54 protein-coding genes (1 of these 54 running past the window's edge) are annotated in these 56,975 nt (G+C 75.3%); 24 read left to right on the forward strand and 30 right to left on the reverse strand.

Annotation, left to right across the window (positions count from 1 at the left end; all coding sequences use genetic code 11):
- Window positions 1-1,279, reverse strand: the 5' portion of a protein-coding gene (locus EDC03_RS03795; RefSeq protein WP_199719921.1) for a YhgE/Pip domain-containing protein. Its footprint begins 944 nt before the window's first position; only the first 1,279 of its 2,223 coding nucleotides appear in the window; it begins with the start codon at window positions 1,277-1,279; its stop codon lies off the left edge, out of view.
- A complete protein-coding gene (locus tag EDC03_RS17785; RefSeq protein ID WP_199719922.1) occupies window positions 1,276-2,010 on the reverse strand; it encodes a hypothetical protein in 735 nt (244 codons plus the stop codon). Before EDC03_RS17785 ends, EDC03_RS03795 begins: the two co-directional genes overlap by 4 nt.
- 230 nt (window positions 2,011-2,240) lie before the next feature.
- Between EDC03_RS17785 and EDC03_RS03800 the strand changes: the two genes are divergently transcribed.
- Complete coding sequence (locus tag EDC03_RS03800; RefSeq protein WP_123378895.1) at window positions 2,241-2,930, forward strand: DUF2231 domain-containing protein; 690 nt, start codon at window positions 2,241-2,243, stop codon at window positions 2,928-2,930.
- Window positions 2,931-3,181: 251 nt separating this feature from the next.
- Here EDC03_RS03800 and EDC03_RS03805 read toward each other — a convergent pair whose 3' ends face one another.
- The gene (locus EDC03_RS03805; protein WP_199719990.1) at window positions 3,182-4,867 is read right to left on the reverse strand and encodes a hypothetical protein; all 1,686 of its coding nucleotides are present in this window, start codon (window positions 4,865-4,867) and stop codon (window positions 3,182-3,184) included.
- 63 nt (window positions 4,868-4,930) lie between these two features.
- Here EDC03_RS03805 and EDC03_RS03810 point away from each other — a divergent pair, with 63 nt between their 5' ends.
- Window positions 4,931-6,142, forward strand: a complete 1,212-nt coding sequence (locus tag EDC03_RS03810) for an isochorismate synthase (protein WP_123378896.1) — start codon at window positions 4,931-4,933, stop codon at window positions 6,140-6,142.
- Between the two features lie 70 nt (window positions 6,143-6,212).
- Here EDC03_RS03810 and EDC03_RS03815 read toward each other — a convergent pair whose 3' ends face one another.
- A complete protein-coding gene (locus EDC03_RS03815; RefSeq protein ID WP_123378897.1) occupies window positions 6,213-7,880 on the reverse strand; it encodes an alpha/beta hydrolase domain-containing protein in 1,668 nt (555 codons plus the stop codon).
- Window positions 7,881-8,140: 260 nt separating this feature from the next.
- Here EDC03_RS03815 and gndA point away from each other — a divergent pair, with 260 nt between their 5' ends.
- Window positions 8,141-9,652, forward strand: a complete 1,512-nt coding sequence (gene gndA / locus EDC03_RS03820; protein WP_123378898.1) for an NADP-dependent phosphogluconate dehydrogenase — start codon at window positions 8,141-8,143, stop codon at window positions 9,650-9,652.
- 95 nt (window positions 9,653-9,747) lie between these two features.
- On the opposite strand, the gene EDC03_RS03825 is transcribed toward gndA, so the two are convergent.
- Complete coding sequence (locus EDC03_RS03825; protein WP_123378899.1) at window positions 9,748-12,060, reverse strand: putative bifunctional diguanylate cyclase/phosphodiesterase; 2,313 nt, start codon at window positions 12,058-12,060, stop codon at window positions 9,748-9,750.
- Between the two features lie 358 nt (window positions 12,061-12,418).
- Between EDC03_RS03825 and EDC03_RS03830 the strand changes: the two genes are divergently transcribed.
- Entirely contained in the window at window positions 12,419-13,039 is a 621-nt protein-coding gene (locus tag EDC03_RS03830; protein ID WP_123378900.1) for a hypothetical protein, read from the forward strand.
- A 70-nt stretch (window positions 13,040-13,109) separates the two neighbouring features.
- On the forward strand, window positions 13,110-13,661 hold the full coding sequence (locus EDC03_RS03835) for a hypothetical protein (RefSeq protein ID WP_123378901.1): 552 nt from the start codon (window positions 13,110-13,112) through the stop codon (window positions 13,659-13,661).
- 106 nt (window positions 13,662-13,767) lie between these two features.
- Here the strand turns inward: EDC03_RS03835 and EDC03_RS03840 are convergent, their stop codons facing one another.
- From EDC03_RS03840 to EDC03_RS03875, 7 genes are all read right to left on the reverse strand, one after another.
- Window positions 13,768-14,790, reverse strand: coding sequence for an aldo/keto reductase (locus EDC03_RS03840; RefSeq protein ID WP_123378902.1), 1,023 nt, complete (start codon window positions 14,788-14,790; stop codon window positions 13,768-13,770).
- Window positions 14,791-14,882: 92 nt separating this feature from the next.
- Window positions 14,883-16,319 (reverse strand): C4-dicarboxylate transporter DctA, encoded by a 1,437-nt coding sequence (dctA, locus tag EDC03_RS03845; RefSeq protein ID WP_123379266.1) that lies wholly within the window; start codon window positions 16,317-16,319, stop codon window positions 14,883-14,885.
- Between the two features lie 211 nt (window positions 16,320-16,530).
- Window positions 16,531-17,976, reverse strand: coding sequence for a sensor histidine kinase (locus tag EDC03_RS03855; protein ID WP_123378904.1), 1,446 nt, complete (start codon window positions 17,974-17,976; stop codon window positions 16,531-16,533).
- Window positions 17,977-18,666: a response regulator transcription factor gene (locus tag EDC03_RS03860; protein WP_123378905.1), complete on the reverse strand. Its 690-nt coding sequence runs from the start codon at window positions 18,664-18,666 to the stop codon at window positions 17,977-17,979. It abuts the gene before it with no gap.
- A 37-nt stretch (window positions 18,667-18,703) separates the two neighbouring features.
- Window positions 18,704-19,480: a DUF1345 domain-containing protein gene (locus tag EDC03_RS03865; protein ID WP_123378906.1), complete on the reverse strand. Its 777-nt coding sequence runs from the start codon at window positions 19,478-19,480 to the stop codon at window positions 18,704-18,706.
- A gap of 48 nt (window positions 19,481-19,528) precedes the next feature.
- Window positions 19,529-20,500 (reverse strand): aldo/keto reductase, encoded by a 972-nt coding sequence (locus EDC03_RS03870; protein ID WP_123378907.1) that lies wholly within the window; start codon window positions 20,498-20,500, stop codon window positions 19,529-19,531.
- Between the two features lie 209 nt (window positions 20,501-20,709).
- A complete protein-coding gene (locus EDC03_RS03875; protein ID WP_158674193.1) occupies window positions 20,710-21,966 on the reverse strand; it encodes a Bcr/CflA family efflux MFS transporter in 1,257 nt (418 codons plus the stop codon).
- A gap of 153 nt (window positions 21,967-22,119) precedes the next feature.
- Here EDC03_RS03875 and EDC03_RS03880 point away from each other — a divergent pair, with 153 nt between their 5' ends.
- Window positions 22,120-22,758: a malonic semialdehyde reductase gene (locus EDC03_RS03880; protein WP_123379267.1), complete on the forward strand. Its 639-nt coding sequence runs from the start codon at window positions 22,120-22,122 to the stop codon at window positions 22,756-22,758.
- Window positions 22,759-22,808: 50 nt separating this feature from the next.
- Here the strand turns inward: EDC03_RS03880 and EDC03_RS03885 are convergent, their stop codons facing one another.
- Window positions 22,809-23,210, reverse strand: coding sequence for an MmcQ/YjbR family DNA-binding protein (locus EDC03_RS03885; protein ID WP_123378909.1), 402 nt, complete (start codon window positions 23,208-23,210; stop codon window positions 22,809-22,811).
- A 101-nt stretch (window positions 23,211-23,311) separates the two neighbouring features.
- Between EDC03_RS03885 and EDC03_RS03890 the strand changes: the two genes are divergently transcribed.
- Entirely contained in the window at window positions 23,312-24,292 is a 981-nt protein-coding gene (locus tag EDC03_RS03890; protein ID WP_123378910.1) for an LLM class flavin-dependent oxidoreductase, read from the forward strand.
- A gap of 34 nt (window positions 24,293-24,326) precedes the next feature.
- Here EDC03_RS03890 and EDC03_RS03895 read toward each other — a convergent pair whose 3' ends face one another.
- A complete protein-coding gene (locus EDC03_RS03895) occupies window positions 24,327-25,193 on the reverse strand; it encodes an NmrA family NAD(P)-binding protein (protein ID WP_123378911.1) in 867 nt (288 codons plus the stop codon).
- 88 nt (window positions 25,194-25,281) lie between these two features.
- Between EDC03_RS03895 and EDC03_RS03900 the strand changes: the two genes are divergently transcribed.
- Together EDC03_RS03900 and EDC03_RS03905 are read left to right on the forward strand one after the other, a co-directional pair.
- Window positions 25,282-26,028: a TetR/AcrR family transcriptional regulator gene (locus EDC03_RS03900; protein WP_123378912.1), complete on the forward strand. Its 747-nt coding sequence runs from the start codon at window positions 25,282-25,284 to the stop codon at window positions 26,026-26,028.
- A gap of 275 nt (window positions 26,029-26,303) precedes the next feature.
- On the forward strand, window positions 26,304-29,030 hold the full coding sequence (locus tag EDC03_RS03905) for a putative bifunctional diguanylate cyclase/phosphodiesterase (RefSeq protein ID WP_148058001.1): 2,727 nt from the start codon (window positions 26,304-26,306) through the stop codon (window positions 29,028-29,030).
- 36 nt (window positions 29,031-29,066) lie between these two features.
- Here the strand turns inward: EDC03_RS03905 and EDC03_RS03910 are convergent, their stop codons facing one another.
- A complete protein-coding gene (locus EDC03_RS03910) occupies window positions 29,067-29,609 on the reverse strand; it encodes a dihydrofolate reductase family protein (protein ID WP_422393790.1) in 543 nt (180 codons plus the stop codon).
- Window positions 29,610-29,876: 267 nt separating this feature from the next.
- Here EDC03_RS03910 and EDC03_RS17490 point away from each other — a divergent pair, with 267 nt between their 5' ends.
- The 6 genes from EDC03_RS17490 (at window position 29,877) to EDC03_RS03935 (ending at window position 37,903) form a co-directional block, all read left to right on the forward strand.
- On the forward strand, window positions 29,877-30,047 hold the full coding sequence (locus EDC03_RS17490) for a hypothetical protein (RefSeq protein WP_158674194.1): 171 nt from the start codon (window positions 29,877-29,879) through the stop codon (window positions 30,045-30,047).
- Window positions 30,048-30,147: 100 nt separating this feature from the next.
- On the forward strand, window positions 30,148-31,809 hold the full coding sequence (kdpA, locus tag EDC03_RS03915) for a potassium-transporting ATPase subunit KdpA (RefSeq protein ID WP_123378915.1): 1,662 nt from the start codon (window positions 30,148-30,150) through the stop codon (window positions 31,807-31,809).
- A complete protein-coding gene (gene kdpB, locus EDC03_RS03920) occupies window positions 31,806-33,962 on the forward strand; it encodes a potassium-transporting ATPase subunit KdpB (protein WP_123378916.1) in 2,157 nt (718 codons plus the stop codon). The genes kdpA and kdpB overlap by 4 nt, the downstream gene beginning before the upstream one ends.
- Before the next feature lie 2 nt (window positions 33,963-33,964).
- A complete protein-coding gene (kdpC, locus tag EDC03_RS03925) occupies window positions 33,965-34,582 on the forward strand; it encodes a K(+)-transporting ATPase subunit C (RefSeq protein WP_123378917.1) in 618 nt (205 codons plus the stop codon).
- Window positions 34,583-34,667: 85 nt separating this feature from the next.
- Window positions 34,668-37,232: an ATP-binding protein gene (locus tag EDC03_RS03930; protein ID WP_241967021.1), complete on the forward strand. Its 2,565-nt coding sequence runs from the start codon at window positions 34,668-34,670 to the stop codon at window positions 37,230-37,232.
- Window positions 37,229-37,903 (forward strand): response regulator, encoded by a 675-nt coding sequence (locus EDC03_RS03935; protein ID WP_123378918.1) that lies wholly within the window; start codon window positions 37,229-37,231, stop codon window positions 37,901-37,903. The genes EDC03_RS03930 and EDC03_RS03935 overlap by 4 nt, the downstream gene beginning before the upstream one ends.
- A gap of 304 nt (window positions 37,904-38,207) precedes the next feature.
- Here the strand turns inward: EDC03_RS03935 and EDC03_RS17495 are convergent, their stop codons facing one another.
- Window positions 38,208-38,357 (reverse strand): hypothetical protein, encoded by a 150-nt coding sequence (locus EDC03_RS17495; RefSeq protein WP_158674195.1) that lies wholly within the window; start codon window positions 38,355-38,357, stop codon window positions 38,208-38,210.
- A 53-nt stretch (window positions 38,358-38,410) separates the two neighbouring features.
- Between EDC03_RS17495 and EDC03_RS03940 the strand changes: the two genes are divergently transcribed.
- Window positions 38,411-39,100 (forward strand): hypothetical protein, encoded by a 690-nt coding sequence (locus EDC03_RS03940; protein ID WP_148058002.1) that lies wholly within the window; start codon window positions 38,411-38,413, stop codon window positions 39,098-39,100.
- 61 nt (window positions 39,101-39,161) lie between these two features.
- Here EDC03_RS03940 and EDC03_RS03945 read toward each other — a convergent pair whose 3' ends face one another.
- Complete coding sequence (locus EDC03_RS03945) at window positions 39,162-39,551, reverse strand: DUF3024 domain-containing protein (RefSeq protein WP_199719924.1); 390 nt, start codon at window positions 39,549-39,551, stop codon at window positions 39,162-39,164.
- Entirely contained in the window at window positions 39,548-39,820 is a 273-nt protein-coding gene (locus EDC03_RS03950) for a hypothetical protein (protein ID WP_199719925.1), read from the reverse strand. Before EDC03_RS03950 ends, EDC03_RS03945 begins: the two co-directional genes overlap by 4 nt.
- A 74-nt stretch (window positions 39,821-39,894) precedes the next feature.
- On the opposite strand from EDC03_RS03950, the gene EDC03_RS03955 reads away from it, so the two are divergent.
- From EDC03_RS03955 to EDC03_RS03965, 3 genes are all read left to right on the forward strand, one after another.
- A complete protein-coding gene (locus EDC03_RS03955) occupies window positions 39,895-40,155 on the forward strand; it encodes a hypothetical protein (RefSeq protein ID WP_123378920.1) in 261 nt (86 codons plus the stop codon).
- 150 nt (window positions 40,156-40,305) lie between these two features.
- Entirely contained in the window at window positions 40,306-40,878 is a 573-nt protein-coding gene (locus EDC03_RS03960) for a TlpA family protein disulfide reductase (protein WP_148058003.1), read from the forward strand.
- Between the two features lie 45 nt (window positions 40,879-40,923).
- Entirely contained in the window at window positions 40,924-41,382 is a 459-nt protein-coding gene (locus EDC03_RS03965; protein WP_123378922.1) for a hypothetical protein, read from the forward strand.
- 345 nt (window positions 41,383-41,727) lie between these two features.
- On the opposite strand, the gene EDC03_RS03970 is transcribed toward EDC03_RS03965, so the two are convergent.
- The 3 genes from EDC03_RS03970 to EDC03_RS03980 form a co-directional block, all read right to left on the reverse strand.
- Complete coding sequence (locus EDC03_RS03970; RefSeq protein WP_241967022.1) at window positions 41,728-43,728, reverse strand: AAA family ATPase; 2,001 nt, start codon at window positions 43,726-43,728, stop codon at window positions 41,728-41,730.
- A gap of 168 nt (window positions 43,729-43,896) precedes the next feature.
- Window positions 43,897-44,844, reverse strand: coding sequence for a hypothetical protein (locus EDC03_RS03975; protein ID WP_123378924.1), 948 nt, complete (start codon window positions 44,842-44,844; stop codon window positions 43,897-43,899).
- Between the two features lie 144 nt (window positions 44,845-44,988).
- On the reverse strand, window positions 44,989-45,417 hold the full coding sequence (locus tag EDC03_RS03980; protein ID WP_148058004.1) for a hypothetical protein: 429 nt from the start codon (window positions 45,415-45,417) through the stop codon (window positions 44,989-44,991).
- A gap of 308 nt (window positions 45,418-45,725) precedes the next feature.
- Between EDC03_RS03980 and EDC03_RS03990 the strand changes: the two genes are divergently transcribed.
- From EDC03_RS03990 to EDC03_RS04005, 4 genes are all read left to right on the forward strand, one after another.
- Window positions 45,726-46,280 (forward strand): hypothetical protein, encoded by a 555-nt coding sequence (locus EDC03_RS03990; RefSeq protein ID WP_123378926.1) that lies wholly within the window; start codon window positions 45,726-45,728, stop codon window positions 46,278-46,280.
- A 134-nt stretch (window positions 46,281-46,414) separates the two neighbouring features.
- Window positions 46,415-47,455, forward strand: a complete 1,041-nt coding sequence (locus EDC03_RS17790; RefSeq protein WP_199719926.1) for a DUF4236 domain-containing protein — start codon at window positions 46,415-46,417, stop codon at window positions 47,453-47,455.
- A 52-nt stretch (window positions 47,456-47,507) separates the two neighbouring features.
- Entirely contained in the window at window positions 47,508-47,927 is a 420-nt protein-coding gene (locus EDC03_RS04000; protein ID WP_199719927.1) for a hypothetical protein, read from the forward strand.
- A gap of 238 nt (window positions 47,928-48,165) precedes the next feature.
- Window positions 48,166-48,993: a leucine-rich repeat domain-containing protein gene (locus tag EDC03_RS04005; RefSeq protein ID WP_123378927.1), complete on the forward strand. Its 828-nt coding sequence runs from the start codon at window positions 48,166-48,168 to the stop codon at window positions 48,991-48,993.
- A gap of 160 nt (window positions 48,994-49,153) precedes the next feature.
- On the opposite strand, the gene EDC03_RS17500 is transcribed toward EDC03_RS04005, so the two are convergent.
- Together EDC03_RS17500 and EDC03_RS04015 are read right to left on the reverse strand one after the other, a co-directional pair.
- The gene (locus EDC03_RS17500; RefSeq protein WP_123378928.1) at window positions 49,154-49,708 is read right to left on the reverse strand and encodes a hypothetical protein; all 555 of its coding nucleotides are present in this window, start codon (window positions 49,706-49,708) and stop codon (window positions 49,154-49,156) included.
- A gap of 266 nt (window positions 49,709-49,974) precedes the next feature.
- Window positions 49,975-50,301: a hypothetical protein gene (locus tag EDC03_RS04015; protein WP_148058005.1), complete on the reverse strand. Its 327-nt coding sequence runs from the start codon at window positions 50,299-50,301 to the stop codon at window positions 49,975-49,977.
- A gap of 552 nt (window positions 50,302-50,853) precedes the next feature.
- Between EDC03_RS04015 and EDC03_RS04020 the strand changes: the two genes are divergently transcribed.
- A complete protein-coding gene (locus EDC03_RS04020; RefSeq protein WP_148058006.1) occupies window positions 50,854-51,750 on the forward strand; it encodes a hypothetical protein in 897 nt (298 codons plus the stop codon).
- Between the two features lie 178 nt (window positions 51,751-51,928).
- Here the strand turns inward: EDC03_RS04020 and EDC03_RS04025 are convergent, their stop codons facing one another.
- From EDC03_RS04025 to EDC03_RS04055, 7 genes are all read right to left on the reverse strand, one after another.
- Complete coding sequence (locus EDC03_RS04025) at window positions 51,929-52,438, reverse strand: hypothetical protein (RefSeq protein ID WP_123378931.1); 510 nt, start codon at window positions 52,436-52,438, stop codon at window positions 51,929-51,931.
- Window positions 52,438-53,817 (reverse strand): AAA family ATPase, encoded by a 1,380-nt coding sequence (locus tag EDC03_RS04030; RefSeq protein WP_123378932.1) that lies wholly within the window; start codon window positions 53,815-53,817, stop codon window positions 52,438-52,440. The genes EDC03_RS04025 and EDC03_RS04030 overlap by 1 nt, the downstream gene beginning before the upstream one ends.
- A gap of 386 nt (window positions 53,818-54,203) precedes the next feature.
- Window positions 54,204-54,641, reverse strand: a complete 438-nt coding sequence (locus EDC03_RS04035) for a hypothetical protein (RefSeq protein ID WP_123378933.1) — start codon at window positions 54,639-54,641, stop codon at window positions 54,204-54,206.
- On the reverse strand, window positions 54,631-55,224 hold the full coding sequence (locus tag EDC03_RS04040) for a recombinase family protein (RefSeq protein WP_123378934.1): 594 nt from the start codon (window positions 55,222-55,224) through the stop codon (window positions 54,631-54,633). Before EDC03_RS04040 ends, EDC03_RS04035 begins: the two co-directional genes overlap by 11 nt.
- Before the next feature lie 228 nt (window positions 55,225-55,452).
- On the reverse strand, window positions 55,453-55,869 hold the full coding sequence (locus EDC03_RS04045; RefSeq protein WP_123378935.1) for an arsenate-mycothiol transferase ArsC: 417 nt from the start codon (window positions 55,867-55,869) through the stop codon (window positions 55,453-55,455).
- Window positions 55,870-55,987: 118 nt separating this feature from the next.
- Window positions 55,988-56,497 carry a GNAT family N-acetyltransferase gene (locus tag EDC03_RS04050; RefSeq protein WP_123379270.1) on the reverse strand — a complete coding sequence of 170 codons (510 nt, stop codon included), beginning with the start codon at window positions 56,495-56,497 and terminating at the stop codon, window positions 55,988-55,990.
- Between the two features lie 80 nt (window positions 56,498-56,577).
- Complete coding sequence (locus EDC03_RS04055; protein ID WP_123379271.1) at window positions 56,578-56,934, reverse strand: metalloregulator ArsR/SmtB family transcription factor; 357 nt, start codon at window positions 56,932-56,934, stop codon at window positions 56,578-56,580.
- Window positions 56,935-56,975: the final 41 nt, after the last annotated feature.

A 56,975-nucleotide genomic window follows, 5' to 3' on the forward strand; every position in this document is an offset into this window, starting at 1 on the left:
CGAGGGCGGAGGCGCCCTGCGAGGACGCGGCGATGCCGCCGGCCAGGGCGGGCGCCGCCTCGGCGAGCGCGCCGGCGCCGTCGGCCACCTGGCGGGAGCCGGTCGCGAGCGCGCCGAGCGCGGCGTCCGCCTCGGCGACCTGCTCCTGCGCGTCGCGCACGGGGGCCACGAGGCCGTCGGCCTGCTCGAGCACCGCCGCCACCTGGGTGTCGTCGAGGCCGAGCGCGGTGAGCTGCGCGGCCAGGTCGGCGCGGGCGGCGTCGAGGCCCTCGACCGCCTGCGCGGAGGCGTCGGCGAGGGCGGTCGCCGTCGCGGCCACCTGGGCGTTGCCGTCGGCGACGGCGGAGGCGCCGTCGGCGAGCGCCTGCGCCTGGGCGGGGAGGGCGGCGGTCCCGTCCTCCAGCTGCCCGAGCCCGTCGGCGAGCGCCCCGGCCCCGGCGTCGAGCTGCTCGACGCCGGTGACGAGCTGGTCGACGCCGCCGACGGCCGCGCCCGTGCCGTCGGCGAGCTGCCCGGCGCCGTCGGCGAGCGCGCCGGTGCCCTGCACGAGGGCCTCCTGCCCCTGCACGAGGGCGCCCGCGCCGGTCGTGAGCGCGTCGGCCCCCTCGACGGCGCCGCCGAGGCCCTCGCCGAGCTGCGTGGCGCCGTCCGCGGCCTCGCGCAGCTGCTGCGACACGGTGGCGAAGCCGACGAGGAAGGAGTCGGCGGTCTGCGTGCCCACCTGGTCGACGACGGCCTGGCGGGTCGCGTCGACGACCCGCTCGGCGACGGTCCGCCCGATGTAGCTCGTCGCGTCGTTCGTCGTCAGCAGCAGCTGGGCCTGGCGCGGCGGCGCGGGCTCGCCCGCGGAGACGGCGGCCTGGACGGTCGCGAGGTCGGCCGAGAAGCCGGACGGGATGGTGACGGCGGCCTCGTAGCGGCCGTCGGCGACCCCCGCCGCGGCGTCCGCGGCGTCGGTGCGCTGCCAGTCGAAGGAGCCGTCGGCCTCGAGGTCGGACGCCACCTGCGCGCCGAGGGAGACGAGCACCCCGCCGGTGGAGGCGCCCTCGTCCTCGACGACGAGCGCCGCCGGCACCTCGTCGAGGCGGCCGTAGGGGTCGTCGTTGGCCCAGAGGTAGAGGCCGGCGTAGAGGGTCGGGACGACGGCCAGGGCGACGAGGGTCAGCCGCGCCATCCGGGACGCCGAGAGCCGGCGGGCCTCGCTGCCGGCCCCGGCGCGGGCGGCCGCCCACGCTGCGCCGAGGGACGCGGCGAGCCCGCCGCCGGGTCGCGCGCTCACAGCGTCACCCCCGCCGTGACGCGGCCGGCGTGCGGGGCCGGCAGGTCGTCGGGGCGCGCGGCGCGCGGGACGCCGTGGGTGGCGCGGAGGTCGTCGGCGCGCAGCAGCCCGGCTCCCTCGAGCACGGCGGCCGCGGGACGGCCGACGCAGACGCCGACCGCGAGGCCGTCGTCCGCGAGGTCGCCGGCGACGTCCCACCAGCCGCCCTCGTCGCGGGGGTCCCCGCCGCCCCGGTCGGGCCGGACGAGGACGAGCGCGACGACGCCGGGCCGGCCGGCCGCGAGGTGCGCCAGCGCCCGGGTGCGCGGGCCGGGGGCCAGGTCGCGGGCGAGGACGTCGGCGTGCGCGGCGAGGCCGCGGTCCTCCAGCCAGGCGCGGGCGTCGTCGGCGCCGGCGGGCTCGCGGCGGGCCCGCAGCTCCTCGGCGACGGCGGCGCGCAGCGGGAGGACGGGCTCGGGCTCGTCGACGCCGGGCGCGTCGACCAGGGCCGTGGAGCGGCGCAGGTCGTCGCGGCCCCAGAGGCCGACGTCGTGCCCGTCGGCGAGGACGCGGCCGCGGCCGGGCACGAGACGGCCGGTCAGGGCGAGGGCGAGCGCGAGCGGCGCGGAGCCGTCGGCGCCCGGGTCGCCGGCCACGAGCGTGCGCCGCCCCGGGACCAGCAGCACCCCCGTCGGGGGGAGCACCTCGCCGCCGTCCGCCGTCACGGCGACGTCCTGGGCCTCGATCTCCATGCCTCGCGCTCCCCCGCTGCCGGGCCGCCGGGCTCCCGCCGACGGACCGGCGGCCGTCCTCGGCGTCGCGGACGACGGTACGGCGGGCGGCGGCCGTCACCGGCCACGGGGCCGTCCTCCGTCCCCGGCACCGCAGGGCGGGAGCGCTCCCACCGCGCGCGCGGCGGTCCGGGCGGCGAGGGTGGGACGCAGAGGTCGGTCCGCAGGGGGGCGGCCGGGAGGGCTCCACCATGACCACCACCGCAGCACCGGGCCCAGGCCCCTCCGGCGCCCCGGGCGCCGCCGGCGCGAGCGCCCGCGAGGGCGGCCCCACCGAGGGCGGCGTCGCCACGACGCCGCGGCCGCTCGCCGTCCGGGCCGTCCAGGCGCTCGAGCGGGCCCGCTGGCTCGACGCGCCCGCCGACGCCGAGCAGCGCGTCGCGACGAAGCTCCTCACCGCGAGCCCCGGCCTGCTGGCGCTCCTGCGCGGCCGTCCCTCGGGCCACGCCGTGCACCCACCGATGACCGACGTGCCGATCGGCGCGTGGCTGTCGGCGTCGGCGCTCGACCTCCTCGGCGGCGAGAAGGCGCGCCCCGCCTCGCGGCTGCTGCTCGGCCTCGGCTGCGTCACCGCGCTGCCGACCTTCACGACCGGCCTCGCCGAGTGGGTCGGGACGAGCGGCGGCGACAAGCGCGTCGGCTTCGTCCACGCCGTGACGAACGGCGCCTCGTGGGCCGGGTACGCCGCCTCGTGGTGGGTCCGTCGCGACGACGACAAGCACGGCCTCGGCGTCGCCCTCGCGCTCGGCAGCGGCGTCGTCGCCGCCGTCGGCGGCTACCTCGGCGGGCACCTGTCCGTCGGGCGCGACATCGGCACGCGGGACCCGGCCTTCGCCGACGACCCGGCGGCGCGCGAGCTGAGCAGCCCGCACCGGCGCTGACCTCCCGGACGTCGGTCCGGCGGGTGGAGGAGGCGTCCACCTCGCCCCCCAGGCGCCCGAGGGGTGACGTAGACGTCCACCTCACCTCCCCGGGTGGTGCCCGGGAGGTGAAGTCGGCGTCCACGTCACCGCCCGAGGTCCCCGGGACGTGAAGTGGACGTCTCCTTCACCTCCCGAGGTCCCCGGGACGTGAAGTCGGCGCCTCCTTCACGTCCCGGGCATACCGGAGCGGGACGCCGCCCCTCCGTGCGTCACTGGTAGGAGACGAAGTCCGGCAGCGGGTCCTCGGCCATGGTCTCCGCCGGCGTCATGGTCGGCGTGTCCTCGTCGTAGAAGTTCTTCCAGCCCCAGCGCATCCCCTCCGGGGCGTCCTGCTGCAGCGCGCGGTAGGTGTCGGCCTTCTGGCCCGGGGTCCCGTGGCCGTCCGCGTGGACGAGCGGCACGAGCTCGTCGCGGGAGGTGTCCAGCCGCCCGCGGTCCGTGATCATCCGCTGCTGGAACTGGTGGAGCAGGAAGACCTTGGGCGGCAGCGTCTCCCGGCGCACGAGGTCGGCCAGCCAGTCCGCGGTCTCCTCGACCTCCTCGACGTCCACCCGGCCCACCTGCTCGAGGTGCACCTGGTCCGGCTCCAGCCGCCACTCCGGGTCGAGCGCCAGGCCGACGTGGGGCTCCGCGAGGAGGGACTCGTAGGCGCGGGCCTGCGTGAGGAAGTCGGTACGCCCGGGCTGCAGGTCGAGGACGACGTAGATCCCGGCCTCGCCGGCGGCGTCGACCCACGGCCGCAGGTCGTCCGCGTCGAGCTCGTTGGAGTAGTCGCCGTCCGGCCCCGGCGCGCCGGAGGCGACCGTCGTGATGATCTCGAAGGTGGGGACGACGGGGTCGCCCACGAGGTCCTCGTACTCCGCCGCGACGTCCCGGGCCCGCTCGACCGAGGCCTCGAGGCCCTGCTCGCCGAGGACGCCGAGCGACGGCGACCCGGGCGTGCCGTAGAGGGCGACCATGTGCCGCCCCGGGAAGGGCACCTGACCGCCGCCGGGCAGCTGGACGCCCGTGGCCGCGACCGCCGTCCGCGCACGGACCTGCTCGGCGTCGCCGAAGAGCGGGGACGTCGCGACGACGCCGTCGGGCGCCGCGGCGGCCACCTGCTCGACGACGTCCCCGTCGGCCCGCGGGTCGCCCCCGGGGACGGCGACGACGCGGGCCCCCGCGGCCCGGGCGGTCGCGGCGGGCGCCACGTCGCCCGCGGAGCCGTCCGTCAGCAGGAGCACCGGGGCGCCCGCGGCGGCGGGCGCCGGGGCCTCGACGTCCGCGGCGGCCGGCAGCACCTCGACGTCGAGCGCCTCCTCCGCCCAGGACGCCGCGGCGTCGTCCGCGGCCAGCACCTGCTCGGCGCCGAGCCGCGCGACCTCGGCGACGACGTCCTCCGGCGCCGCGCCGGCGGGGGCCTCCGCGCCGGCGTCGGCGGACGGCTCGGCGGCGTCGGCGGACGGCTCGTCGGACGGCTCGTCGGACGGCTCGGCGCCGCTGGACGGTGCCGGCGCGGCGGCCACGACGAGCAGCGGGACGCCGAGCTCCTCGGCCCGCGCGGCCGCGGCGCCGACGTCCGCGCCCGCGTCGACGAGGACGACGAGGGGCGAGGCGGCCACGAGCGCGGCGCTCGCCGCGACCGAGCGGTCGCCGCCCTCGGCGACGTCCAGGACGACGCCGCCGTCCACGGCCGCGGGCCGGACCAGCGGCGCCTCCGCGGTCGGCGACGCCGCACCCCCGGCCCCGGCGCCCGGGGCGGCGCCCCCGTCGCCGCCGGTGCACCCGGCGAGGCCGAGCGTCGCCGCCACGGCCAGCGCGACGGTCCGGCGGACGGGCGCGCCGCCGCGCCGCGGGGCGGTCCGGGCGGCTGCGGTGGAGGAGGCGGTCGGGGCGGCAGGGGCGGCAGGCATCGGCGTCGACCGTACGGCCCTCCCCGTGCGCGGCCCCGCAGGCGGCGGGGGGATGATGAGGCGGTGACGGGCAGCCGGGGGTCGACGCGCGAGCGTCCCGCCGCCGTCACCACCCCCACCGCCCTCCTCGACGCCTGGCGTCCCGACGAGGACGTCCTCTGGTCGTCCCCGCGCGGCACGCTGCTCGCCGCGGGCACCGCCGAGCGGCTCGACCTGCCGTGGACGACCGACCTGCCGGGCGCGGTGGCCGAGCGGCTGCGTAGGGCGCGGGGCCGGGGCGAGGTGGACGTCGTCGTCGGGGCGCTGCCCTTCGCCACCGGGGTGCCGGCGGCCCTCGTGCGGCCGGAGGTGCTCCACCGGGCGGCCGGACGCCTCGTCGTCCCGCCGGCCACGGCCGCCGAGCCCGCCCTCGCCCGCGTCGTCGAGGAGCGGCCCGTCCCGGCCGAGGAGGACTACCGCGCCGCGGTCCGGCGGGCCCTGCGCCTCCTCGCGGACGACCGGCTCGAGAAGGTCGTCCTCGCCCGCGCGGTCGACCTCCGCACCGACGGCCCCGTCGACGTGCGGGCGCTCCTGCGCGCGCTGGCCCGCCTCGACGAGCGGGCCCGCGTCTTCGCCGTCCCGCTGCCGGACGAGCCGGGCGAGCCGCCCGCCGGCGGGCCCGGCCGCACCCTCGTCGGCGCGAGCCCCGAGCTGCTGTGCGCCCTCCACGGGGACACCGTGACGGCCGTGCCGCTGGCGGGGACCGCTGCGCGGCAGGCCGACCCGGCCGACGACGCCGCGGCGGGCGCCGCGCTGCTCGCCTCGGACAAGGACCGCCGCGAGCACGCCATCGTCGTCGAGGCGATGGTCGCGGCGCTGGGCCCGTGGTGCGCCGACCTGCAGGTGCCGACCGGGCCGCAGCTCGTCGCCACGCCCACCGCCTGGCACCTCGCGACCCGCCTCGAGGGCCGCCGGGCGGACGCCGCGACGACGTCGTTGCACCTGGCCCGCGCCCTGCACCCGACGCCCGCCGTCGGCGGGATGCCCGCGGCCGCCGCCTGCCTCGCGGTGGAGGAGCTCGAGCCCGTGGACCGCGGCTTCTACGCCGGCGCCGTCGGCTGGGCGGACGCGAGCGGCGACGGCGAGTGGGCCGTGAGCATCCGCTGCGGCGTGGCCGGCGGCGACACCGTGCGCCTGCACGCGGGCGCCGGCGTCGTCCGCGGCTCGGACCCCGCGGCGGAGCTGGCCGAGACCGGCGTCAAGCTCGACCTGCTGCGGCGGGCGCTCGGCGCCTGACCCGGTCCCGGCCTCACCGGGGCCGTGCGCCGGGACCCACGGGCCCCGGCGCAGCGACCTCCGACGGCGGTCAGCTCCCCAGCGCGACGACCGCCCGCACCGCGGCCGTGGAGCGCGCCACGGTGGCGACGGCGTCCCCGTCGCCGCGCAGCTGGCGCTCGGCGACGCCGTCGGCCAGGCGCATCTCACGGGCGGCCGCCCGCAGGTCCCCGGCGTCGGCCGCCGCGGCCGCCCGCTCGACGCGGCCGACGAGCCGCTCGGCGGCCCGGCCGGAGAGCCGGCCGTCGGCGACCCGCTCCTCGACGGCCTCGACGACGTCGCTGTACCAGGCCGGGTCCTGCGCGAAGCCGTCGTGGAGGTGGCCCGCCGCGACGGCGTCCGCCGTGGCGCCCACCACCCCGGCCACGTAGGCGTCCTCGTCGGGGTACCAGGACGCGAGCGTCGCGTCGTCGACGGGCGCGGACGCGCCGTCGAGGAAGCAGAAGCCGGGCCCGGTGTTGAGGCCGGAGTTCAGCCGCTGCGGCACGTCCTGCGGCGCGAGCCGGATGCCGCCGAGGCCGAGACCGCGGTCGTCGGTGGCGACCGTCCCGTCCGCCAGCGTGATGGCCGGCGCGGAGGGCGGGGCCGTGCCGTCCTCCACCCAGGCCGCGACGTGGTCGTAGAGGGTCGACTGGACCATGTGCTGCGGGACCCGCGACCCCGAGGGCTGCGCGCAGGTCTGCGGCGTGCCCGGGAAGCCGCCGGGCAGGGAGCCGATGTCGCGCAGCCGCAGGGGCCCGTAGTCGGTGATGAGCTTCCAGTCGCCGTGCGAGGCCCCCGACACCTCCCACGTGCGGAGGACGTCGCTGTCCGGCTGGCGCTGCGCCGCGCCGAGGAGGTCGACCGCCACGTCGGTCTCGCTGTTGATCTTGAAGACCGGCGTCCCCAGGTCGGTCCTCATGACCCCTCCGCCGCCGTGGAGGACGACGGCGTCGACGACGTCGGCGAGCGGGTCGACGCTGTTGACGTAGCTCCAGAGCCGCCCGGCGGACTGCGAGTGGCCGGTGGCGACGACGCGCTCGGCCGCCAGCGGGCCGAGCAGCGGCGTCCCCGCGGGCTCCCGGACCGCCTGCACGGCCTGGGAGAAGATGTCCCACGACAGCGTGTCGTCCGTGACGGTGCCGCCGTCGGTGACGTCGAGGTCCCCGTACCGCTCCGGCCCCCACGCGCGCAGCCCGGTGGCGGAGTGGACGCCCGCCCGCTGGGCCGAGACGCCGACCCACGCGTAGCCCTCGCGGACGAGGTGCTCGTGCGTCTGGAACCAGTCGACCTCCTGGTCCCACTGGTTCGACACGTTGACCCACTCGGCGACGACCGTGCCGTTGAAGTCGGCGGCGTCCACGGGGCGCCGGACGACGACGCGGGTCGTGTAGTCGTGGCCGGTGCTCAGCACGGTGGCGTCCGCGGCGCCGTCGGCCGCGTAGCGCGTGGCCTCGCCGGAGAGGAAGAACTCCTCCTCGACGTACCCGCGCTCGGCGAGCCCGTAGTCCGTGGCGAGGAAGGTGTAGCCGTGGCCGGGGTCGCCGACCGCCGTCGTCCACGGCACCGGGCCGGTCACCGTGGGGTCGGGGACCGCCGCGGACGCCGGCGCCGCGGCGGCGACGAGCGAGGCCGACAGGGCGAGCACGAGGAGCGCGGGGCGGGCGGCGCCGGCGGTCAGCGCACGGGCGGCGGTGGTGGTCGGTCTGCGAGCGGTCATGCGGGTCCCCCAGGACGTCGTCGTCGACAGGACGGCCGGTCGCCGACGCGGCGGACGCCCTCGGCCACCGCGACCGTAGCCCCGGCGCACGACTTCCGGCGGTGAGCGGTCAGAAGGGGTCGCGGCCGCCGTCCACGGGTCGACGCCGCCGTCGCCCCGCCCGCCCGGGTGCGGCAGCATCACCCCGGACGCCCGGGCCCCGCCCGGCGCACCCGCACGCCCGACGAGCCCGACCGAGCCCCCTGACACCGGGAGACCCCATGGCGGCCAGCACCTCCGACAGCAACGACGGCACCCGACCGGACCTCGCCGACATCGGCGTCACGGGCCTCGCGGTCATGGGCCGCAATCTCGCCCGCAACATCGCGCGGCACGGCCACGCCGTCGCCGTCCACAACCGCTCGTCGCAGCGCGTCGACGACCTCATCGCCGAGAACGGCGACGAGGGCGACTTCCGCCCGTCGCACTCGGTCGAGGACTTCGTCGCCTCCCTCGCCAAGCCCCGCCGCGTCATCGTCATGGTCAAGGCCGGCCCCGCCACGGACGCCGTCATCGACGAGCTGACGCCGCTGCTCGAGGAGGGCGACATCGTCGTCGACGCGGGCAACGCCCACTTCGAGGACACCCGCCGCCGCGAGGCCGCCCTCAAGGAGAAGGGGATGCACTTCGTCGGCACCGGCGTCTCCGGCGGCGAGGAGGGCGCGCTCCTCGGCCCGTCGATCATGCCCGGCGGCTCGCGGGAGTCCTACGAGGCGCTCGGCCCGATCCTCGAGTCCATCGCGGTCGAGGTGGACGGCACCCCGTGCTGCACCTACGTCGGCCCCGACGGCGCCGGGCACTTCGTCAAGATGGTGCACAACGGCATCGAGTACGCCGACATGCAGCTCATCGCCGAGGCCTACGACCTGCTGCGCCAGGGCCTGGGCCTCTCGCCCGCCGAGCTGGCCGACGTCTTCGACGAGTGGAACTCCGGGGACCTCGAGTCCTTCCTCGTCGAGATCACCGCGCGGGTCCTGCGGCACACCGACGCCCGCACCGGCCGGCCCTTCGTCGACGTCGTCGTGGACGAGGCCGAGCAGAAGGGCACGGGCCGCTGGACGGTCCAGTCCGCGCTCGACCTCGGCGTCCCGGTGAGCGGCATCGCCGAGGCCGTCTTCGCGCGCGCGCTGTCCGGCGCCGCCGACCAGCGGGCCGCGGTGCAGGCCAAGGGCCTCGCCGGCCCCACGGGCGGCGCGCTCGAGGGCGCGGACGCCGAGGGCTTCGTCGACGCCGTCCGCCAGGCGCTGTACGCCTCGAAGGTCGTCGCGTACGCGCAGGGCTTCGACCAGATCACCGCCGCCAGCGAGCAGTACGGCTGGGGCGTCGACCGCGGGATGATGGCGACGATCTGGCGCGGCGGCTGCATCATCCGCGCCCGCTTCCTCGACCGGATCAAGCAGGCCTACGACGCCGACCCGCACCTGGCCTCGCTGCTGCTGGACGACTACTTCGCCTCGGCCGTCGCCGACGCGCAGGACGCGTGGCGCCGCGTCGTGGCCACCGCCGTGCACCTGGGCATCCCGACGCCAGGCTTCTCCAGCGCGCTCGCCTACTACGACGGGCTGCGGCGCGACCGGCTGCCCGCCTCGCTCGTCCAGGGCCTCCGCGACCTCTTCGGGGCGCACACATACCGCCGCGTCGACGCCGAGGGGACCTACCACGTGCTGTGGTCGGGCGACCACAGCGAGGAGCGGCAGGACCACATCGACCAGGGCTCGCACAACCCGCACTGACCCACGTCACCCCGCCCGGGGCGACGGGCGACGGCCCGGGAGGCGCTCCGCCGGAGCGACTCCCGGGCCGTCGTCGTCCGTGGTCACCGCCGGCGTCAGCGGACGGCGCCGGCCCGGTCGGCCGCGCCCGGGCCGCTGCGCTGCGCGGGCGGTCCCGGCGCCCCCGCGCGCGGGAGCAGCGCCTCCATGTCGGCGACGGCGAGCGCCGGCGCGAAGAGGTGGCCCTGGCCGTAGCGGATGCCCAGCCCCACGAGGTGGTCGCGCTGCTCGACCGTCTCCACGCCCTCGGCGAGGACGTCGAGCCGCAGCGCGGCGGCCATCGCGGCGATGCCCGCGAGCAGCTCCCCGGCGTCCTCCCGGGCCGCGACGACGAGCGAGCGGTCGAGCTTGAGCAGCGACACGGGGAAGCGCTGGAGGTAGCCGAGCGAGGTGTACCCGGCCCCGAAGTCGTCGAGGCTGACCCGGACGCCCGCCGCCTCGAGGACCTCGAGGACGGAGACGACCTCCGGCGACGCGGGCACCTGCTCGTGCTCGGTGATCTCCAGCCGCAGGAGCGAGGCCGGCACGGCGTGCTCGGCGAGCGCCCGGCGGACCCGGGCGTCGAGGCCCCCGCCGAGCAGGCTCGCCGGGGTGACGTTGACGCTGACCGGCACCGCCGCCAGGCCGTCGGCGAGCCAGCGGCCCACCTGCCGCAGGGCCGTGTCGAGGACGAGGGCGTCCATCGCCGGCTCCAGCGCGTGCTCGTGGGCGATGTCGAGGAAGTCCAGCGGCGGCAGCAGGCCCAGGTACGGGTGGTGCCAGCGCACGAGCGCCTCCGACCCGACGACCTGGCCGGTGGACAGCTGCACGAGCGGCTGGTGGTGGACGACGAGCTGCCCGACCCGCGCCGGCGACGCGCCCTCCAGAAGTAGCCGCAGGTCCTCGGCGAGCCGCTGCCGCCGCTGGACCTCGGCGCGCATCCGCGGCCGGTAGTCGACGACGCCGTCCTTGCCCGCGGCCTTGGCGCGGTACATGGCGATGTCGGCGCGGGTCATCGCCTGGTGGAGCGTCGTCGGCGCGACGACGTGGACGACGCCGACGCTGGCGCGCGTCCGCAGCTCGTGGCCCGCGGCGCGCAGCGGCTCCTGCAGGGCGGCGAGGAGGCGGGCGGGGGTGCCGGCGTGGCGGCGCACGGGCGCGTCGGTGACGGCCTCGTCGGCGCGCCCCTGCTCGTGCCCGCCGGGGAGCAGGACGACGAACTCATCGCCGCCGAGGCGGGCGACCACGGCCTCCGGGCCGGCCGCGCGGAGCAGCGCCGCGGCGACGCCGCGCAGCAGCTCGTCGCCGACCTCGTGCCCGTAGGTGTCGTTGACCTGCTTGAAGTCGTCGAGGTCGACGAGGCAGAGCAGGAGGCCGTCCGGGGAGGCGGCCCGGAGGTCGAAGGCGGCCTCGAGGCCGCGCCGGTTGCGCAGGTCCGTGAGGGGGTCGTGGTCGGCCGCCCGCTCGCTCGCCCGCAGCGCCAGCACGCCGCGGACGACGCCGAGGAGGGCGATGAGGGCGCCGACGAGGACGAAGGCCTCGGTCGGCAGGCCGTCCCCCGCCCGGTCGGCGCGCTCCTGCACCGACCACAGCACGGGCGAGACGGCGACGAGCGGGGCGAGCCCGAGCAGCTGGAGGGAGGCGGCGCGCCGGTGGCCGCGGGGCCGCAGGGCCGTGCCCATCGAGGGCATCAGCGCGGCGCCGCCGAGGAGCGCGAGCGCGGCGGCCGCGACCGCCTGGAGCCCGGCCCCGCCCCCGCCGGCAGGGGCCGCGACGACGCCCACGAGGTGGTGGACGAGCGCGAGGCCCGCGCCGAGGGCGAGGACGGCCGACGCCGGCGTGAGGCCGGCGCGCGACACGGCGAAGCGCAGGAGGAGCGCGAGGAGGAGCACGTCGAGCGCGGCGGTCGTCATGGCGCCGGCGCCCGTGAGCCGGCCGCCGTCCCGCATGGCGACGACGAGCTGGGCCGCCACGAGGGCGGCGACGACGAGGAGGATCGCCAGGTCGACGACGCCGCCGGCGCCGCGCCGGCGGCGTGCCGTGGGTCGGCCGGTGAGCAGCGCCCGCAGGAGCAGGACCACCCCGACCCCCTGCCCCGCCGCGGCCGCCACGAGCGCCGGGGTGCCGCCCCGGTCGTCGAGGAGGCCCAGCGCGGAGGACGTGCACCAGGCGCCGAGGACGACGGCCAGGGCGACCCAGCCGGGTCGGTCCGCGGGACGGCGGACGGCGGTGCCGACCACCACCGCGACCAGCGCGAGCAGCGTCACCGCCCCGAGGACCACGGGCCACGCGGCGGCGGCGACCACCGTGACGAGCGCGGCGAGCGCGCCGGCCGCGACGACGACGAGGAGGCCGAGCCGCTCGTGCGGACGGAGCGCGACGGGGACCACCGGCGGGCACCTCCTCGGGCTGGACGACAGGGCACCGGCAGGGCACCGGCTCCGTCCCGTCCGTCGGCCCCGGGCACCGCCCGCCTGAGACGGGACCGGGAGGGCCACCCGCACGGGTGCGCCCGGCCGGACCGCGCCCGTCCCGGCGGGCCGCGGCTCCGAAAGGCAGCTCCGCAGGGCGGCACGGGCCGGGGAGAGCACCCGGACGGGCCCCGCCGGGTCACGGGCGGGTCACCGTCCGGCGGGACGCCTGACGAAGAGCCCTGCCGCGGCCGACAGTGCAGGTCGACGACCCCGCCACCGGGCGAGGGTCCCGCCCACGCCCGCACCGCACCTGGACCACGAGGAGACGAGCACCGTGAGCACGCCCGGCGGCCCCGACCGCGACCCGTACGCCCCGCGCACCCCCGAGGACGCGGGGCACGGCGACCCCCGCACCCCCGAGACCGCCGCGTACGGCGCCGTCCCGCCCGCGCCGCCGGCGTGGCCGGTCGCGCCGCCGTCCTGGCCCGCGACCGGGCCGCACCCCGCCCCGCCCGGGTACGGCGCCGGGGCTCCGGGGTACGGGCCGCCGACGGCCGTCCCGCCGGGCTGGTCGGTCCCGTCGGCCCCGCCCGCGCCCCGCGGTGCGTCGGGCCTCGTGGCCGCGGGCCTCTTCACGACGGCGGCAGCGGTCTTCCTCCTCGCCCTCGCGGTCGGCTCCCTCGTCCTCCTCCTCGGCGTCGGCGGGGCCGCGCTGGGCGCCGGCCTCGGCTTCGAGGACTACGAGGGCGGCACCGAGACGGGACAGGCCTACGGCGACAACGACTACCTCGACGGGCTGTGGGACGACTGCGAGGCGGGCGACGGCTTCGCGTGCGACGAGCTCTCCTGGTCCTCCGAGTACGGCTCCGACTACGAGCGGTTCGGCTCCACGTGCGGCGACCGGCTCGACGACGACGCCTACGCGCCGATGACCTGCGACGACGTGGTCGGCTGAGCCGCGACGCCCGGCATCCCGGCGACCCCACCGACGCCCGCGTCCCGCGGGCCCACCCGAGGAGCTCTGCGTGACCACGCCCGACGACCGCTACCGGCCCGGCACGGACCCCGCACGACCGGACGCCGCGCCGTCGGCATCCCCGACGTGGGCGGTCGGCGCCCGGCCTGCCCGGGACGCCGCGGCCCCGGGGCACGGGGCCGCGGCCCCGGCCGGCACGGCGGCCGACGACCTCGACGCCCCGGCGACGACGGCCGCGCCGCGCGGACGCCGCGGCGAGGGGCTGCTCGTGGCCGCCCTCTTCACCACGGCGGGCGCGGTGCTCGTCCTGGCCCTCGCCGTGGGCGCCCTCGCGGTCGCCATCGGCCTCGGCGGTGGCGACCCGTCCCTCGGGTGGACCTCCACGCTCGCCGGGAGCTCGGGCGAGGGTCCCAGCGCCTACGGCGACGACCCGGACCTGGACGCGCTCTGGGACGCCTGCGGCGCCGGCGAGGGCGAGGCGTGCGACGAGCTCTACGAGCTGACGCCCCCCGACAGCGAGTACGAGCGCTTCGGCTGGACGTGCGGGGAGCGCTTCGACACCTCCCGCGACCCCGGCACCTGCCCGGCGGAGCTGGGCTGACGCACGGCGACAGGCGTTGCCCGTCCCTCCTCCGTGACGCACGTCGCCGACCTGCGACGACGTGGGAGGCCGGCGAGCAACGCCTGTCGCCCGGCGCGGGCCGCGCTCAGGCCAGCGTGCGCGTCCGCTGGTCGACGCCGCCCGGCCCGTAGGGGTAGTCCTGCGGCGTCGGCGCGCTGGCGGCGTCGAGGCGGGCCGTCTCCTCCTCCGTGAGGTGCAGGCCGACGGCCGCGAGGTTGCCCTCGAGCTGCTCGGGCGTGCGCACGCCGAGGATCACCGAGGCCACGCCGGGGCGGTCGTGCAGCCAGGCCAGCGCGACGGCGGCCATGGTCGCCCCGCGGCCGTCGGCGACGGCGCGGACGGCGTCGACGACGTCCCACGTCTGCGCGCTGGCACCCCGCTTGCTGACCGCCTCCATGCCCCGCTCGGGGTCGTCGCCGAGCCGGGTCGCGCCGGTGGGCGCCTCGTCGCGGCGGTACTTGCCGGTGAGGTAGCCGCCGCCCAGGGGCGACCACGGAAGCAGCCCGAGCCCGCCCGCGACGCAGGCGGGGACGATCTCGTACTCCGTCTCGCGGACGAGGAGGCTGTACTGCGGCTGGTGGCTGACGAGGGGGAAGCGGCCGGCGGCGAGGCCGACCATCGTCGCGGTCTGCCAGCCGGTGTAGTTCGACAGCCCGGCGTAGGAGATCTTGCCGCTGCGGACGGCGTCGTCGAGGAAGCCGGCCGTCTCCTCCATCGGCGTCAGCGCCTCGTGCGCGTGCACCTGGTACAGGTCGACGTGGTCGACGCCGAGGCGCTGCAGCGAGCGGTCGAGGGACCGGCGCAGGTTGCGGCGGCTCCCGCCGGCGTCCCGCGGCTCGACGCCGCGGCTCGGGAAGCGGCCCTTGGTCGCCAGGACGACGCGGTCGCGGGTCGACGAGCCCTGTGCGGCGAACCAGCGCCCGATGATCGACTCGGACAGCCCGCCGCCGTAGACGTCGGCCGTCTCGAGGACGACCCCGCCCGCGTCGACGTACTGCGACATGAGCCAGTGGCTCGTGGGCTCGTCGGCCTCCACGCCGAAGGTCATCGTGCCGAGCGAGTAGGTCGAGACGGCGAGGCCGCTGCGGCCGAGGGTGCGGTGCTCCATCGCGGTGCGCTCCTGGGGTCGGGGGTCCCCACCCTCCCCCGCGGAGCAGGGCGGCACGACCCGGGCGAGGGCCCGGGTCGTGCCGCGGGCCCTCAGCGGGACGCCGGCCGGGCGGTCTCCGCGCGCACGTCCGCGGCCGCCTGGTCGACGGCGTCGGCGTCCGCCGTGCCGGCCGGTGCGCCGGGCGCCGGCGTCGTCGCCTGCTCGGCGTCGAGCCGCAGGAGCTCGTCGGTGTCGACGCTGCCCGGGTCGTCGAGCACCTCCCGCAGCCGCTCGCGGTCGAGCTCGCCCGTCCACCGGGCGATCGCGAGGGTGCCGATGCCGTTACCCGTGAGGTTGGTCAGCGCGCGGCCCTCGGACATGAAGCGGTCGATGCCGACGATGAGCGCGATCCCGGCCAGCGGGATGACGGTCTCGAAGGCCGCCAGGGACGCGGCGAGGGTGACGAGACCCGCCCCGGAGACGCCGGCCGCGCCGTTGCTGGAGATGAGCATGAAGACCAGCAGCGCGATCTGCGTCCACACCGACACGTCGACGCCGAAGGCCTGGGCGATGAAGATCGCGCCCATCGTCATGTAGATCGCCGTGCCGTCCAGGTTGAACGAGTACCCGGTGGGGATGGTCAGCCCGACGACCGACTTCGGCGCCCCCGCCGCCTCGAGCTTGACGAGCATCCGCGGCAGCACCGTCTCAGAGGAGGAGGTGCCGAGGACGATGAGGAGCTCGTCCTTGATGTAGCGGACGTACTTGAGGAGCGAGAAGCCCGCGAGCCGGCACACCGCGCCGAGGACGAGGCCGATGAAGAGCAGGCAGGTGAGCCAGAAGCTGACCATGAAGTACGCCAACGAGCCGATGATCTGGCTGCCGTACTCACCGATGGTGAAGGCCATGCCGCCGAGGGCGCCCAGCGGCGCGAACCACATGACGATCTTGATGACGCCGAACATGACGCGGGAGATCGTGTCGAGGGCTCGCACCGCCCCGGCGCCGCGCTCGCCGAGGGCCGTCAGCGCGACGGCGACGAGGATCGCGAGCACGAGGACCTGGATGAGCTGGCCGTCGACGAAGGCGGAGAAGAAGCTCTCCGGGACGAGGTAGAGCAGGAAGTCGGTGAAGCCGCCGCCGCCCGCGTCCGCCGCCGAGCCGAGCGTGGCCTCCGCGGCCGAGGCGTCGAAGGTCTCGATGTCGAGGCCGAGCGCGTCGCCGGGGCGCAGGACGTTGATGGTGACGAGCCCGATGCCGAGGGCGAAGACGGTCGTGACGTTGAAGTACACGACCGTCCGCAGGGCCAGGCCGCCCGCCTTCGCGAGGTTGCCCAGCCCGGCGATGCCCACGACGACCGTCGCGAAGATCGTCGGGGCGATGACGACCTTGACGAGGCGGATGAAGAGGTCGGCCAGCCACTTCATCTGCGCGCCCACCTCCGGCAGCGCGAGGCCGATGGCGATGCCGGCGCTGATGCCGACGAGCACCCAGAAGTACAGGTGCTGGTAGAGCCGCTTCTTCCGCCGCGGCGGCCGGTCGGCCACCGCCCGGCGGGTGGCGGGTGCGCCGGGCACCCCGTCCGAGCTGGTCCCCGTGGCGGGCACGTCGGTCTCCCCTCGCGCCGCGCCGGGCGTCGGTGCCCGGCGCACGGCCGTCGTCGGCTGCGCGCCGTCGACCGTGGTCCCCCGCGCGCGCCGCCTCAAGGGGCACGGCGCGGATCTGACGTGGACCTGACGTCCGGTGCCGGCGAGGCCCCTACGGCCCGGCCGGCGCGTCCGCCCGCCGCAGCGCCGCCGCGGCGTCGAGCCCCCCGCCGGGCGCCGGGCGGAGCACGAGGGAACCGCCCGCGACGGCCAGCAGCTCGGCGCACACGGCCAGCCCGAGGCCCGTCCCGGCGACGTCGGTGTGCTCGGGCGCCCGCCAGAAGCGCTCGAGGGCCCGCTCGCGCTGCCGCTCGTCGAGGCCACGGCCGTCGTCGACGACGTGGACGACGACGTCCGGCCCGCCCCCGTCCACCCGCACCTCGACGCGCGTCCCGCCCGACAGCCGCGACGCGTTGTCGACGAGCTCGTCGAGCACCGCCGCGAGGCCGCCCGCCGGCTCCACGACGACCGCGGCCGTCCCCGTCGGCACGGGCCCCAGCACCAGGCCGTGCTCCCGCGCCCGCTCCGCCCAGCGGGGCGCCGCCGCGACGAGCACGTCGTCGAGCGCGACCGGCTGCGGCGGGACGACCCCCGTGCGCGCGGCGGCCAGGAGCGCCTCGAGCATGCGGCCCATCGCGTCGGCCTCCTCGACCGCCTCGGCGAGGACGACGCGGCCCTCGTCGTCGGCGACGTGCGGCGCGAGGTTCTCCACGCCGAGCCGCAGGCCCGCCAGCGGGTTGCGCAGCTGGTGGGAGGCGTCGGCGAGGAAGCGCCGCTGCCGCTCGTCGGCCTGGCGCACCGCGACGACCATCGCGTTGAACGACGTCGCGAGCCGGCGCACCTCGGGCGGGCCGACCTGCTCGTCGGCCCGCGCCCGCAGGTCCCCGGCGGTCACCGCCCCCGCGGCGCGGTCGAGGTCGGCGATGGGCGCGGCCAGCCACCGCGCCAGCGGCCGGGTCATCGCCGCACCGACCGTGAGCGGCACCGCCCCCGCGGCCGCGAGGAGGAGCCACTGCCGCACGACGGCGTCGTGCAGCGCGGCGGTCGGGGCGAGCAGGACGACGGCCCCCACCGCGCGCCCGTCGACGACGACGGGGTCGACGACGACGAGCGGCTCCGTCCCCCACGGCCACGACACGGGCACCGGCGCGGGCCGGCGGCCCGCGACGGCGTCGACGACCCGCTGCCGCACCTGCTCCTCGACGTCCTCGCCCGCCGTGCCGGGCGGAGGCCGGCCGGGGGGCTCGAGGAGCGTCCCGCCGTCCGGGCCGACGAGCCGGGCGGCGACGCCCTCCCGGCGCGTCTCCGCCACGAGCGCCGCCGTGAGGCGCGCGCCGAAGTCACCCCCGACGTCCCCGGCCGTCGGGACGCCGCCCGGCGGGACGACCTCGGCGAGCAGCGGGCCCGCCGTGTCGGCCAGCACCCCCGCCTCGGCGAGCCGGTCGAGGTACTCGGCCTGCGTGGCACGCTCGGCGACGGCCAGCCCGAGGGGCAGGCCGAGCGCCAGCGCGAGGAAGACCAGCGCGGGCACGAGGACGAGCGCGAAGCGGCGGGCCACTCAGCCGGTCCCGTCCGCCGGCTCGAGGCGGTAGCCGGTGCCGCGGACCGTGGTGATGACGACGGCGGCGCCGGCGGCGGCGAGCTTGGCGCGCACCGACGCGACGTGGGTGTCGACGGTACGGCTCTGGCCGACCGCGCTGGCGTGCCACACCTGGTCGACGATGAGGTCGCGGCGCACGGTCGTGCCCGCGCGGGCCGCGAGCAGGCAGAGCAGGTCGGCCTCCTTGCGCGTGAGGTCGAGGACGTCGCCGCCCCCCACCCGGACCTCCCGGGCCGCGGGGTCGAGGGTCAGCCCGCCGACGTGGAGCAGCGCCGGCCCCGGCTCGGAGCGCACCTCGCGCGTGCGGCGCAGCACGGCGTCGACCCGGGCGAGCAGCTCGGCCGTGCCGAAGGGCTTGACGACGTAGTCGTCCGCGCCGGCCCGGAGGCCCAGCACCCGGTCGGCCTCCTCGGCCCGTGCGGTGACGGCGATGACCGCGGTGGCCGGCCGCTCGCGCCGCAGGCGTCGGAGCACCTCCACGCCGTCGACGTCCGGCAGCCCGAGGTCGAGCAGGACGACGTCGGCCGCCCCCGCGGCGAGCGCCTCGGCGCCGGTGCGGGCGGTGGCCACCTCGTGGCCGGCGTGACGCAGCGCCCGCACCAACCCCCGGGCCACCCGGGCGTCGTCCTCCACCACGAGGATGCGCATGGGGCGCCAGGCTAGGGGCCGTCGCGGCGGGCCCGGCTCAGCCCGCGAGCGTCGCCACGGCGCCGACGGCCAGCGTGATGATGATCGTGTTGAAGGCGAAGGCGACGACGGTGTGCCCCGTGACGGTGCGCCGCATCGCGCGGGACGTCACGACGACGTCGGTCGAGCCGAAGGACGTCGACACCGCCGCCGCCAGGTACAGGTAGTCGGAGAAGGCGCGGCCGTCGCCGGGCAGGTCCGGGCGGCGGACGCCACGGACGACCGGCACCGGCTCGTCGGGGAAGACCAGCCCCCCGCGGCCGTCGGCGTGGAGGTGGCGGCGGGCGTAGTCCACGGCGTACGTCGTCGTCATCGCCGCCCAGGCGCTGACGACGAGCACGAGGCCCAGGACGAGGGTGAAGACCGTCGAGGCCGTGTCGGCGGCGCGGACGGCCTGCGGCATGAGGGCGCCCGCGGCCACCAGCCCGATCGACGCCGCGGACACCGCCACGCCCGCGCCGGGCTGGCTGCCGTCGAGCGTGCTGCGCACGGACCGGCGCAGCGGCATCGAGCGGGCGGCGTCCACGAGCGCCGGCCCCACGAGCCCGCCCCACACGAGGAGGGTCAGCAGCACGTACGCGGCCTGGAAGCCGGCGAGCGCGGTCATCGGCACGACGGTCTGCTCCACGACGGACGACGGGAGGTCCACGTCGACCGAGCGCGCGACGGGGACGGCCACGAGCACGCCGAGGACGGCGGCGGCACCGCTGCGACCGACCTCGCGGTGCAGCCCGCGCCGCGCCCTCGCCAGCAGCCGGGCCGCCCTCTCCCCCACGGCGGCGACGGTAGCGGCGGCGCCCGCCCGCGAGGGCCGGGGACCGCCTCAGGCGAAGCCGGCGTTCTCCCGCGGCGTGTAGTGCTCCTCGAGCCGGGCCACCTCGTCGTCGTCGAGCTCGAGCGTCGTGGCGGCGACGGCGTCGTCGAGGTGGTGCGGCTTCGTCGTCCCGACGATCGGCGCGGACACGACGGGGTTGCGCAGCACCCAGGCGAGCGCCACCTGCGCCGGGCTGACGCCGCGGCCGCGGGCCACCTCCGCGACGGCGTCGACGATCCGGCCGTCGTCGTCCCGGTAGAGCTTCTTGCCGAACTCGTCGGTGTCCGTGCGGGCCGTCTCCTGGTCGAAGGGCCGGGTGAGACGGCCCCGGGCGAGCGGGCTCCACGGGACGGTGCCCACCCCGGTCGCGGCGCAGTACGGGAGCATCTCGCGCTCCTCCTCGCGCATGAGGAGGTTGTAGTGGTCCTGCATCGAGACGAAGCGCGTCCACCCGCCGCGGTCGGCGGCGTGCTGCATCTCGGCGAGCTGCCAGGTCCACATCGACGACGCCCCGAGGTAGCGGGCCTTCCCCGCGCGGACGACGTCGTGCAGCGCCTCCATCGTCTCCTCGACCGGGACGTGGGGGTCGAAGCGGTGGATCTGGTAGAGGTCGACGTGGTCGACGCCGAGGCGCCGCAGGCTGTGGTCGATCTCCGTCATGATCGCGGCGCGCGACAGCCCCGCCCCGTTCGGCCCGGGCCTCATGCGCCCGTTGACCTTCGTGGCGATGACGACGTCGTCGCGGGAGGCGAAGTCGCGCAGGGCCCGGCCGAGGAACTCCTCGCTCGTGCCCGCCGAGTAGACGTTGGCGGTGTCGAAGAAGGTGACGCCCGCCTCGAGCGCCCGCCGGATCGACGCCCGGCTCTCCTCCTCGGGCATGGACCACGCGTGCGTCCCGGCCCCCGGCTCGCCGTACGACATGCACCCCAGCGCGATGCGCGAGACCTCGAGCCCGCTCGTCCCCAGCCTGACCTGCTCCACGGTGCCTCCTCGCGGGCGCCGTGCCCGTCCGGGGCCACGCCACCACGACGCCGCACCCGCCGCACCCCGGACGACCGCCCCCGCCCTCCCGACTTCGCTGCCGAAGGTGGGCGCGCAGGCCCCCCACGCACGACTTCGGCAGCGAAGTCGTCAGGACGGGGCCCTGGTGACCGATGTCGGCAGCGACGTCGGGAAAGGGGGCGGGTGCCTCAGGCGGGCGCCCACCGGGAGGCGACGAGGGCGGCGCCGAGGCCGACGGCCATGAGCGCGGCCATCGGGACGACGGACGCGGTGCTCAGCGCGCCGGTCAGCGGGATGACCACGGCGCCGCAGGAGAAGGCGAGCCCGCCGCCGAGCGCGGACGCCGTGCCCCGGGAGCGGCGGCCCGCCTCCTGCGCGAGCGCGAGGCCCATGGGCAGGACGAGGCCCATGCCGCCCGTGAGCCCGGCGAGCAGGACCCAGACCAGCGCGAACGGCGGGACGCCGCCGTCGGCCCCGAGCGGACCGGCCAGCAGCGAGGTGGCGAGGAGCAGGACCGACGACGTCGTGGCGAGCACGAGGCCGGCGCGGCGCAGCACCACCGGCCGCCACCGGCGGACGAGGCGCGTGACGGCGAAGCTCGCCGACGCCATCGCGACGCCGTTGGTCGCGAAGACGAGCGCGTAGGTGCTCGGGGCGATGCCGTAGACGTCCTGGAGCACGAGGCTCGAGCCGCCGATGTAGCTGAAGAAGCCGACCGTCGCGAGGCACGCGACGACGACGTGGGCGCGGAAGCGACGGTCGACGAGGAGGTCGGCCATCCGGGCGAGCGTCGCGCGGGCCGATCCGTGCTGCCGCTCCTCGACGGGCAGCGACTCCGGCACGGCGCGCCAGACGCCGAGCAGCTGCACGAGGCCGACGACGACGAGCAGCGCGAAGGTGGCCCGCCAGCCGCCGGCCGCGACGACGACGGCCCCGACCGCCGGGGCCACGACGGGCCCGAGCAGGCCGATGGCCATGAGCAGCGCGTAGCGGGAGGCGGCCTCGTCGCCGCGGTGGACGTCTCCGACGACGGCGCGCGCGCAGACGGCGCCCGCCGCGCCGGCCACCCCCTGGACGAAGCGGGCGACGACGAGCACCTCGACCGTCGGCGCCACGGTGCACACGACGGAGGCGAGGAGGAAGACGAGCGGCCCGGCGAGGAGCAGCGGGCGGCGGCCGACGGCGTCGCTCACCGGTCCCAGCGCCAGCTGGCCGCCGGCCAGCCCCACGAGGAAGGCCGTGAGGGTGAGCTGCGTGCCGACGGCCCCGGTCGCGAGGTCGGCGCCGAGCGCCGGCAGCGCCGGCAGGTACATGTCGGTGGCCAGCGCGGAGACGCCGCTGAGCAGCACGAGCACCCAGAAGGCGGGCGCGAGGCGGTGCGCGGCACCGCCGCGGAAGGGGGCCCGGTGGGCGGTGGTCGCGGCGTGGGGCGGCCCGGTCGTCACGGTGCCAGCCCACCACAGCGCGGGCGGCCCTCTCCCCCGCACCCCGGGCCGGGGAATGCCCGGGCACCCGCGGGCGTCATGCACCACGGCGGCCGCCCGGCCGCCGGCGTGGTCGACGGGGACCGCACCACCCCGTCGACGAGAGCCGAGACCATGACCCACCCCACGACGACCGTGCCGCGCCAGGGCGGTCGGCGGCCGCTGCTGCCCCTCGAGGACGCGGGCCGGGCGAGCCTGTTCACCGACGCCCGCACCGCCAACCGCTTCACCGACGAGCCCGTCTCGGACGCCGAGCTGGCCGAGCTGTGGGAGCTGGCCCGCTGGGCTCCCACCTCCGCCAACACCCAGCCGCTGCGCGTGCTCTTCGTGCGGACGGACGAGGGCCGCGCCCGCCTGGCGCCCCACATGGCGGACGGCAACCGGGCCCGCGTCGAGGGGGCGCCCGCCGTGGCGGTGCTCGCCGTCGACCGGCGCTTCCACGACCGCATCCCCGAGGTCATGCCCCCGATGGCCGGGCTGCGCGACGTCCTCGAGGCGGACCCCGAGCGCCGCCAGGGCATGGCGGGCTTCTCCGCGGCCATGCAGGCCGGCTACGTCGTGCTCGCCGCGCGCGCGGTGGGCCTGGGCGCCGGCCCGCTGGCCGGCTTCGACGCCGACGGCGTGGACGCCGAGCTCTTCGCCGGCACGAGCTGGCACGCGGTGCTCGTCGTCACGCTCGGCCACCCGGACGAGGGCTCCTACCGCCCGCGGATGCCGCGCCTGGCCGCCGAGGACGTCGTGCGCTGGGCCTGACCGAGCCGGCCGCGGGCCGGGGCCGACGAGCCCTGCCCGCGGCGCCGCGGTCACCGGCGCGCGTCGCCCCCGGCGAGCCGCACGAGGTGGTCCGGCAGCAAGGGGCGCCGGCGCCGCGGCAGGCCGGCGTGGACGAGCAGGTAGGACTCGACGACGAGGTCCTCGACGAGCTCCGCGGTGATCGCGTCGTCCCCGCGCACGGTGATCCAGTGGCGCTTGTCCATGTGGTAGCCGGGCGTGACGGCGGGGTGCTCCTCGCGCAGCGACCGCCCGTCCTCGGGCCGGCACTTCACCGTGATGATCGCGTCCGCGCGCAGGTCGGTCGTCAGCAGGAAGATCTTCCCGCCCACCTTGTGGACGTCCCAGTCCGGGCCGAAGGGCTGCTCGAGGACCGCCCCGGGGAGCTCCTCGGCCGTGCGCAGCGCGAGCTGCTGGACCGCCGCTCCGTCCACCCGCCGCCTCCCCCTAGCGTGCGCGGACGACCGCACCCGCCCGACGCCGGCGAACCTACCGCCGGCCGGCCGCGCCGGGTCCGCACGAGCGGGGGACGACCATGACCACCGACATCCCGGCGCGGCGCCCGCGGACCGGCGTGATGCTGCCCCGCGACCTGGAGGCGTCGGCGGTCCTGCCCTTCGCCCGCCGGGCCGAGGCGCTGGGCTTCGCCGAGCTGTGGGTCGTCGAGGACCTCGGCTTCCGGGGCGGCGTGGCGCAGGCGGCGGCGGTGCTCGCGGTCACCGAGGAGATCGAGGTCGGCGTCGGCGTGCTCCCGGCGGCGGCCCGCAACGCGGCCTTCACGGCGATGGAGCTCGCCACGCTCGCGCGGCTCTTCCCGGGGCGGGTCACGCCGGCGCTCGGGCACGGCATGCCGGCGTGGATGCGGCAGGTCGGGCAGTGGCCCGCGAGCCCGCTGTCCACCCTCGAGGCCCACGTGACCGCGGTGCGGACCCTGCTGCGCGGCGGGCGCGCGACCGTCCGGTCGCCGCGGGGCGGCGTCGACCTCGACGACGTCGCCCTCGACCCGTCGGCGGTGCCCACGGCCGTCCCGCCCGTCCTCACCGGCGTCCGGGGCCCCCGCTCCCTCGCCCTGTCCGGGCGCGTGGCCGACGGGACGGTGCTCGCCGAGCCGGTGACCCCCGAGTACGCCCGCGCGGCCCTGGCGCACGTGGCCCCCCACCGCGAGCACCGGCTCGTCGCCTACAACGTCGCCGCCGTGGACCCCGACCCCGACCGGGCCGTCGCCACGGCCCGCCCGGCGCTGGAGTGGGTGGGCGAGCCCGACTGGGCCCCGCACCTCGCGCCGCTGCCCTTCGCCGAGGACCTCGCCGTCCTGCGCGCCGGCTGCGCCTCCCGGCAGGACTTCACCGCACGCCTGCCCGAGGAGTGGGTCCGTCGTCTGGCCGTCGTCGGCACCGCCGACGACGCCCGCCGGCGGCTCGTCGAGCTCGCCGACGCCGGGGTGACGACCTCCGTGCTCCTGCCCGCCGGGCCCGACCCGCTGGCCGCGCTGGAGCAGCTCGCGACGGCGCTCTAGGTCACCGCACGACGCCGCCCCGCCCGGCGCCCGGTCACGACGACGCGGCCACGAGCTCCTCGAGCACGGCACGGACGGGCACGGGCGGGCGTCCGAGCAGCCGCTCCAGCGCGGGGTCGGTCACGGCGAACTCGCCCCGCCGAGCCGCCCGGTACATGCCGAGGGCGAAGTCGGCGGCCGCGGCCGGCATCCCCCGCCCGACGGCGGCCGCGGCCCACGCGTCGTCGTCGACGACCACCCGGGTCACGTCCCTCCCGGTGATGTCGGACAGGAGCGCCGCGACGCCCTCGAGGTCGACCGCCTCGGACGCCGTGAGGGGCGGCGTCACGCCGTCCAGCACCCCGTCGTCCACGAGGGCCGTCGCCGCCGCCTCGGCGAGGTCGGCGTGCGCGGTCCACGACACGGGGCCGTCCGCCGGGGCCTCGAGCCGGCCCGTCCGGAGGGCGTCGCCGAGGGGGAACGCCAGGGCGCTCGCGTAGAAGCCGTTGCGCAGCGCGGTGAAGGGGACGCCCAGACCTGCCAGGTGCTCCTCGGTGGCCGCGTGCGCGGGCTGCGCGGCGAACAGCGAGGTGCGGGAGGCGGCCTGGTGGCTCGTGTAGAGCACGCGGGAGGCGCCGGCGGCCCGGGCGGCGTCCAGGGCTGCCGTGTTGGCGGCGACCGCACCGCCGCCGCGGATGGCGGCGGAGACGACGAGGACGCGCTCCGCCCCCTCGAAGGCGTGCCGCAGCGAGGGCGGGTCGGTGAAGTCGCCGGCCCGCACGCGCACGCCGCGCCCGGCGAGCGCGGACGCCGCCGCGACGTCGCGGACGCTGACCGCGACCTCGGCGGCCGGCACGCGGTCGAGGAGCTGCTCGACGACCCGTGACCCGAGGTGCCCCGTGGCACCGGTGACGACCAGCACGGTGGTGCCTCCCTGATCTGGTTCCGTTGGTACGCCGGAGACGTTAGCACCGATAACGTCGGCGCGGTACCGCCGCTACGCTCGACCGGTGGCAGGCACCCGGACGGACGGCACGGCGGGCCCCGGGGCGGTGCGCCCGGAGGCGCGGTCGGTCGTCCTCGACGCGGCGGCGCGGCTGCTCTCGTCCCGTGGCGTCGACGCCGTCACGACGCGGGCCGTCGCGCAGGAGGCCGGCGTCCAGGCGCCGACCCTCTACCGTCTCTTCGGCGACAAGGACGGGCTGCTCGACGCGCTCGCCGAGAGGGTCATGGCCACCTACGTGGCCGCCACCGCGTCGGCCGCGGCCGACGAGGAGCGCGAGGGGGGCGACCCCGTCGCGGACCTCAGGTCGGCGTGGGACGCCCACGTGGCCTTCGGCCTGGCGCACCCAGACCTCTACGCGCTGCTGACGGCGCGGGCCCTGCCCCGCCCGTCCGCCGCGACCGCGGCCGGCGTCGACGTCCTCCGCCGGCGGCTGCACCGGCTGGCCGTGGCGGGCCGTCTGCGCGTCGACGAGCGCCGCGCGCTCCTCATGGTCCACGCCGCCGGGTCGGGCACCGTCCTCGCCCTGCGGGGCCGACCCGCCGGCACCGGCGACGAGGGTCTGCCCGACGCGATGTTCGCCGCCGTCGCGGCGCAGGTGCTCGACGACGCCCCGGCGGCCGTCGCGGCGCCGGGCGCGCCGGCGGTGGCCTTCGCGACGACGGTGCCGACGCTCCCCGGGCTCACCGAGGCCGAGCGCGGTCTGCTGACGGAGTGGCTGGACCGCTCGGCGAGGGCTGCACCGGAGGGCTGAGCCGGAGGGGCGACCTCCGCGGGGCCCGGCGCAGGCGCCCGGAGCCGCGGGGCGGTGGCGCGGCACCGACCGGCCCGGGGCGCCCGTCCGAGGTGGTCGACGGCACAACGGGTGTCACTGCTCATGCCGGGGAGACCCGGTGCCGATGGTCAGGTGTGGGGCGACGCGGCCGGACGGGGGGCGGGCGTCGCGCCGGCGCCGCTGCGGCCGCCGGCGCGACGTCCCAGGGGCGACCGCTCTGGCAGCACCTGACCGCCCTCGTCGTGCTCCCCCTCGTGGCGACCGCCGTGGTGGCCACCGCGTCGATCGCCGACCGTCTGGACGAGGCGGAGGCGGCCGGGGCCGCGGCGGACCAGGTGCGTCTCATCACCGTCGTCGACGACCTCCGGAGGGCCGTGGACGTCGAGGCCCTCTCCGTCGTGGCGCTCGACCTCGCGGTCGACGGCGAGGCCACCGACGACGCCGTGCGCCGGGTGGCGCTGCACGACCTGGCGGCCGAGAGCTCCGCCGCACGTCGGGCGACCGACCGGGCGGTCGACGCGCTGGCCGCGACCGCGGCCGACCTGTCCGCCGACGGGGCCTCCGCACCGTCGACCAGCGCCGCCACCGTGAGCGCCCGGCTGCTGACCGCCCGGTCGGCCGCCGACCAGAGCACCACCGGGACCGCGACGACGGCGCAGGCCTACCTCTCCCTGTCCGACACGTTGGGGGTGGTCCAGCAGCGCACCGCGGCCCAGGTCGCCGCGGGAGCGCTGAGCGCGCGCAGCACGCAGGCGGTCCAGGACCTCGAGCGCGTCCTGCAGCTGGAGCGGTTGGCCGGCCAGGAGGCCGTGTCGATGCTGGCCGCGAGGACCGCCGACGGGGCCGGCGACCCGGCCACGGGGGCGGTCGCCCCGGGGCCGGACGACGCGCAGGAGAGGTGGCTGGCGACGTGGGGGGCCTACACGCAGCTGGCCGGGCGCTCGGAGTCACTGTCGACCCCGCAGCTGCGCGTGGCCTGGCGGTCCGCCCTGACGGCCGGGCCCGTGCAGCGGCTGGACGCCGACCTCACCCTGGCCGCGGGCGACGGCCGCGCCGGCCCGCAGCGGGCTCCCGAGGCCGACGAGCTGCTCGACCTCGGACGTGCCGTCCGGGCCCGGGACGGGCACCTCGCCGCCCTGGTGGAGCAGGCGTCCTCCGCCGTTGGGGCGGCCGTCACGGCCGACGCCGCCGGTGCGACGTCGAGGGCGTGGTTGACCGCCGCGCTCGGGCTGGCCGCCCTGGCGGTCGGCGGGGCCGGCGCCCTGACGCAGGCGAGGTGGCTCTCCCGGGCGGTGCGACGCCTTGCGGAGGCGGCCCGTCGCATCACGGCCGGAGAGCTCATCGCCGTGCCCGTGCACGGCCCCGGCGAGCTGCGGGACGCCGCCCGCGCCCTGGCCGACGCCGTCTCCGGTCTCGACCACGTGCAGGCCCAGGCTCGCGCCATCGCCCGTGGCGACCTCGAGACCGCGATGGCGGCCGCGCCCCTCCCCGGTCCCCTCGGCGAGGTCGTCCGCGCGTCGCTGGGCCGGATCACCGCGACCATGCACTCGCGCGACGAGCTGCGGTCGAGCCTGGCCCACCAGGCCGTCCACGACGCGCTCACCGGGCTGCCGAACCGTGCGAGAGCGGTCGCCCTCGTGACCGACGCCCTGGGGCGCTCCCGCGCGACGGGCTCGACGACCGGGCTGCTCTTCGTGGACCTGGACGGCTTCAAGAAGGTCAACGACGCCCACGGCCACGCGGCAGGTGACCACGTCCTCCGCGTCGTGGCGCAGCGCCTCGCCGCCGCGGTACGGCCCGGGGACGTCGTCGCCCGTCTCGGCGGCGACGAGTTCGTCGTCCTCGTCGAGGACGTCCGCGCGCCGCAGGACCTGGTGCTCCTGGGCCGCCGCCTCGTCGGCACGGTCAGCGCACCGGTCCTCTCGTGGTCGACGACGCCCGCGGCCGCCGACACCCCGACGACCGCGACGACGCTGCGCGTCGGGGCCAGCGTCGGCGTCGCCCTCGGCCGCGGCGACGGGGCGACCGCCGACGCCTCGGCCACCGACGCCCTGCTGGCCGAGGCCGACACCGCCGTCTACCGCGCCAAGGCCGGTGGCCGCGGCCGGGTCGAGGTCTTCGACGACGCCCTGCGGGCCGAGATGACGTGGCGGAGCACCCTCGAGGCGCAGCTGCGCGCCGGCCTCGCCGCGGACGAGCTGCACCTCGTCTACCAACCGGTGGTCGACCTCCGGACGGGCGCCACCGTGGGCTACGAGGCGCTCGCGCGCTGGGACCGCCCCGGGTCCGGTCCCGTCCCGCCGGACGTCTTCGTCCCCGTCGCCGAGGCGTCCACGCTGGTCTGCGAGCTGGGTCGCTGGGTCCTGCGCACGGCCACGACGCAGCTCGCGGCGTGGCGCTCGCAGGGACTCGCCCCGACCGCGACGGTCGCCGTCAACCTCTCCGGTCGCCACGTCGCCGACCCCGGCGTGGTCGACGACGTGCGTACCGCCCTGGAGCGGTCGGGGCTGGCTCCCGGGGACCTCGTGGTCGAGGTGACCGAGACGGTCCTCGTCGACGACACGGCGGCGACGGCCCACATGGCCCGGCTGCGCGACCTCGGGGTGACGGTCGCCATCGACGACTTCGGCACGGGGTACACCGCCATCGGGCAGCTCGCCCGGACCCCCGCGGACGTGCTGAAGGTCGACCGCGGGTTCGTGGCGTCGGACGACCCGGCCCACCACCGTCTCGTCACCCTCATCACGCACGCGGCCCACGCCTTCGGCATGTCCGTGGTGGTGGAGGGCGTCGAGCACCCGTCCCAGCTCGAGCGCTGCCGGGCCGACGGCGCCGACCGGGCGCAGGGCTACCTCTTCTCGCGGCCCCGGACGGTGAAGGAGCTCTTCCCGTCCGGGGCGCCCGCACCGCGCACGCCCCGCGTCTCCACCGTCCCCCGCCAGCTCCCGGCGGACGACGGGGTGGTGCACGGAGGACGCTGATCCGGGCCGGGACGAGACCCGGCCGCCCCTCCGCCCTCAGCGCCGCGTCGCGTACCGCGTGAGGAGCACACGGCCCGGGAACGGCCGCGTCTCGACGAGGTCGAGGTCCGCCCGGACGCCCGGCGCGGGGAAGAACGGCGTGCCGCCGCCCAGGAGGACCGGGTGGGTGACGAGGACGTACTCGTCGACGAGGCCCGCCCGCACGGCCGCCGCGGCGAGCGTGGCCCCGCCCACGTCGAGGGGGCCGCCGTCCTCCTCCTTGAGACGGGTCATCTCGGCGACGGCGTCCCCGGCGACGAGGCGCGCGTCCCCGTCGAGCGGGGCGGTCGTCGTCGAGAAGACGACCTTCGGCACCGCGCGCCAGCGGCGCGCGTACTCGGCGTGGAGCGGCGTCACGCCGGGCTGCCGGTCGGCGGTCGGCCAGTGGCCGGCCATCGCCTCCCACAGCCGGCGCCCGTAGAGCGTCGTCCCGGTCCCGGCCACGCGGTCGGACCACCACCGGAACAGCTCGTCGTCCACCGACGCCCAGCCGAGGTCGCCGTCGGGCGTGGCGACGTAGCCGTCGAGGCTCACGTTCATGGCGTAGCGCAGCTGCCGCACGGCGTCGGCCTCCTCCCCGCGGGGTCGGTCCCCGCTGGGGGGTGGACCACGGCGGGGCGGCGGGCTCATCGGTGGCCGCCCCGGTGGCCCTGCCCGCGTCCGGGTGCCGTCAGGGCGGGCGGCACCGGCGTCAGGGACGCGTCAGGACGGCCGCCCGCGGCCCGCGGCAGCCCTTGCATGGGTGCAGCCGGCGCCCGTGCGCCGACCGGCGCCCCGCGCCGACGTCCTCGCTCCGGAGGTCCTCCCGTGGCCGACCTGGCCTACGTGCTGCTCACCCTCGCCGCCTTCGCCGCCCTGCTCGGCCTCGTGCGGCTGCTCGACGGCGACGCCCCCGTCACCGACCCCGCGCCCGCCGCGGACGGCGCCGCGGACGTCGCGACGCCGGCCGACCGCCCGACGGCCGGGGCCTCCCGGTGAGCGCCGAGCACGTCGTCGCCCTCGTGCTGGCCGCCGGCCTGGCCGGGGTCCTCCTGCACGGGCTCCTGGAGCCCCTGCGGCGGCGCGACGGCGACCGCCGGTGAGCGTCCTCGCGGCCCTCGCCACGGTCGCCCTCCTCGTCGCCGCCCTCCTCCTCGTCCAGCGTCCGCTGGGCGCGCACATCGCCCGCACGCTGACGAGCGGGCGTCACCTGCTCCCCGAGCGCGTGGTCTACCGCGTGGCCGGCGTCGACCCCGACGCCGACATGCGGTGGGCCGTCTACGCCCGGTCGGTCCTCGTCTTCTCCGCCGTCGGCGTCCTGCTCCTCTACGGGCTCCAGCGCCTCCAGCCGGTGCTGCCGCTCGCGCTGGGCCTGCCCGGTGTCGAGCCGGCGACGGCGTGGAACACCGCGGTCTCCTTCGTCACCAACACCAACTGGCAGTCGTACTCGGGCGAGGCCGTCATGGGCCACCTCGTCCAGGCCGCCGGGCTCGCGGTGCAGAACTTCGTCTCCGCCGCCGTCGGTCTCTGCGTCGCCGTCGCGCTCGTGCGGGGGTTCACCCGCTCCCGGACCGACCGGCTCGGCAGCTTCTGGGCCGACCTCGTCCGGGTCTGCGTCCGCGTCCTCCTGCCGCTGTCCCTCGTCGCCGCGGTCGTCATGCTCCTCGGCGGCGTGGTGCAGAACCTCGCGGCCCCCACCGCCGTCCCGACCCTCACGGGCGGCGAGCAGGTGCTCGTCGGCGGTCCGGTCGCCTCGCAGGAGGCCATCAAGGAGCTCGGCACCAACGGCGGCGGCTTCTACAACGCCAACTCGGCGCACCCCTTCGAGGGGCCGACCGCCTGGGTCAGCCTCTTCCAGGTCTTCCTCCTGCTGGTCGTCCCCTTCTCGATGCCCGCCGCCCTGGGCAGGCTCGTCGGCGACCGCCGGCAGGGCCGGCTCGTGCTGGCCGTCATGGGCGGTCTGTGGCTCGCCACGGTCGCGCTCGTCACCTGGGCGGAGGCCGTCGGGGCGGGGGCCGCGCCCCAGGCCGCCGGTGCCGCCCTCGAGGGCAAGGAGGTCCGCTTCGGCACCGCCCTGTCCGCCCTCTTCGCGGCCTCGACCACCGGCACCTCGACGGGCGCCGTCAACGCCTTCCACGACAGCTTCACCGCCCCCGGCGGCGGCGTCGTGCTCCTGAACATGCTGCTCGGCGAGGTCTCCCCGGGCGGCGTCGGCTCGGGCCTCTACGGCCTGCTCGTCGCCGCCGTCGTCGCCGTCTTCGTCGCCGGCCTCATGGTCGGGCGCACGCCCGAGCTGCTCGGCAAGAAGATCGGCCCGCCGCAGGTCGTCCTCGTCGCGCTCTACGTCCTCACGATGCCCGCCCTCGTGCTCGTCGGGGCGGCGCTGACCGCGGGCGTCCCCGCGCTGACGGACGCCTCCGTGCAGGACGCCGGGCCGCACGGCCTCTCGGAGGTCCTCTACGCCTACGCCTCCGCGGCCAACAACAACGGCTCCGCCTTCGCCGGCTTCGGCGCGGCGACGACGTACCAGAACACCGCGCTCGGCCTCGTCATGCTCGTCGGCCGCTTCGTGCCGCTCGTGCTCGTGCTGGCGCTGGCCGGCTCCCTCGCCCGCCAGCAGGTCGTCCCGCGCACCGCGGGGACGCTGCCGACCACCACGCCCGTCTTCGGCGGCCTCCTCGCCGTCGTCGTCCTCCTCGTCGCCGGGCTCACCTTCGTCCCGGCCCTCGCCCTGGCACCCCTCGCGGAGACCTTCTCGTGACCGCTCCCACCTCCTCCCCGACCGCCCCCGCCCCGGGCGGTGTGGCCCCGGTGCCCGGCGCCGCGCCGCACCGCGTCGCCGCCGGCGCCTTCAGCCCGCGGCAGCTCGTGGCCTCCCTGCCCGACGCCGCGCGCAAGCTCTCCCCCCGCCACCAGCTGCGCTCCCCCGTGATGCTCGTCGTCTGGGTCGGGGCCGCCGCCACGACGGTGCTGGCGCTGCTCGACCCCTCCGTCTTCGCGGTTCTCGTCGCGGTCTGGCTCTGGGCCACCGTGCTGTTCGCCAACCTCGCCGAGTCCGTGGCCGAGGGACGCGGTCGGGCGCAGGCCGACTCGCTGCGCCGCGCCCGCGAGGGGACGACGGCCCGCCGGCTGCTCCCCGACGGCACCGAGGAGCAGGTGCCCGCCACCGAGCTCGCCAGGGGCGACCTCGTCGTCGTCGAGGGCGGCCAGGTCGTCCCCGGCGACGGCGACGTCGTGGAGGGCGTCGCGAGCGTCGACGAGTCCGCCGTCACGGGCGAGTCCGCCCCGGTCATCCGCGAGTCCGGCGGCGACCGCTCGTCGGTGACCGGCGGCACGACCGTCCTGTCGGACCGGCTCGTGGTGCGCATCACCGCCGAGCCGGGGGCGAGCTTCCTCGACCGGATGATCGCGCTCGTCGAGGGCTCCGCCCGGGCCAAGACGCCCAACGAGGTGGCGCTCGACCTGCTGCTCGCCTCGCTGACGCTCGTCTTCCTCCTCGCGGTCGTGACGCTGCAGCCCTTCTCCGTCTACTCGGGGCAGGCCCAGCCGCTCGTCGTCCTCGTGGCGCTCCTCGTCTGCCTCATCCCCACGACGATCGGTGCGCTGCTGTCGGCCATCGGCATCGCCGGGATGGACCGGCTGGTCCAGCGGAACGTCCTGGCGATGTCCGGCCGCGCGGTCGAGGCGGCCGGCGACGTCGACGTCCTCCTCCTCGACAAGACCGGCACCATCACCTACGGCGCCCGGCGGGCCACCGAGCTCGTCCCCGCCCCCGGCGTGACCCCGGCGGAGCTCGCCGAGGCGGCCCGCCTCGCGAGCCTGGCGGACGAGACGCCGGAGGGGCGCTCGGTCGTCACGCTCGTCGAGGACGGCCGCGACGGCGCCGCCGGCCCCCTCGCGGGCACCGACGCCACCGCCGTGGACGTCCCCTTCAGCGCCCGGACCCGGATGAGCGGCGTCGACCTCGGCGGCGGGGAGGCCGGGACCGCCGGCGGCCCGCGGCGGCTGCGGAAGGGCGCGGCCGCCGCGGTCCTCGCGTGGGTCCGCACCGAGGGCCCGGCCGGCCCGGGGGCCGACGCCACCGCCGAGCAGGTCCAGGCCGCCGTCGACGACGTCGCCCGCGCCGGCGGCACGCCGCTCGTCGTCGCCGAGCAGGTGGCCGACGCCCCCGCGCGGCTCCTCGGCGTCGTCCGTCTCGAGGACGTCGTCAAGGAGGGCATGGCCGAGCGCTTCGCCGAGCTGCGGCGCATGGGCATCCGCACCGTCATGGTCACGGGCGACAACCCCGTCACCGCGGCCGCCATCGCCCGGCAGGCCGGCGTCGACGACGTCATCGCCGAGGCCACGCCGGAGGACAAGCTCGCGCGGATCGCCGCCGAGCAGCGCGCCGGGCGTCTCGTGGCGATGACGGGCGACGGCACCAACGACGCGCCGGCGCTCGCCCAGGCGGACGTCGGGGTGGCCATGGGGTCCGGCACGTCCGCCGCCAAGGAGGCGGGCAACATGGTCGACCTCGACTCCGACCCGACGAAGCTCATCGAGGTCGTGGCCATCGGCAAGCAGCTGCTCATCACGCGCGGCGCGCTGACGACCTTCTCGCTCGCCAACGACGTCGCGAAGTACTTCGCCATCCTCCCGGCGATGTTCAGCGGCCTCTTCCCCGGCCTCGACGCCCTCAACGTCATGCGGCTGGCGAGCCCGGAGTCGGCGGTCCTGTCCGCCGTCGTCTTCAACGCCGTCGTCATCCTCGTGCTCGTGCCGCTCGCGCTGCGCGGCGTCCGCTACCGGCCGTCGGACGCCAGCGCGCTGCTGAGGCGCAACCTCCTGCTCTTCGGGGTCGGCGGTGTCGTCGTGCCCTTCGTCGGCATCAAGGCCGTCGACCTCCTCGTCTCGCTCCTCCCCGGGATCGGCTGACCATGCCCGCTCGCACCGCCCTCTCCGTCCGCCCGCTGCGCCTGGCCGTCGCCTCGCTGCGGCTGCTGCTCGCCCTCACCGTCCTGCTCGGGGTGCTCTACCCCGCGTCGGTCCTCCTCGTCGGCCGGCTCGTGCCCGACCGCGCCGACGGGTCCCCCGTCCGGGTCGACGGGCAGGTCGTCGGCTCGGCCCTGCTCGGCCAGGCCGTGCCCGAGGGGCCGGAGGGCGACGCCTTCCTCCACCCGCGGCCGTCCGCGGCCGGCGACGGCTACGACCCGCTCGCCTCGGGGGCGTCCAACCTCGGGCCGAGCAGCCCGGAGCTCGTCGCGCTCGTCGAGGAGCGACGCGACGTCGTCGCCGAGCGCGAGGGCGTCGACCCGGCCCTCGTGCCGGCGGACGCCGTCACCGCCTCGGGCTCGGGCCTCGACCCGCACGTAAGCCCGGCCTACGCCGAGCTGCAGGTCCCGCGCCTGGCCCGCGAGCGCGGGCTCACGGAGGACGAGGTCCGCGCCGTCGTGGCCGACGCCACGACGGGTGCGTGGCTGGGCGTCGTCGGCGAGCCCGCCGTCTCGGTGCTCGCCGTGAACCTCGCGCTCGAGGAGCGGGCCCCCGTCCGGTGACACCGCGGGACGTCCGGGACCGCGCCGGCGGACGCGGTCCCGGACACGGCGGCAGGATGGTGGCCGTGGACGACGGAGCGACGCCGTGAGGGGCACCCTGCGGGTCTACCTCGGGGCGGCCCCGGGGGTCGGCAAGACCTACCGGATGCTCGACGAGGGCCGCCGGCGCCGCGAGCGCGGCGCGGACGTGGTGGTCGCCCTCGTCGAGACCCACGGCCGCGCCCGCACCGCCGAGATGGTCGGCGACCTCGAGGTCGTGCCCCGGCTCGTCGTCGACCACCGCGGGACGCGGCTGGAGGAGATGGACCTCGACGCGGTGCTGGCCCGCTCCCCCGAGGTCGCCCTCGTCGACGAGCTCGCGCACACCAACGCCCCCGGCTCCCGGCACGGCAAGCGCTGGGAGGACGTCGAGGAGCTCCTCGTGGCGGGGATCGACGTCGTCACCACCGTCAACGTCCAGCACCTCGAGTCGCTGCGCGACGTCGTCGCCGGCATCACCGGTGTGCGGCAGGCGGAGACGGTGCCCGACCACGTCGTCCGCGCCGCCGAGCAGGTCGAGCTCGTCGACATGAGCCCCCAGGCGCTGCGCCGTCGGATGGCGCACGGCGACGTCTACGCCGCCGCGAAGGTCGACGCGGCGCTCAGCCAGTACTTCCGCGTCGGCAACCTCACCGCCCTGCGCGAGCTGGCGCTGCTGTGGGTGGCCGACCGGGTGGACGCCGCCCTCGTCCGGTACCGCGCGGACCAGGGCATCACGACGCCGTGGGCCGCCCGCGAGCGGGTCGTCGTCGCGCTGACCGGCGGCCCCGAGGGCGAGGCGCTCGTCCGCCGCGGGGCCCGCGTGGCCGGGCGCGGCCAGGGCGGCGAGCTCGTCGCCCTCCACGTCGCCGCGCAGGACGGGCTGCGCGGCACGGCCCCCGACGCCCTGGCCGGCCAGCGCCGTCTCGTCGAGGAGCTCGGCGGCACCTGGCACGCCGTCGTCGGCGACGACGTCGCCGCCGCCGTCCTCGACTTCGCCCGCGGCGTCAACGCCACGCAGGTCGTCGTCGGCGCCAGCCGCCGCAGCCGCCTGGCCGCGGCCCTGTCCCCCGGCGTCGGGGCGACGGTGGTGCGCGACAGCGGCGACATCGACGTCCAGATCGTCACGCACGGCGAGGCGGGGAAGGCCCTGGCCGCCCCGGCCCGCCGGGCGCTGCTCGGGCGCCGGCGGCGCGTCGCCGGCTGGCTCCTCGGCAGCCTGGGTCCCGTGGCCCTCTCGGCGGTGCTGGTCCGGGCCGGGGCCGGGGACGCCGACCTCGCCGTCGACCTCCTGCTCTACCTCGCGCTCACCGTGGGCGTCGCCATCGTCGGCGGCATGGGCCCCGCGGTCCTCGCCGCGGTCCTCGGCGGCGTCCTGGCCAACGTCCTGCTCACCCCGCCGCTGTGGACGCTCACGGTGGCGCGGGCCCAGGACGCCGTCGCGCTCGTCGTCCTCGTGGCCGTCGCGCTGGCCGTCTCCGCGGTCGTGGACCTCGCCGCCCGCCGCAGCACGCAGGCGGCGCGGGCCCGGGCGGAGTCGGACGTCCTGTCGGACCTCGCCCGCTCGGTGCTCCACGGCGACGACGCCCTGCCGGTGCTGCTCGGCCGGCTGCGTGAGCTCTTCGGCCAGCGCGCCGTCGCCCTGCTCGACGCCGCTCCCGAGGGCGCACCGCGGCCGGTGCTCGCCGCCGCCGGCGACCCGGCGACGTGCACGGCCGGCGCGGCGACGACGACGGTCCCCGTGGAGGACGGGCTCCTGCTGACACTCGACGGGCCGCCGCTGGGGGCCTCGGACCTGCGCGTGCTGACGGCCGTGGCGGCGCAGGTGGGCACCGTCGTCGAGCGGGACCGGCTCCGCGTGACCGCCCGCTCGAGCCGGCGGGAGCGCGAGCTGACCCGCGTCCGCACGGCCCTGCTGGCCGCCGTGTCCCACGACCTGCGGACGCCGCTGGCCGGGGTCAAGGCCGGGGTCAGCGCCCTGCGCCTCGAGGGGGTCGAGCTCGACGCCGCCGACCGGGCCGAGCTGCTGGCCGACGTCGAGGCCTCCGCGGACCGGCTGCAGGCGCTCGTCGACGACCTCCTCGACATGAGCCGTCTCGACGCCGGCGTCCTCGTCCTGCGGCGGCGGCCCGTGGCCCTGGACGAGGTGGTGCCCCGCGCGGTCGCGGGCCTGCCCGACGAGGGTGCCCGCCGCGTGCGCCTCGACGTCCCGGAGGAGCTGCCCCTCGTGCCGGCCGACGCCGGCCTGCTCGTGCGCTGCCTCGGCAACGTGCTGGAGAACGCCGTCCGCCACTCCCCGCCGAGCGAGCCCGTGGTCGTGGCCGCCGGCCAGGTGGGGCGCGAGCTCCACGTGCACGTCGTCGACCGCGGCCCCGGCGTCCCCGAGGACCGGCTCGAGCAGATCTTCACGGCCTTCGAGCGCCTGCGGGCCGACGAGCGGACCGACGCCCGCTCGAGCGGCGGGTCCGGCCTCGGGCTCGCCGTGGCCCGCGGCTTCGCCGAGGCGCACGGCGGCTCCCTCGACGCCGAGGCGACGCCGGGCGGAGGGCTCACGCTCGTCCTGCGGCTGCCCCTCGACGCGCCGCCCGAGGACACCGGCTCGACCCCCGCGGCCGCCGGGGCGGCCCGGTGACGCGCGCCGTGGTCGTCGAGGACGACCGGGCGCTGGCGAGGGCCCTGGCCATCACCCTGCGCGCCGCCGGCTACGAGGTGACGACGGCGGGGACGGGGGCCGCGGGCCTGGAGGCCGTCGCGCAGGCGCACCCCGACGTCGTCGTCCTCGACCTCGGCCTGCCGGACATGGACGGCCTCGACGTCCTCGCGGCCCTGCGCGGCTGGTCGCAGGTGCCCGTCCTCGTGCTCACCGCCCGCTCGACCGGCGACGACGCCGTGGAGGCGCTCGACGCCGGGGCCGACGACGTCGTCACCAAGCCCTTCGGGATGGACGTCCTCCTGGCCCGGCTGCGCGCCGCCGTCCGCCGCGGTCCGGCCGAGGCCGCCGCCCCCGTCGTCACGACGGCGTCCTTCACCGTGGACCTGCACCGGAGGCTGGTCGTCCGCGACGGCGAGCCGGTCCGCCTGACGCCGACGGAGTGGCACCTGCTCGAGGTGCTCGCCCGCGCGCCGGGACGTGTGGTGCCGCAGCAGCTCCTGCTCGGCGAGCTCCGCGGGCCCCACCTCGCGGGCGACGGCCACTACCTGCGGGTCTACGTCGCGCAGCTGCGCCGCAAGCTCGAGCCGGACCCCGCGCGGCCGCGGCACCTGCTCACCGAGCCGGGGGTCGGGTACCGCCTGGAGCCCTGAGGAGGGACCCGAGGGGTCCGGCCACTCGCCGCGCCGTCACGGCGATGTGGGCCGTCGCCCGATCGCGGCCGACCGGTCAGGGCGACACCGGAGGGCCACGTACGGCCGAGGAGAACCACGAGGCCCCAGCCCCGCAGTCGCCGGCCGGACTTGTGGCCCCCTGCACGGTGTCGACGGTGACCCACACCCCGAAGGCGACCATCGGCCGGATCACCCGGTCCGGGCCCACTCCCCTCGTCGACCCAGCGCCGCGCGATCACCCCGGATGCCCATGGCGCGGAGGAACCACCGAGCTACCGCCCTGTCACCCGGAGGTCACGACGCCCCGGACGAGCACGGTGGACGGGTGCCGCGCACCACCGCCCAGCAGCGCCGGGCCAGCGGCCACCGCCGACCCGACGACCAGCAGCCGGCACCACGAGGGCACCCCCGCCGGCACCGGATCGTCAGCCACCCCCACACGACTCCCCCGCACCCCGCCAGGGGCCGGTCACGGAGACTGAGCGGGTGAGCACCCCCACGGGTCCGGGACGCCGGGCCGTCCTCGAGCTCGTCGAGGTCCCACGCCTGCCTCCGGGCCCCGGCATGGGTGCGCGCGCCCGTGACGAGCCCTGGGCCACCGGACCGCGTCTTCAGCTCGAGTTCGTCGTCGACGGCGTCGCGCTGTCCGAGCGGCTGGCCGCCACCCCGGCGCGCGACCCCGACACCTCCTGGGTCGAAGACCCTCTCAATATGCCCAGCGTGGCCGACCTCGCCCGCCCCTCGTCGGCCGCTGCGGACCTGCGACGTCTGGCCGGGGTCGAGCCCCGCGACGACGACTTCTGGCCACTGGGACCAGGACGGCTACCGCTGTACGTGTGCCCGGAGTGTGGCGACCTCGGCTGCGGAGCCATCACCGTCCACGTCGACCACACCCGCCCGGGGCAGGTCACCTGGTCCGCCCTGCGCCACGAGAAGGGCTACGAACCCGCCGACGACCTCGACCTGTCCGCCGCCGGCACCTTCACCTTCGACGCCGACGCCTACCGGCAGGTCCTCCTCGAGCCCGTCGCCCGCCTCGACGACTTGGCCGCCGACGAACGCGCCGCCAAGGCCCGCCACCGACGACAGGTCCCGCGACGACACACGCGGCGATGGTTCACCCGACTTCTCGGCGGGGAGAGAAGTAGTCGCGGACACGACGCGCGCTTCCTCTGAAAAGCCGCTATGTCCTAATGTCAGTTATCGGCGCTTACCGGCCAGGGCCCGAGGGGGCCGGTCAACCCCAGAAAATGCTGGTGGGGTCGCGGTCGACCTCGGCCAGCAGGGCTTCGACGTCGCGGGAGGGCGCGAAGGCGAACCGGTCGTCGTAGGCGTGGAAGCGCAGGTGGCGGTCGCGCCAGTACAGCGACCACTCGCCGCGGGTCTTGGTGTACCGCAGCCGGGCGATCGGGAAGCTGGTCCACTCCGGCCCGAACTGCTCCTCGTCGTAGGGCGCGCGGCGCTCGACGATGGTCAGGTGCCGCGGGGCGACCTCGCACTCCACCCGCACCTGGTGCAGCGCCTGCTCGGGCACCCGGGCGGCGCACCAGCGCTCGACCCGGGCGACGTCCAGCTCGGGCAGCGTGGACGCCTGTGTCCCGCCGGCCGACGAGGCGGCGGCATTCACGCCGGCCCCGGGGCGACGGCGCCGAAGCGCTGCTGGGCGGCCTGCTTGCTGATCCCCAGCGCCGACCCGATACCGGCCCAGGAGCTGCCCTGCTCGCGGGCCGTCGCCACCGCCTGGCGCTCGAGGACGTCCAGGCCCGCGCGGGCGGCCGCGACGGCCTCGAGCGCGAGCTGGCCCTGCCCGGCCTCCAGCCGCGGCACGATCACCGCGTACGCCTGCGCGCCGATGCTCGCCGCGCTCGACCTCGCCAGCGCCTCCACGTCCGCCATACCGTCAAGACTTATTGACGGTGGGGCGGGAGTCAAGCCCCCGGCGACCGACGTCGCCCGCGAGACTGGGCCGCGTGCCTCTTCCCGATGCCCAGCGAACCCGCGCCGCGGGGTCCTTGGAGCTGGCCGAGACCATCAGCCGCGAGTGGGACATCGTCATGACCCGCGGCGGGCGCTGGGCCCGGGTCAGCACCGCCATCACCGATCCGGGCGAGGTGGCTCGCCAGCTCGACTGGTACCGGCTGGGCAACCGCTCCGTCACCTTCCATGTGATCGAGCGCACCGCGACACTGGGCGAGCAGCTTGTCGACGAGGACGCCGTCGCCAACCCTTGAAGCTCGCCGCTGGAGGGCGACGCTCCTCCCCCACACCGTCCCGCTGACGATCGTCATCCGGTCAGCGACCCGCTGACGATCGGCATCCGGCACGCTCCGCGAGCCCACCGTGAGCGAGACGCTAATGACCGGGTAGGAGACCCTGTGCGGGTGACTTCTCAGCGCCGTCGAGCGGCCGGTACCGCCGCCGCGATCGTGCTGCTCTCCGGGTGCGCCACCTCGATGACCGGCTTCACCGCCGAGGAGGGTGGCTACGCCGCGGGTGACGACTCCGTCGTCCTGCTCCCGGAGATCGAGCGCACCGAGCCCGTCGAACTGTCTGGCACAACGCTGCAGGGCCAGCTGGTCGACATCACCGATTGGCGCGGCGCCCCGGTCGTCCTCAACAGCTGGTGGGCCGGCTGCGGCCCGTGCCGCGAGGAGGCCCCGGCGCTGGCCGCGGTCGCCGAGCGGACCAGCGACGACGGCGTCCGTTTCCTCGACATCAACATCCGCGACGGCGCCGCCCAGGGCCTCGCGTTCGAGGAGCAATTCGGCATCGGCTACCCCTCGCTCGAGGCCAGCGACGGTGCAGCGTTGCTGCCGCTGCGCGGCGTCCTGTCGCCGACCGCGACCCCCACCACCCTCGTCCTAGACGCCGAGGGCCGCGTCGCCGGCCGCATCTCCGGGCCCACCGACGAGTCCACTCTCCGCGGCCTGGTCGACCAGATCACCGGCACCTGACCAACTTCCCCGTCCACGCCGCGCCCGGTGTGCTGCGATGCCCCGGTGGCCTCGCGCCGACGTGCCGCGACCACCTCACCCCTCGGGGTCCGCGGCAGTGCTGACCGCGGCATCACGACCACGGCCCGCCTGCTGCTCGTCGGCCTCAGCGCCGGAGCGGTCGTCGGGCTGCTCGCAGGCCTGATCCTCAACACCCCCGCGGACTGGCGCGGCGAGTACTCCTCCAAGCTGCCCTTCTTCGGGCTCTACCTCGGGCTGCCGGCCGGCGAGCTCACCCAGGTCGTCACCGCGCTGCTCGTCCACCACGGGCGCCGACGCCTTCCCGACCGCCTACTGGTCGCCGCCGCCCCCTGCCTGGCCGCCGGCACCTGCACCGCACTGGTGGCCAGCGGCGCAGAGACCACTGCCCTGCACACCCTGGTCGCCGTGACGACAGCCGGCAGCCCCGCCGCCCTCATCGCGCTGACGACGCGAGCCTGGTGCCTACGCCCCACCGGTAGCTGACCGGACGACAGACAACGCAACCAGAATTCGCCCCACAACGGGTGTCCGTTGCTCCACTGCTCCTCAACGCCAACGTGTCGTGGTGGGCGGGCGTCCCCCAGCCAGAGTGGGAGAGCGACCGGCTGGCGTGGGCGCAGGTCCACGCCGACGTCGCGGATCGGCTCCGGACTTCGGCGGACGTCTGCAGGTCGTACGTCGGCGGCGCGTGACCTTCAGCCACCCAGCGCCGCCGGGGGCACCTGGCCGTGCGACGCGTCGAGGCAACGTCCTCACTCGCCGGGCGTGGACGCTGGCGTGAGCGTTGTGCGGGACGAGCCCACTCCGGCTGGGGTCAACGGGCCCGGCTCACCGCGAGATGCGCTTACACAGCTCCAGTAGTGCGTAGAAGTCGTCATGGGGACGTTCGACCAGTCGCGCGGCTCTCCGGATCGCCGCTTCGTCGAAGCTCGCCCCGTACCGTCCGGTCATCCACTGCTTCACATTGTTGTTCTTGGTTCCGCTGGAGGCGTGCGCCGACTTGACGTCGGCCCAGGAGCGGATGCCGGTCGCGCCGCGGGGAGTGAAGGCGCTGACCGGGAGGTAGTGGAGGACGTCGGCCTCGGTCAAACCGGTCACCTGCACTTTCGACAGCACGTCACCCTTCAGTGCGGCAGCGGCGAAGAAGTCAGCGATGTATCTATTCTCGGACTTCGCGCGCGGTCCCAACTCCGCCCTCATGAAGTCCCCGGCCGCCGCCGCGCCTTCACGGGCGAGCACCTCACACCCTTGTCGCCAGACGTTCTCGACGTGTACGGCCTTGACGTTGTCCAGTACCGCGATGATCTTGGCGTCGGTGTACTCGAAGGTCATGAAACTGTCGATCGACGCCGCCAATCGCGCCCCCCCGTGCAGGGGGACGATTTGTACTCTCGCTTCCGCGAGCTCCTCGGCGAACCACTCGTCGAGCACGATCTGGTCGTGAAGGCCCTCGACGAGGAGGAAGACCTTGTGACGGCGGAGGAGGTCCGCGGTGTTGAGCCCGAGCGCTTTGAGGTCTTCAACCTCCACGCTCTTGAGCGAACTGATGCCGCTTGCCTCTGCTTTCGAGGGGCTGCTCACGTGATGGAGCCGCGCCCCCGGCGCGTCGAGCATCTCCGGTGAGTGTGTGGCCACCACCACCAAGCTAGATCGACCACTCGCGATGTCCGAGAGCCCTCGCACCATGTGACTCTCAGCCGTGCGGTGGAGTCCCAACTCCGGCTCGTCGAGCAGGAGGACAGTGAAGTGGTCGAGCAAATGGTCGATCGCCACGGCGATCGCGATCCGTGCCCATCGACTCTCGGCCGAGGACAGGCAGTCGAGGGACAGGAGACCGCTTGAGTACTTCTCGGTGATGCCCTGCACTTGCCACTCGACCAGGCCTTTCATCAGCCAGTCGAGGGGCTCATGGCGGGTCAACTTGAGGACGGGCGCGTCCATGAGGAGAGAGGCGAAGATTCCGTTGACCTGCTCCTCCAGAGCATCGCAGGCGTCCCAGAAGGGCGCTGACTCCCAGTAGTCGGCACGGAGAGTCTCTCTCGTGAGGCCCGATCGAGTGGCGACCTCAGTGAATGCGGCGACCGTGGCCTCACCGACGTCGACCGGATCGTGGGTCTTGGCCACGTCGGCCAGGATCGACGTGCTTGAACCCATGACGACGCTTCCGAGGACCTCCTCGGAAGCCCAGACGTACGGCATGCATACGAAGGGTGGGCGGTCGAGCGATTGAAAGGGGCGTCCGTCGAGCATCTCGGTCCAGAGGTCCCTGACCGGAACCCAATTCTCCTTGCATGTAGCGAGGTCGTGGTCCCCGTCTTCATTATCCGGCGATGTGGTCTTCTCCCACGCGTCGTAGACAGCGGCACTGAAGGCGGCGGCGCGCGAGGCAATAGGGGTCTCCTCGCTCAGACGCACCACAGGATAAAGCGATGAGCCGTCGATCACCCAATAGGGACTCGCAATAAACTCGTCGGCGAGGGCCTCGACGTCTGAGACGTCGAAGGTCGGCGATGAAGCTGGCAGCTCGAATGCGGAGGCTCGCTGCACCACATCAGTCAGAAGGTTGACCAAGTGACTCTGGACGTCGAAGCGGTATTCCGGCGGAACCTTATGCGCGTACGCCTCGTCCAGGCGGGTGGATTCCACCACCACGGCCGCGTCAGCCCTTCCCATGAGGGCGTTCAGGACGCTGCTCTTGCCCGCACCGTTGCGCCCGTAGAGGACGTGTAGACCTTCGCCGAGTGGGAGATGGGCGTCCCTGACTGGGCCGGCGCGCCGGACATGAGCGTGCAGCCAGCGGTACTGCCACGGATAGACGGCGCTTGCCACGTTGTCGTCCTCGCCTGGATGTTGCGGCGCCCGGCACTCAACCGCCCACGCCCTGCCTCTGACGGCCCTGGCCGCCGGGAGGGCATCGGCCCGTCGCATGCCTCTCTTGAGACAAGGACCTGCCCGACGGAGGGTGCGGCGACCTCGACAGGAGCCTTACAGCCCTGATTACCGCTCGACGCCGTGGGCCTGCCCGCGCTGACGACCAACGGGTGTCCCTTGGCGTCCGGTCCGGGCGGTAATTCGACCGGCGGCGCTGGCGGCGTCGCCGGCGGGTCGCGCGTTCGCCACGTCCGCGGTCATCTTCGCCTCGACGGCCTCGGAGTGTTCCGTGCCCACGCCGGCGTGGAGGTCGCGGGCGGTGGCCGCACGCCGCTGCGGGCTGTCGTACGTCGGCGCCTGAGCCGCTGAGGCGATGACGTAGCCCGCTTCCACACGGGTAACTGCCGAAGCTGAATCGGCGGCGTCGGCGTCCTTCAGGGCTGCGGCCGCCCTGCCGTCGGCGTGCTCCGCGAGGTCGCGGTGGACGCCTTCATTGATGCCGGGGCGGGCGGTGTCACCGGTGGTCGGCGTCGCGCCCGCGGCGGCGCGCTCGTCGGCGGCTTCGCCGGCGAGCAGGGTCGCCACGACCGTCTCCTTTTCCGCCTCGACACGCTGCTGCTGGGCCTGCGCGGTGGCCTGCGCGGCGCGGTCGTCGAGCGCCCGGGCGAGGGCCTTCCCGCGCCCTCCCGACTCGCGATGGTCGGCCTCGAGGGCGTCGACGTCGATCCCGTAGCGGATACGGACCTGCTCGCGGATGGTTTCAGCAGCGCGGGCGGCGTCGGGCTCGACGTCGGCCCACTGACGGGCGGTCTGCCAGGCGGTCTCGATGTCGGCGGGGCGGGCGCGGTCCCACCACGCGGTCCGCTCGAGCGGGACCAGGACGGCGCGGGCGGTGGTCCGCTCGGCGGTGGCCCGTTCCTGCAGGTCCCGCACGGCCTGGGCGGACTGCTGCTCGGCGGTGCGGGCGGCCTGCTCGCGCTGACGCGCGAGCTCCTCGGCGACCCGCCCGGCAATCAGCAGCCCCATCCGCAGCTGACCCTCGAAGGCGTCCTCGATGCCGTCGGACTCACTCATCCCGCTCCCCCTCGTCGTCCCTGCCCTTGTCCATGCCCGCGCCCGTGTGCGTACCGTCCGCCCCGAGACCTAGCCGGTGCGCCTCTCGCGCCGAACAGCGGCTGCTGGCATCTATCGGGAACGGACGGGGCAGAGCTGCGGCCGTCACGACGCGCGGCGGCGCCACCAGTCGCGCAGGGCGCCGGCGGCCAACGCCACCACGAACAGCCAGAAGACGCCCCAGAAAACGACGAAGCCCCAGTCCCACCAGCTGCCCACCGGAGACTGGGCCGCCCGCACCGCGTCGGCCGTGGCCCAGACCGTGAAGGCGAGCACCGGCCAGATCATCCAGCGCTGCCCCAGGCCCTCGTCGACCCAGCGCCGCGCGACCTCCTCCGGACGTCCCTGCCGCACGAGGAGCCACCGGGCGACACTCCCGGTCACCCAGTACGCAACAGCCGCCCCGAGAGTCACCTCGAAGAGGTCCTGCCCGCCGTTGCCCCACAGCGCCACCGCCGCGGCCACCAGCGGCACCACGACCAGCAGCCGGCACCACCACGGCATCCCGGCCGGCACCGGCCCGTCGTCACCCACACCGGCTCTCTAGCACCCGGGCGGGGCGCCGGCCGCCTCCGACGACCCGCCGATGGGCCGACTGGGCCGACTGGGCCGACTGAGCCGACTGAGCCGACTGAGCCGACTGAGCCGACTGAGCCGACTGAGCCTCGCTGCGCGAGGTAGTGCAAGGGCCCTCGGGCCCTCCCTAACCTGAGCGAGTGCGTGCCGACCTGATGCGACCGGTGCGCCTGCCCGACGTGCCCGGGGTGGTCTGGACGGTGTCGTGGGCCTTCGCCGGCACCCGGCTCCCCAGGCCGGTGCGTACGGCCGTCGCTGTCGCCTGAGTGCCGATGTGGGTCCTGCTGCTGATGTGCCTGCCCGGGCTGCACCACGGCGCTGACCGCCGCGTCGTCGCCTCCTTCACCTCCCGCACACGCCAGGCCGCAGCCCGCACCGCCGCGCGCCTCGCCCTCTTCCTGCTCGTCGTCGCCGCTCTGACCGCCGGGGTCATCGCCGGCCTCGCCGACGAAACTCTCGCCAGCGCCGTGGTCGTTATCGTCGGCGGCGCAGTGATTCTCGCGACCGTCACCGCGCTGCTGATCAGCCAGCTCGCCGTCGTCACGGCGACATCACGCGAGCCCGCCGCCGCGGGCGCGACCGCCGGTGACAAGGCCGCGGACCGGCGCCGATGGAAGAGCGCCGGCTGGCAGGTCGACTGCGTCGCTTCCCGCCTGCCCACCGGCGGGCTCGCGCTCGTCCACCAGCACGTCCGCGCGCTCGTCCCACCCGGCGCGACCGTGCGCGTCCAGGCCGCCTCCGCCCGGCACGCCGAGGTGTACGCCCGCGACGGCCTACGCCCCCTGCCCACCAAGCCCCTACGGCTGGTCACCGGCGTCTAGCACCGCGACCGGTGCACCAACCCGGTAGGCGGCTCTTGCTGGTTGGTCGGCGCGACCTCGAGGTGCCGGCGCCTGAGCTGGGTCAGGATGGTGAGGCTGCGGGTCGCCGACGACCGCGGCAGGACGGGGGAGTCGTGGGGTTCCGGGTCAGGAAGTCGTTCAAGCTCGCGCCTGGGGTCCGGATGACGGTGACCCCCCGTGGGGTCGGTGTCAGCGCCGGCACGCGCGGGGCCCGGGTCTCGGCGCACTCCTCGGGACGGGTCACCCGGACCGTCGGCATCCCGGGCTCGGGGATCTCCCACACCAGCACCACCTCCGGCGCCCGGCGCACCGCAAAGCCGAAGTCCTCGTCCTCGAGCGCCCCGGGACGCGCTCGGACGGTCCCCGGCACAGCCGCGCTCGCTCCCGTCGCGGCGTCTCCGGGGCTCTTCGCTCCTCGATGGGAGAAGGAGCTTCACCGCGCCGCGGTCAAGCAAGCCGACGACGTCTCCCGGCTGGTCGCCGTCGGGCAGGCGCACCCGCAGGCGAGGCCGGTCGCTGCGCTCCTCGAAGCCATCCGCGGCGCCGTCCCCGCCGGTGCCTACGAGCACGCCCGCGGCCTGGTCGCCGAGGTGTTCGCCTCGGGCTTCGACCCCGCCACTGACGCTTTCGTCACCAAGTACCTGCCCGGCCAGGTCCTAGACCTGGAAGTCGCCGACGGCGTGACCGCCGAGCTGCCCCTGGACCGCGACGCCGTCGGGCTGCTCCTGGGAGAGCTGCACCAGCAGGCCGGTGACCGCAGCGCGGCCATCGACGTCGTCGAGTCCCTGACCCCCTCGACGACCGCAGCGGTGAGCCTGGCCGAGCTGTACGCCGAAGGCGGCGACTGGGCAGCGATCGTCGAGCTCACCGACGGGCTCACCAACCTCGACGAGCCCTCGACCTACCTGCTGGTCCAGCGGGGCGTCGCCCTGCGCGAGCAGGGTCACCTCACCGCTGCCCGCGAGGCCTTGAAGGAGGCCCTGCGCGTGCGCTCCAGGCCGCCGGCGCTACGCCACCGGGCATGGCTCGAGCGCGCCAACACCTACCTCGCCGAGAACAAGCGGTCCCTGGCCCGCAAGGACCTCGAGCGTGTCCTGGCCGAGAACTCGGCCTACCCCGGACTGCAGGATGCACTCGCCCAGCTGCCCGACTGACACGAGCAACACCACACGCAACGCCAGCGCGAGCCGCACCCACGGAGACCAGATGAGTGACTTGCTGCCGGGCACCCCGCAGTCCTCCGGCTGGGTCGCCGTGCGCTGCATCTTCCACTCCGAGCTCGACGGCACCGGGATGTACGAGGAGCGGGTCACGCTCTGGCGGACGTCCTCGATGGACGAGGCCGTCGAGCGCGCCGAGGCCGAGGCGCACGAGTACGCCGCGATACTGAGCACCCCGCCGGCCGACCCGACTGAGTACGTCGGCCTGGCCCAGGCATACCTGCTCTCCGACACGCCCGGCGACGGCGCCGAGGTCTTCTCCCTCATCCGCGGCAGCGACCTCGAGCCCGAGGACTACCTCGACACGTTCTTCGACACCGGCACCGAACGCCAGCACGACGTGGGCGACCCCGCAGAACCGGGGGAGGCCGACACGGCCCCGAACAGGGACAATGTCAAAACCTAAATTATCGGCTATACACGAGAGGAGCCCGGCGGCCGCATGTGCCTGCGGTCGATGGGCGGCGCTATTGCTGGCGTTGTCATCATTGGAACCGTTAGCACCAACAGGGCGAGCCGGCCGGGGCCGGCCAGCGACGGCGGGTGGGTCCGCGGCACGCCCACGTGCTCCTTATCGCCGGACCCCGACCGTGACCTGCTCGTGCAGCAGCCCCAGCCCCCAGGCCAACTGTGAGGGTGGGCTGGTGCTGCCCTCATCACGACTCAGCCTTGCCGGTGGCCGTCTGCACGTCGTCGTCGACGGAAGCGAGGAGCCCCGGCCCGGGCACCTACGCGCCCTCGCGCGAATCACGGCGCGGGTCTACGTCCTGCAGATGCCCCAGGGACACCACGGCCTGGACTGGCTGATGCCCATCGCCGGCCGCATGGAAGAACTGTTCGTCGCCGGGCATGAGTGCGAAGACCTCAGCGCGCTGCAGCACTTCACCCGCCTGCGGAGCCTTTCCCTCGTCGGGCGCCCGCACCCCCAGGGGCCGCCGCTGACCCACGTCGCCGATCGGCTGCACGAGTACGGCGGGCCCTGGTTCCCCGCGCTTGACCCGGTCCTGGCCTCCCCTGTCCTGCGCGACCTGATGCTCGAGCAGCCACCCCGAGACCTCACGGCCCGCCTCACCGCACCACTCGAGCACCTGCGGCTCCTTAGTGCCCGCAAGCTCACGACCATCCCGGTCCTGACCTGCACCGACACCCTCACCTCCTTGGAGATCGCCGGCGGCCGCGACCTCGACCTGACCGGCGTCGCCGCCTACACCCGGCTCGACCGCCTGGACCTGTACGGGCGGACGCCGCTGACCTCCTTCAGCGAGCTCACCCGCTCCCCCACGCTCCGGCGCCTGTTCCTCGAGCACTGCTACGCCGTCGACGACATCGACGCCCTCAAGCAGCTGAGCCTCGATGAGCTCCGGATCATCGGACGCCCCGAAAGCCTGGACCCGTACTTCCTCAGCACTGCGCGGGGGCTCGGCGTCCGTAAGTTCTCCGCTCCCCCCGGCGACACCCCACGAGGCAGCTGACGACCGCTCCCCCGGTCTCCGCAGACGATCGTCAGTGGGACGGCACGGTGTAGCGGCGGCGCTGGCCTCGAACGGCCGCAGGCGCGCTGCCGGGCGGCCGTCACCGGCGACCGGTCAGAACGTCGCTTGTGGGCCGCCGGAAAGCTCAACTTCGGCTGGTTTAGGGCAGCAGAGCCGCTGCGATATACGCGATCCAGGTCATCCAGAGGACCATCTCGTACCACTCTGGACTTCGGGGGCGTCTGCTCACCCGTCGGGCGGCACGCGTTGTAAGGCTGGCGGTGGGATGGTTGAGGAAAGCCTCAGTCAGAAGGTCCCGCTCTGCTGGGACCTCCTCATGGTCGTCGACGCCTAGAGCCCAGGCGTACACCTGTCCGCCAGTTGTACGTAGCCTCATCCAGCCGGGGAAGCCCTCGCTCAGACCGAGGTACGCCTGACGCGGCACAGTGGTATCGCTGATCAAGTTTCGAACGATCAGGTGGTCGGGCCAGACGTCGATACGCGGGCGCGCGCCAAGTGTGAGGAGGACGACGCTGAGGGCGGGGAATACCCACCCGTAGTCGAGAAGGACCTGCAGTGAGGTCGGCGGTGGGGTGTCCGGGCTTGAGCGCCACGCAAAGAACCGATCCGTGGCGACCGTGAACGCCAGCACCCCGAAGCCGCTGAGGAAGCCAGCCCAACGATTGAGCTGACGGCGCACCACCACGGGATACATACGGCCGAGTCTCTCAACGTGGCTGCCGGTCGACCGCCCAGGCGCCGAGCTGACCGCCGCAGGCGCAAGCGGGCACCTGGCATGCCCTCGTGGCCGGCGCCGCTGCTCTGCCCAGTGGGGTGAGTGCGCTACTCAGGCCACGCGGCTACGTCCCGGATGACGATCGCTGGCCGGTCACCGCCTCGTTCCCACCGACGGCAGCACCCAGCCCTCAGCGTCGCGTCATGGTTGGCCTCAGGTCCCCCCGGTAGGCCTCGTGTGCCCGCTCAGGGAGTCACCGCTTCAGCTATCCGACCGCGAAGATTCTCGATCGCGTCCACATCGGCCGTCACGACGACCGAGTCCCAGGTCTCGTGCACGTAGATCACCAATGCGCCATGGCGCCAGACCCAGATCCGCTCAGGCATGCCCACCAGCAGGAGGGCCCGCGCGACCTCGCTGGTAAACCGACCTTCAGCGACTCCACGTCCGTGGCCCCTCAGGCCCGCGTCGGTCAGGACTTGGCGGTCGCGCTCGAGCGGGACCTCCGCACGGACGTGCGTACAGCCAATGTCCTTGGTCCAGTCGAAGAGGGCGGCCAGTGCCGCCTCCATGACGCGGTCCTGCTCCGCGTCACGAAGCTGCACGTATGACGAAGGCAGGTCTCTCTGGTCCACAGGAAGGGGCTGCCCGTCCCAGGGTCGAAGACCCCATGCTCCGTGCATGAGAAGGCCAGCAGCGTCGGGGACGTCGGTGCGCGAGACCACGACGCCAGCCCACCACACGCGCCGGCCTGAGGCCCTCACCAACCGACCAATGCCCGTTCCGCTGACGATCGCTGGCCGGTCAGCGTCCCGCTGACGATCGCTGGCCGGTCAGCGTCCCGCTGACGATCGCTGGCCGGTCAGCGTCCCGCTGACGATCGCTGGCCGGTCAGCGTCCCGCTGACGATCGCTGGCCGGTCAGCGTCCCGCTGACGATCGCTGGCCGGTCAGCGTCCCGCTGACGATCGCTGGCCGGTCAGCGTCCCGCTGACGATCGTCGTCCGGTCAGCGTCCCGCTGACGATCGTCAGCTGGGACGGCAGACCGAACGTCGATCGCCACCGCGCCACTGACGACAAGCGGGCACGCCTTGCGCTGAGGCTTGGCTCCGTACCGTCACCTCATGTCCTACGACGTGGCGGTGTGGGTGGGCCCTCAACCGGCGGACAACGCTGAGGCGTTGGCACGCTACGAGCAACTGTGCGCTGCGGCTCAAGACAGCACCCCGGCAGCACCGCCACTGCTGGCCTTCCTCGAGGAGCTGCGCCGAGTCCTACCGGACGACGAAGTCTGGGCTTCGGAGCCCAGCGAAGACGTCGAAGCGGGCGGCTCTCTGATGCACCTGAACATGACCAACTCAAGCTCAGGCCACGACCTCGCCCGGCTGACAGACGCCGCCCACCGCCACGGCCTCGTCGTGTTCGACCTGCAGGGCGACAACGGCGGCGATGTGTACCTACCGCTCGATGACGGCTCGAGCTATGCCGACCACATCGCTCCGCCACGCTCGGCCGTCCCCACCGATGTCGTCAAGAAGCGCGTCCGCGACAGCCTCCGGGCGGAGCTCAAGGCTCTCGGGCTGACCAAGCACGGCCCTTACACGTGGCGCCGCGCGCTCGACAGCGGCCACAACTTGGAGGTTCATCTGTCAGTGCGCTCCCGCGATGGGGCGCGTGACCTCTTCGTCGACGTCAACCTGCACCTCGGCCGGGACGCCGTCACCGGCTACCTCGTCGACTGGCGCTGGGACATCGGGCGGATGCTGACTAACGCCGAATGGCAACAGGTCAACAGGGACCTCGAGGAGCGCCGAGCACAAGGTCCCGACACGATGGAGCAATCCAGTGCATGGCTCGACTGGGACAACACCTGGAACCGGTACGACCTAGGGCTGCCCATCACGACGGCAGACGATCTCGAGCACTGGGTGCCCGTCCTCACGCAGGTGACAGTGCGGACCTGCCAAGGACTGCTCGCCGACCCGCAGCAGCTTCCTGAAGTCGAGCCATGGGACGCCTGACCTCCCTGCCGTACCCCCGCCGGGTGACGATGGCGGGCCGGTCATTGTCCCGCTAACGATCGACATGTGGAGCTGGTCAAATGCCTAGGCGCCTAGAGCCAGAGCGCACCCTTGACGAGCCGGTCGAGAGGCAGTTGTCACTCGAGTCTTGCAAGCGCCGATAACTGCCCCGGCGTCCCTAACGGCGCCGCGCCGCGCCAGGGAGCTGGTCAACAATGTTTTGCAGGCCGTCATCCAACGTCCATACGCCAATCTGCACAACATCCTGGGGGTAGCTGGCACGGAGCCGGCGGAGCTCGCTAAGGATGAGCAGGTCTCCCGCCTCGTGAGCACGTGTGCTCATGGCGTCGACATAGTTTGGAACCGGGGGCGCCTGGTCCAGGAAGTCGCGCAGTAACGCCTCGTCCCAATGTAAGCCACGGAAGGCCCACGGCGCCTCGCCGCGCAACGCGTCCTTTATCACTCCACTGAGTTTTTCGGCACACGCCCGTCGGTGGTCGCCGTTGCCGGCAGGGATGCGCTGGACGTGCTGTGCCGTTTCGATGACGGCGGCAACAGGTATCTGTACGCGAACGCTACCGCGTATGCGCTCAGCGAGTCCTTGACGAACCGCGTCAACGTCCTGGGCCTCCATTCTGATGCCGATCACATTGATGAGGACCGAACTATCCATGAGGTCGATCTGCATCATCGACCCTCAGGGCTAGGAGTTAACCGATCCAAGTAGTCGAGCGCTGCCTCGGCTGTCGGCGGCTTGGTCGGCTGTACGTCGAGTTCACCGGCCGCCACAGCCTCACCGACACGCCCCTGACTAGCAATCGAAAGGTAGTTGGGGTGTTCGACGAGGCTTGCAAGCCGCGCCTGCCCAGTTGTCGAGTCTTTCGTACAGGTCAGAACGCCACGGTGGTCGTCAGGGGTGAGTGCGTCCAGCAGCGCGGGGCTGTGCGTCGTGGCGATGAGGGTCAATCCCCGCTCTTCGGTCTCGCGCCGCAGGAGGTCTAGCACCGCAGCCGCCTGGGCCGGGTACAGACCATTCTCCACCTCCTCGATGAGCAACGTCCTAGCTCCTGGGCGCTCTGCGGTCGTCCCACCTGACGACCGTCCGAGGTAAAGCAGGGTCGCCACAATAGCGAGGTAGCGAAGAGTGCCGTCGCTCATCACTGAGGCGGTAGTGAGCGTTTGGGGCGATGGCTGCTCCTGAAGCGCCACCATGACGTCGACGGTGCCCACACGAGGAAGCGTCGCCTCAGCGAACTGAATGGAGTCGAGCCCTTCGCCCACCAGGCCCCGAATGAGGTTGGTGAGGCGAGGCCACGCGGTCTCGTCGTCTCGCAGTGCGTAGGCGACGGCTGAGGTTGTTGACCCCGTGCGATTGGGGGGCTCCCCAATCCGCGCGTAGGAGCGCATTTCACCAGGCACCGGGTCTAGGACGAAAATGTTTCGCAGGGCGTCAATCACGACCTGGCAGTCGCGGGCTACGCTCCGTCTAGCGGCGGTGTCCTGTGGCACTTTGCTGACAGCCTGCAGCGTGACCAGCCTCGAAGTCAGCATGGTCATAAATTTAGGTTGCGCCCCCGAATACACCTCGACGTCGCAGATGCCCTCACCAGGTGCACGACGAGCGGCGTGGAACAAGCGGCGCACGCGACCACGAGCGTTGGTGTAAGTCAGGGACTCATCCTGGATTTCAGGCTGCCGCCCCCCGACGTCAAACTGAATGTCCAAGTCAAAGCGCCCCGTCGGAACCTGAATGCTGCATCCCACCGAAACGGTGTCGCTGCCATACGGGGCGGCAGCCGAAAGACTGCCTCGGAGACCGGCGACAGTGTTGTCAGCCCTCTCGAGATCCGCTACGTCTCGCTCGTCCGCAAGGAGCGCCATCAGAGCAAAGGCGTCGAGGGCGTTGGATTTTCCGCTGCCATTCGGCCCGACAAGTAGCGTAAGCGGACTAAGATTGAAGGCCTGTGACTGATAGTTCTTGAAGGCGTGGAGACGCACTTGGCTGATGCGGCCCACGACCGCCGCTCCAGCGGAGTCAGGTGGGGCAGCCGCTATGGCTTCAGTCATGTGGTCACAGTAGATGCGCGGGGGGCAAGGGCTGGGTGTGGCGCGACTCGCACTGGGTGTGGGGCGTCGGGGCTGTCCGAACTTGGAGCGAGTCGTGAGCCTTCACCAGAAGGTTGCTGACGAGCCCGTCGCAGGAGCACGCGTTGGCGACAGCAAGGAGGAGAGCCCGGCGGTCCCACCAAGCGACCGTCTGTCGGTGACGCCGCAGGTCAGCGACCCGTCGAGGCGTCGCTTGGCAGCGGGCGTCCCGATAGTCCTGTCCGGTTTGATTTCCCGCTCAGGGGCGTCGTACGGACGGCCCTGGTGGCTGCGCGAGAGTCGGTTGGCCTCGCGGGCGAGCTCGACGATCGATGGTCCCGACCATGCGGCGAACCTGGGCCTCGCTGTCAGCGGTGCGCCGGCTGTAGCTGCTCGCGGGTCCACGGGCCCGCGCCGTGCAGCCACCGGTCCAACCAGTGAGGCCACCGGACCCATCGGCGGTTCCACTCGCCGGCGAACCAGGCCTCGGCGTAGTCCAACGGGGTGACGACGCCTGCCGTGGCGGTGCCCGCGGGCGAACGGCGCACGGCGTCGTCGACCAGCGCCTGCAGCGCGGCGGCGTCGACCTCACCGGTGAGGGTGAGCACCACGCGCTCCTCCTTCCGCACGCTCGCGATGGCCAGGACCGCACCGTCGACGCGGTAGGCGGTCACGTACTCGTCGTCCTCGACCATCAGGAACTCCATCGACCCAGCCGCGTACGCCGCATCGGCGTAGACGTCGAGGTCACCGTCACGGTCGAGCACGAAGACCGCCCCGCCGACCGGCGCCTCATCACGAGCCACCGCCGACCCCCTGCTCCCCCGTCGCCCGCGAAGCCAGGACGTTGCGGTAGATCGTGTTGCGGGAGACACCGAGGTGGGCGGCAACGCCGGTGACGGTGGCGCCGGGCTGGGCGAGCAGGGACCGGGCGGCCTCGATCCGCTCGGGGCCCATGACGGTGGGTCGGCCGCCGACGCGGCCGCGGGCGCGGGCGGCCTCGAGCCCGGCGATGGTCCGCTCCCGGATGAGCTGACGTTCGAAGTCGGCCAGGGCGCCGAAGATCGAGAAGACGAGGCGACCGCCGGCGGTGGTGGTGTCGATGGACTCGGTCAGGGACCGAAAGCCCACTCCCCTGCCCTCGAGCTCGTTGACCGTGGCCAGCAGGTGCGGCAGGGACCGGCCGAGCCGGTCCAAACGCCAGACGACGAGGGTGTCGCCGGGCAGCAGCCGCTCGAGGAGCTGGGTCAGCTGAGGGCGGTCGTCGCGCGAGCCGGAGGCGACGTCGATCCACAGCCGGGCGCAGCCGGCGGCCGTCAGCGCGTCGTGCTGGAGCGAGGCGTCCTGCGAGGTCGTCGAGACCCGGGCGTAGCCGTAGGCGTGAGGCACTCCCCCACCGTGCCGCAAAGGTCGACCACCGAGTTGTGGCACGCCGAGGTTTCCGACACGACTTTTGGCACGCGAGCACCCGGCGTGTCGCAGCCCCGACGCCAAGCCGCGGCGACTGTCCCTCAAACCATCGAATGCGACCACGGACGGTCTCGTAGGAGGTTTCCCACAACTTCGGGCCTCCGACCACCTCGACGAGTCACGTCGCTGGCTCGGGAGTCCGGAGGGTTAGGTCGTCAGGCGGTGGGCGAGCTCGGTGGTGCGGGCGGCGATGTCCTCGCGGATCAGCGCCATGCGCTCTGCGCCCTCGACGCCGCGCAGGGAGGGCTCGTCGGTCTCCCAGGTCTCGACGGTGGTGCCGGGGGCGGGGTCGACGTGGGCCTCGGAGCCGAGGACGACGACGAGGTCTGCTGCGTCGACCATCTGCGGGGTGAGCTGGCGGGGGGTCTGGTCGGTGATGTCGACGCCGACGTCGAGGAGGCTGCGGACGGATTGCTCGTTGAGGCGGTCGCCGGCGTTGGTGCCGGCGGAGGCGATGGTGACGTCGCCGCCGGTCTCGGCGACGGCCTTGCGCATCAGTCCGGCGGCCATCTGGGACTTGCCGCCGTTCTTGACGCAGACGAACAGCACGCTGGTGGCGGTCATGACGGTTCTCCTCGTGGGCGGGTAGCCGGCCGGCCCGGGGCCGGCTCCGGACCGGGGCCGGCTCCGGACCGGGGCCGGCTCCGGATGGGTCGGGCAGGCGTCGGAGCGGGGCGCGGGGTCAGCGGCCAGCAGTCGTGCTGCGGCGCTCGAGCAGGACGGTGTCCCGCCAGGTACCGGCCAGCGGGCCGTAGGTCATGCGGGCGACGCGGTGCCGCACCCCGACGCGGCGGAAGCCGGCGGCTTCGTGCAGCCGGAGGCTGGCGGTGTTCTCGGGGAAGACGGAGGACTGCAGGGTCCAGGCGCCAGCGCCCTCGGTGGAGGCGATCAGCTCGGCCAGCAGCAGGCGGCCGACGCCCCGGCCACGGGCTGCGGCGGCGACGTAGACGGAGTGCTCGAGGACCCCGGCGTAGACCGGTCGCGTGGAGACCGGCGAGACGCTCGCACAGCCCAGCAGGAGCCCGTCCTCGACGTGGGCGACCAGGCGGTGCTCGACCGCCCGGCCGGCGTCGAAGGCCTGCCAGCTGTCGGGCGGGTCGGACTCGAAGGTCGCGTGGCCGATGGCGATGCCCTCGGCGTGGACGGCCCGGACCTCGGGCCAGTCCAGGTCGCGCAGCGGCAGGACGAGCAGCCGCTCACGGCCCTGGTCGTGCGCGCCGGACCCGGCGAGCGGCGCGGCTGCCGGGTCGGACTCACCGGCGGCGCGGGTGGTCACGTGGCCGGGCGGTCGATCGCGCCGGAGGGGGCGGCCAGCACCGCGGACAGGGCGTTAAGGGCTTCAGGGACGATCGCGTAGTAGGCCCACACCCCGCGCTTGTCGCGGGTCAGCAGGCCTGCCTCGACGAGCACCTTGAGGTGGTGGGAGACCGTCGGCTGGCTCAGCCCGACCGGCTCGGTCAGGTCGCACACGCACGCCTCACCGCCCTCGTGCGCGGCCACCAGCGACAGCAGTCGCAGCCGGGCCGGGTCAGCGACCGCCTTGAGGGTGCGCGCCAACCCGGCTGCGGCCTCGGCGCTGAGGGGCTCGCGCGTCAGCGGGGCGCAGCAGGCGACGTCCGCGGCCCCCATGGGCCCCACCGGCAGGCCAGGCGCGATGGGCGCGAGGGCAA

It is taken from the genome of Pseudokineococcus lusitanus (assembly GCF_003751265.1).
In the GTDB taxonomy this organism is placed as follows: Bacteria; Actinomycetota; Actinomycetes; order Actinomycetales; family Quadrisphaeraceae; genus Pseudokineococcus; species Pseudokineococcus lusitanus.

What these genes read in the sequence shown, in the direction of transcription:
- EDC03_RS17500 (WP_123378928.1), bottom strand. Translation starts at nt 49,708, where the DNA reads ATGTATCCCGTGGTGGTGCGCCGTCAGCTCAATCGTTGGGCTGGCTTC.
- EDC03_RS03890 (WP_123378910.1), top strand. Translation starts at nt 23,312, where the DNA reads ATGACCACCGACATCCCGGCGCGGCGCCCGCGGACCGGCGTGATGCTG.
- EDC03_RS03860 (WP_123378905.1), bottom strand. Translation starts at nt 18,666, where the DNA reads ATGCGCATCCTCGTGGTGGAGGACGACGCCCGGGTGGCCCGGGGGTTG.
- EDC03_RS03840 (WP_123378902.1), bottom strand. Translation starts at nt 14,790, where the DNA reads ATGGAGCACCGCACCCTCGGCCGCAGCGGCCTCGCCGTCTCGACCTAC.
- EDC03_RS04020 (WP_148058006.1), top strand. Translation starts at nt 50,854, where the DNA reads ATGTCCTACGACGTGGCGGTGTGGGTGGGCCCTCAACCGGCGGACAAC.
- EDC03_RS04000 (WP_199719927.1), top strand. Translation starts at nt 47,508, where the DNA reads ATGAGTGACTTGCTGCCGGGCACCCCGCAGTCCTCCGGCTGGGTCGCC.
- EDC03_RS03975 (WP_123378924.1), bottom strand. Translation starts at nt 44,844, where the DNA reads ATGAGTGAGTCCGACGGCATCGAGGACGCCTTCGAGGGTCAGCTGCGG.
- EDC03_RS03880 (WP_123379267.1), top strand. Translation starts at nt 22,120, where the DNA reads ATGACCCACCCCACGACGACCGTGCCGCGCCAGGGCGGTCGGCGGCCG.
- EDC03_RS03950 (WP_199719925.1), bottom strand. Translation starts at nt 39,820, where the DNA reads ATGGCGGACGTGGAGGCGCTGGCGAGGTCGAGCGCGGCGAGCATCGGC.
- kdpC (WP_123378917.1), top strand. Translation starts at nt 33,965, where the DNA reads ATGCCCGCTCGCACCGCCCTCTCCGTCCGCCCGCTGCGCCTGGCCGTC.
- EDC03_RS03805 (WP_199719990.1), bottom strand. Translation starts at nt 4,867, where the DNA reads ATGCCTGCCGCCCCTGCCGCCCCGACCGCCTCCTCCACCGCAGCCGCC.
- EDC03_RS03910 (WP_422393790.1), bottom strand. Translation starts at nt 29,609, where the DNA reads ATGAACGTGAGCCTCGACGGCTACGTCGCCACGCCCGACGGCGACCTC.
- EDC03_RS04015 (WP_148058005.1), bottom strand. Translation starts at nt 50,301, where the DNA reads ATGGAGGCGGCACTGGCCGCCCTCTTCGACTGGACCAAGGACATTGGC.
- EDC03_RS03815 (WP_123378897.1), bottom strand. Translation starts at nt 7,880, where the DNA reads ATGACCGCTCGCAGACCGACCACCACCGCCGCCCGTGCGCTGACCGCC.
- gndA (WP_123378898.1), top strand. Translation starts at nt 8,141, where the DNA reads ATGGCGGCCAGCACCTCCGACAGCAACGACGGCACCCGACCGGACCTC.
- EDC03_RS17785 (WP_199719922.1), bottom strand. Translation starts at nt 2,010, where the DNA reads ATGGAGATCGAGGCCCAGGACGTCGCCGTGACGGCGGACGGCGGCGAG.
- EDC03_RS04045 (WP_123378935.1), bottom strand. Translation starts at nt 55,869, where the DNA reads ATGACCGCCACCAGCGTGCTGTTCGTCTGCGTCAAGAACGGCGGCAAG.
- EDC03_RS04025 (WP_123378931.1), bottom strand. Translation starts at nt 52,438, where the DNA reads ATGCAGATCGACCTCATGGATAGTTCGGTCCTCATCAATGTGATCGGC.
- EDC03_RS03800 (WP_123378895.1), top strand. Translation starts at nt 2,241, where the DNA reads ATGACCACCACCGCAGCACCGGGCCCAGGCCCCTCCGGCGCCCCGGGC.
- EDC03_RS04030 (WP_123378932.1), bottom strand. Translation starts at nt 53,817, where the DNA reads ATGACTGAAGCCATAGCGGCTGCCCCACCTGACTCCGCTGGAGCGGCG.
- EDC03_RS04055 (WP_123379271.1), bottom strand. Translation starts at nt 56,934, where the DNA reads ATGGGGGCCGCGGACGTCGCCTGCTGCGCCCCGCTGACGCGCGAGCCC.